The 57,671-nt window shown below is 72.0% G+C and carries 43 protein-coding genes (1 of these 43 running past the window's edge); 16 read left to right on the plus strand and 27 right to left on the minus strand.

Annotated elements, in window-relative coordinates:
* Positions 1-154: 154 nt before the first annotated feature.
* Together ABT245_RS33385 and ABT245_RS33390 are read right to left on the minus strand one after the other, a co-directional pair.
* Positions 155-1,357: a helix-turn-helix domain-containing protein gene (locus tag ABT245_RS33385; RefSeq protein ID WP_351741024.1), complete on the minus strand. Its 1,203-nt coding sequence runs from the start codon at positions 1,355-1,357 to the stop codon at positions 155-157.
* A gap of 378 nt (positions 1,358-1,735) precedes the next feature.
* Positions 1,736-2,167, minus strand: a complete 432-nt coding sequence (locus ABT245_RS33390) for a hypothetical protein (protein ID WP_351741027.1) — start codon at positions 2,165-2,167, stop codon at positions 1,736-1,738.
* 305 nt (positions 2,168-2,472) lie between these two features.
* On the opposite strand from ABT245_RS33390, the gene ABT245_RS33395 reads away from it, so the two are divergent.
* Complete coding sequence (locus ABT245_RS33395) at positions 2,473-3,000, plus strand: universal stress protein (protein ID WP_351741030.1); 528 nt, start codon at positions 2,473-2,475, stop codon at positions 2,998-3,000.
* A gap of 400 nt (positions 3,001-3,400) precedes the next feature.
* Entirely contained in the window at positions 3,401-3,967 is a 567-nt protein-coding gene (locus ABT245_RS33400) for a GPR1/FUN34/YaaH family transporter (RefSeq protein ID WP_351741033.1), read from the plus strand.
* A gap of 119 nt (positions 3,968-4,086) precedes the next feature.
* Here ABT245_RS33400 and glmS read toward each other — a convergent pair whose 3' ends face one another.
* Entirely contained in the window at positions 4,087-5,904 is a 1,818-nt protein-coding gene (gene glmS, locus ABT245_RS33405) for a glutamine--fructose-6-phosphate transaminase (isomerizing) (RefSeq protein ID WP_351741036.1), read from the minus strand.
* A 51-nt stretch (positions 5,905-5,955) separates the two neighbouring features.
* Positions 5,956-6,213: a hypothetical protein gene (locus ABT245_RS33410; RefSeq protein ID WP_351741038.1), complete on the minus strand. Its 258-nt coding sequence runs from the start codon at positions 6,211-6,213 to the stop codon at positions 5,956-5,958.
* Between the two features lie 164 nt (positions 6,214-6,377).
* On the opposite strand from ABT245_RS33410, the gene ABT245_RS33415 reads away from it, so the two are divergent.
* Positions 6,378-7,943, plus strand: a complete 1,566-nt coding sequence (locus ABT245_RS33415; protein WP_351741041.1) for a purple acid phosphatase family protein — start codon at positions 6,378-6,380, stop codon at positions 7,941-7,943.
* Positions 7,944-8,056: 113 nt separating this feature from the next.
* Here the strand turns inward: ABT245_RS33415 and ABT245_RS33420 are convergent, their stop codons facing one another.
* From ABT245_RS33420 to ABT245_RS33465, 10 genes are all read right to left on the minus strand, one after another.
* Complete coding sequence (locus ABT245_RS33420; protein WP_351741043.1) at positions 8,057-9,826, minus strand: IucA/IucC family protein; 1,770 nt, start codon at positions 9,824-9,826, stop codon at positions 8,057-8,059.
* Positions 9,823-10,347, minus strand: coding sequence for a GNAT family N-acetyltransferase (locus tag ABT245_RS33425; RefSeq protein WP_351741045.1), 525 nt, complete (start codon positions 10,345-10,347; stop codon positions 9,823-9,825). Before ABT245_RS33425 ends, ABT245_RS33420 begins: the two co-directional genes overlap by 4 nt.
* Positions 10,344-11,621, minus strand: a complete 1,278-nt coding sequence (locus ABT245_RS33430) for a lysine N(6)-hydroxylase/L-ornithine N(5)-oxygenase family protein (protein ID WP_351741048.1) — start codon at positions 11,619-11,621, stop codon at positions 10,344-10,346. Before ABT245_RS33430 ends, ABT245_RS33425 begins: the two co-directional genes overlap by 4 nt.
* Complete coding sequence (gene desA / locus ABT245_RS33435; RefSeq protein WP_351741051.1) at positions 11,605-13,071, minus strand: lysine decarboxylase DesA; 1,467 nt, start codon at positions 13,069-13,071, stop codon at positions 11,605-11,607. The genes ABT245_RS33430 and desA overlap by 17 nt, the downstream gene beginning before the upstream one ends.
* A gap of 148 nt (positions 13,072-13,219) precedes the next feature.
* On the minus strand, positions 13,220-14,074 hold the full coding sequence (locus ABT245_RS33440; RefSeq protein WP_351741053.1) for a siderophore-interacting protein: 855 nt from the start codon (positions 14,072-14,074) through the stop codon (positions 13,220-13,222).
* Between the two features lie 26 nt (positions 14,075-14,100).
* Complete coding sequence (locus ABT245_RS33445) at positions 14,101-15,144, minus strand: ABC transporter substrate-binding protein (RefSeq protein ID WP_351741056.1); 1,044 nt, start codon at positions 15,142-15,144, stop codon at positions 14,101-14,103.
* Between the two features lie 218 nt (positions 15,145-15,362).
* On the minus strand, positions 15,363-16,523 hold the full coding sequence (locus ABT245_RS33450) for an acyl-CoA dehydrogenase family protein (protein WP_351741059.1): 1,161 nt from the start codon (positions 16,521-16,523) through the stop codon (positions 15,363-15,365).
* Positions 16,524-16,528: 5 nt separating this feature from the next.
* On the minus strand, positions 16,529-17,473 hold the full coding sequence (locus tag ABT245_RS33455) for a hydroxymethylglutaryl-CoA lyase (RefSeq protein ID WP_351741061.1): 945 nt from the start codon (positions 17,471-17,473) through the stop codon (positions 16,529-16,531).
* Positions 17,470-19,491 (minus strand): ATP-binding protein, encoded by a 2,022-nt coding sequence (locus tag ABT245_RS33460; RefSeq protein WP_351741063.1) that lies wholly within the window; start codon positions 19,489-19,491, stop codon positions 17,470-17,472. Before ABT245_RS33460 ends, ABT245_RS33455 begins: the two co-directional genes overlap by 4 nt.
* Before the next feature lie 14 nt (positions 19,492-19,505).
* On the minus strand, positions 19,506-21,122 hold the full coding sequence (locus tag ABT245_RS33465) for a carboxyl transferase domain-containing protein (RefSeq protein WP_351741065.1): 1,617 nt from the start codon (positions 21,120-21,122) through the stop codon (positions 19,506-19,508).
* A gap of 95 nt (positions 21,123-21,217) precedes the next feature.
* Here ABT245_RS33465 and ABT245_RS33470 point away from each other — a divergent pair, with 95 nt between their 5' ends.
* The 3 genes from ABT245_RS33470 (at position 21,218) to ABT245_RS33480 (ending at position 24,474) form a co-directional block, all read left to right on the plus strand.
* The gene (locus ABT245_RS33470; protein ID WP_351741068.1) at positions 21,218-21,817 is read left to right on the plus strand and encodes an SACE_7040 family transcriptional regulator; all 600 of its coding nucleotides are present in this window, start codon (positions 21,218-21,220) and stop codon (positions 21,815-21,817) included.
* Positions 21,818-22,392: 575 nt separating this feature from the next.
* Complete coding sequence (locus tag ABT245_RS33475; RefSeq protein ID WP_351741071.1) at positions 22,393-23,550, plus strand: acyl-CoA dehydrogenase family protein; 1,158 nt, start codon at positions 22,393-22,395, stop codon at positions 23,548-23,550.
* A 45-nt stretch (positions 23,551-23,595) separates the two neighbouring features.
* Positions 23,596-24,474 carry an acyl-CoA thioesterase gene (locus ABT245_RS33480; RefSeq protein ID WP_351741074.1) on the plus strand — a complete coding sequence of 293 codons (879 nt, stop codon included), beginning with the start codon at positions 23,596-23,598 and terminating at the stop codon, positions 24,472-24,474.
* Positions 24,475-24,729: 255 nt separating this feature from the next.
* On the opposite strand, the gene ABT245_RS33485 is transcribed toward ABT245_RS33480, so the two are convergent.
* From ABT245_RS33485 to ABT245_RS33495, 3 genes are all read right to left on the minus strand, one after another.
* Complete coding sequence (locus ABT245_RS33485) at positions 24,730-25,230, minus strand: hypothetical protein (protein WP_351741077.1); 501 nt, start codon at positions 25,228-25,230, stop codon at positions 24,730-24,732.
* Positions 25,231-25,339: 109 nt separating this feature from the next.
* Positions 25,340-26,137, minus strand: coding sequence for a phosphatase (locus tag ABT245_RS33490; RefSeq protein WP_351741079.1), 798 nt, complete (start codon positions 26,135-26,137; stop codon positions 25,340-25,342).
* 63 nt (positions 26,138-26,200) lie between these two features.
* Entirely contained in the window at positions 26,201-28,600 is a 2,400-nt protein-coding gene (locus tag ABT245_RS33495; protein WP_351741082.1) for a helix-turn-helix domain-containing protein, read from the minus strand.
* A gap of 221 nt (positions 28,601-28,821) precedes the next feature.
* On the opposite strand from ABT245_RS33495, the gene ABT245_RS33500 reads away from it, so the two are divergent.
* The 3 genes from ABT245_RS33500 to ABT245_RS33510 all read left to right on the plus strand — a co-directional run bounded on the left by ABT245_RS33500 (position 28,822) and on the right by ABT245_RS33510 (position 33,339).
* Positions 28,822-30,282, plus strand: coding sequence for a sodium:solute symporter family protein (locus ABT245_RS33500; protein ID WP_351741084.1), 1,461 nt, complete (start codon positions 28,822-28,824; stop codon positions 30,280-30,282).
* Positions 30,283-30,338: 56 nt separating this feature from the next.
* Positions 30,339-31,307, plus strand: coding sequence for an agmatinase (gene speB, locus ABT245_RS33505; protein ID WP_351741087.1), 969 nt, complete (start codon positions 30,339-30,341; stop codon positions 31,305-31,307).
* A gap of 346 nt (positions 31,308-31,653) precedes the next feature.
* Positions 31,654-33,339, plus strand: coding sequence for a thiamine pyrophosphate-binding protein (locus tag ABT245_RS33510; protein WP_351741090.1), 1,686 nt, complete (start codon positions 31,654-31,656; stop codon positions 33,337-33,339).
* A 14-nt stretch (positions 33,340-33,353) separates the two neighbouring features.
* Here the strand turns inward: ABT245_RS33510 and ABT245_RS33515 are convergent, their stop codons facing one another.
* The gene (locus ABT245_RS33515) at positions 33,354-33,839 is read right to left on the minus strand and encodes a peptidase inhibitor family I36 protein (RefSeq protein ID WP_351741093.1); all 486 of its coding nucleotides are present in this window, start codon (positions 33,837-33,839) and stop codon (positions 33,354-33,356) included.
* Positions 33,840-34,145: 306 nt separating this feature from the next.
* On the opposite strand from ABT245_RS33515, the gene ABT245_RS33520 reads away from it, so the two are divergent.
* From ABT245_RS33520 to ABT245_RS33535, 4 genes are all read left to right on the plus strand, one after another.
* The gene (locus ABT245_RS33520; RefSeq protein WP_351741095.1) at positions 34,146-35,171 is read left to right on the plus strand and encodes an esterase-like activity of phytase family protein; all 1,026 of its coding nucleotides are present in this window, start codon (positions 34,146-34,148) and stop codon (positions 35,169-35,171) included.
* A 1,044-nt stretch (positions 35,172-36,215) separates the two neighbouring features.
* Positions 36,216-39,962, plus strand: a complete 3,747-nt coding sequence (locus ABT245_RS33525) for an ABC transporter ATP-binding protein (protein ID WP_351741098.1) — start codon at positions 36,216-36,218, stop codon at positions 39,960-39,962.
* A gap of 438 nt (positions 39,963-40,400) precedes the next feature.
* On the plus strand, positions 40,401-40,778 hold the full coding sequence (locus ABT245_RS33530; protein WP_351741100.1) for a hypothetical protein: 378 nt from the start codon (positions 40,401-40,403) through the stop codon (positions 40,776-40,778).
* Positions 40,779-40,879: 101 nt separating this feature from the next.
* Positions 40,880-42,331: a S28 family serine protease gene (locus ABT245_RS33535; RefSeq protein WP_351741102.1), complete on the plus strand. Its 1,452-nt coding sequence runs from the start codon at positions 40,880-40,882 to the stop codon at positions 42,329-42,331.
* Positions 42,332-42,413: 82 nt separating this feature from the next.
* On the opposite strand, the gene ABT245_RS33540 is transcribed toward ABT245_RS33535, so the two are convergent.
* From ABT245_RS33540 to ABT245_RS33555, 4 genes are all read right to left on the minus strand, one after another.
* Positions 42,414-44,240 (minus strand): glycoside hydrolase family 3 protein, encoded by a 1,827-nt coding sequence (locus ABT245_RS33540; protein ID WP_351741104.1) that lies wholly within the window; start codon positions 44,238-44,240, stop codon positions 42,414-42,416.
* A gap of 139 nt (positions 44,241-44,379) precedes the next feature.
* Positions 44,380-45,177, minus strand: coding sequence for a sugar phosphate isomerase/epimerase family protein (locus ABT245_RS33545; protein WP_351741106.1), 798 nt, complete (start codon positions 45,175-45,177; stop codon positions 44,380-44,382).
* A gap of 18 nt (positions 45,178-45,195) precedes the next feature.
* A complete protein-coding gene (locus ABT245_RS33550) occupies positions 45,196-46,158 on the minus strand; it encodes a bifunctional helix-turn-helix transcriptional regulator/GNAT family N-acetyltransferase (RefSeq protein WP_351741109.1) in 963 nt (320 codons plus the stop codon).
* A 973-nt stretch (positions 46,159-47,131) separates the two neighbouring features.
* A complete protein-coding gene (locus ABT245_RS33555; protein ID WP_351741112.1) occupies positions 47,132-48,196 on the minus strand; it encodes a LacI family DNA-binding transcriptional regulator in 1,065 nt (354 codons plus the stop codon).
* 499 nt (positions 48,197-48,695) lie between these two features.
* Between ABT245_RS33555 and ABT245_RS33560 the strand changes: the two genes are divergently transcribed.
* From ABT245_RS33560 to ABT245_RS33570, 3 genes are read left to right on the plus strand one after another with little or no spacing between them, the layout of a single operon-like run.
* Positions 48,696-49,847, plus strand: coding sequence for a Gfo/Idh/MocA family protein (locus ABT245_RS33560; RefSeq protein ID WP_351741115.1), 1,152 nt, complete (start codon positions 48,696-48,698; stop codon positions 49,845-49,847).
* Entirely contained in the window at positions 49,844-50,995 is a 1,152-nt protein-coding gene (locus ABT245_RS33565) for a dihydrodipicolinate synthase family protein (protein WP_351741117.1), read from the plus strand. The genes ABT245_RS33560 and ABT245_RS33565 overlap by 4 nt, the downstream gene beginning before the upstream one ends.
* Positions 50,992-51,840 (plus strand): sugar phosphate isomerase/epimerase family protein, encoded by an 849-nt coding sequence (locus ABT245_RS33570; protein ID WP_351741120.1) that lies wholly within the window; start codon positions 50,992-50,994, stop codon positions 51,838-51,840. Before ABT245_RS33565 ends, ABT245_RS33570 begins: the two co-directional genes overlap by 4 nt.
* Before the next feature lie 200 nt (positions 51,841-52,040).
* On the opposite strand, the gene rbsD is transcribed toward ABT245_RS33570, so the two are convergent.
* The 5 genes in view from rbsD to ABT245_RS33595 are tightly spaced (at most 47 nt apart) and all read right to left on the minus strand, a layout consistent with a single transcriptional unit that may run on beyond the window.
* A complete protein-coding gene (rbsD, locus tag ABT245_RS33575) occupies positions 52,041-52,430 on the minus strand; it encodes a D-ribose pyranase (protein ID WP_351741123.1) in 390 nt (129 codons plus the stop codon).
* Positions 52,427-53,329 carry a ribokinase gene (locus tag ABT245_RS33580; protein ID WP_351741125.1) on the minus strand — a complete coding sequence of 301 codons (903 nt, stop codon included), beginning with the start codon at positions 53,327-53,329 and terminating at the stop codon, positions 52,427-52,429. The genes rbsD and ABT245_RS33580 overlap by 4 nt, the downstream gene beginning before the upstream one ends.
* Before the next feature lie 47 nt (positions 53,330-53,376).
* Entirely contained in the window at positions 53,377-55,329 is a 1,953-nt protein-coding gene (locus tag ABT245_RS33585) for an ABC transporter permease/substrate-binding protein (protein WP_351741128.1), read from the minus strand.
* Positions 55,319-56,848 carry a sugar ABC transporter ATP-binding protein gene (locus tag ABT245_RS33590; RefSeq protein WP_351741130.1) on the minus strand — a complete coding sequence of 510 codons (1,530 nt, stop codon included), beginning with the start codon at positions 56,846-56,848 and terminating at the stop codon, positions 55,319-55,321. The genes ABT245_RS33585 and ABT245_RS33590 overlap by 11 nt, the downstream gene beginning before the upstream one ends.
* Positions 56,845-57,671, minus strand: the 3' portion of a protein-coding gene (locus ABT245_RS33595; RefSeq protein WP_351741132.1) for a LacI family DNA-binding transcriptional regulator. 208 nt of this gene lie beyond the right edge of the window; the window shows 827 of its 1,035 coding nt (coding positions 209-1,035); its start codon lies beyond the right edge, outside the window — the gene reads right to left on this strand; it ends in the stop codon at positions 56,845-56,847. The genes ABT245_RS33590 and ABT245_RS33595 overlap by 4 nt, the downstream gene beginning before the upstream one ends.

Genomic DNA, 57,671 nt, shown 5'->3' on the forward strand with positions numbered 1-57,671 from the left:
CTTTTTTCTATCCCCTCCCGGCGGGCGGGTTTGGGGGTGGGGGGGCGGGGGGGGGGCCGGCGCGCGCCCGCGGGGGGGGGGCCCCCCCCGGGGGGGGGGGGGGCCCGCCCCCCCCCCCCCCACCCCGACCCGTCATGTCCGGCCCGTCATCGCCTCACGCGCTCGTGCGCGGTCCCGGCAGGCTCATCGCGGCGGTGCGCCGCGACTGCATCGGCACGGAACTCTCCGGGTGCAGCAGGGCGGGCACCGGTCCGACCGACCCGGCGAGTCCGGTCGCCGCCGGGCCCTGGGCCCCCGGCTGTGGCGCCGAGGGCTCCCCGTCGCCCGGCCGGTCGCCCTGCGGCCTGCGCGCCCGGTAGGCGGCGCGGTAGGCGGCGGGGGACGAGCCCAACTGGCGGCGGAAGTGCCCGCGCAGCGCCACCGGGGAGCGGAAGCCGCAGCGGCCCGCGACCTCGTCCACCGAGTAGTCCGACGTCTCCAGGAGACGCTGGGCCTGCAGCACCCGCTGGGTGATCAGCCACTGCAGCGGCGCGCTCCCGGTCAGCGAGCGGAAGCGCCGGTCGAACGTACGGCGGCTCATGTACGCGCGCGCGGCCAGCGTCTCCACGTCGAACTGCTCGTGGAGGTGTTCCAGCGCCCAGGCGACGACCTCGGCGAGTGGGTCGGCGCCGATCTCCTCTGGTAAAGACCGATCGAGGTAGCGCTCCTGACCGCCGCTGCGGCGCGGCGGGACCACCAGGCGCCGGGCGAGCGCGCCGGCCGCCTCGTTGCCGTGGTCCGTCCGCACGATGTGCAGGCACAGGTCGATTCCGGCCGCCGTCCCGGCCGACGTCAGCACGTCGCCGTCGTCGACGAACAGCTCCCTGGGATCGACGTGCACCGACGGATAGCGCTTGGCCAGCGTCGGCGCGTACATCCAGTGGGTGGTGGCCGGCCGGCCGTCCAGCAGGCCCGCCGCAGCCAGGACGAACGCCCCGGTGCACAGGCCCACGATGCGGGCGCCCTCCTCGTGCGCCCGGCGCAGCGCGTCGAGTGCCTCCTCGGGTGGAGGCGAGGTGATCGATCGCCAGGCCGGCACGACGACCGTGCCCGCGCGTGAGATCGCTTCCAGGCCGTGTGGCGCGGTGAGTTCGAGGCCCCCTGTGGTCCGCAGCGGGCCTTCCTCACCGGCGGCCACCAGCAGCCGGTAGCGTGGCACTCCGGCGTCCTGGCGGTCGATTCCGAACACCGAAAGCGGTATGGAACTCTCGAAGATGGGGCCGCCGCTGAACAGCAGCACCGCGACGATCTCCTTGCGGCGTCGCCCGGAGAGTTTCCGGACCGCGGCCTCCGGCGCGGCAGTGGAGTCGTGGCTCATCCTGCTAAGCCCCCCTCGGTGGTCGCGGCTCCTCGGTTGTGTCGCTCCTGCACGTTTCCCCTCGGTCCTGCACGAGTCCCCCGCCGTAAGACAGTCAAGATCGAATCTACTGTGTCCCGCGGTGCCGCGGTGACCAGTTCCACATGCGGCACATTGTCGACATGACAACTTGGCGTAAAGCATTCGATCACGAAGCGTTGCACTCGTGGGCCGTGCAGGGAAGTGCGCCTCGTCGCGGTGGCCAATCCGCGTAGGGTGCGCAGGGCCTCCTGGACCCTTTCCGTGCAGGTGGAACGGGGGTTGGGGGGTGCTACACGCGCGGCCTGGACGGTATCCGGAAGTTGGCTGAAAAGCAGCGGGCGCGTGCGCGGAAACCGGTCAGCTGACCGGTGTACCGCCCCGGGTGTGATGTCCGCCTCTCTGCGCGGCGCAACGTTCGGAACGGCGCAGCAGAACACGGCAGGCGGCGGTCACGGCGGCGAGGCCGAAGGCGGTACCGGCGGCGCCGGCCAGCGAGGTGCCGTACCAGAGGAGTACCACCGGGACCAGGAAGCAGCTGAAGGCCGCCCACCGGACGACATCGCTCGCCGTGTCGGCGGCGGACGGCGCGAACGCGGACGGCGCGGACGGCGTGCGTGGCGGGGGTGGTGTCGCCCGTTCCTGCGGTGCTGGTGGGGCAGTTGGGGTGGAGGGGGTGTAGTACGGCCCCGTGCGGGGCGGGCGGCCGGGCCGGGGGCCCGGCGCGGATCCGGAGGACGCGGTCGACGGGGTCGCGCGGTGTGCCCCGGAACGGGTGAGGGGTCCGGACATGCCTGCTCCCTGTGGCGTGGCTCATGCTGATCAACGCGTGGCCGCACGGTCGGTCACTGTGGGCCCGGCCTGCATCGGTCACGTAACGGAATCCCGTACGAACCGCCTGTACAGCGCACCAAGCATTGCGTTACGGGCACACCCTCGTGCATGCTCCCTGGAACCCCGCGGAGCCCACGCGGGATCTGGGCTAAGGAGGCGTGCCGCCGTACCCTTGGGGGTATGGGGTTGGGAAGATGTTTCCCGGACACAGCTCCGCCGCACACTGTCGTCCCACCCACGAGGATCACAACGCCGAGACACCCATGGCCGGTCACGAATTCTTCGAACCCGCGGACCGCAAGCGGCCCGTCGCCGACCCCACGGCGGCCGAGCCCCTGGCGGCGGAAGAGTCACGTCCCTCCTGCGACCCCGCCTTCAAGCACGGCGTCGTCGTCGGCTTCGACGGCTCCACCTCCAGTGAGCGCGCCCTCGCCTATGCGATCGGCATGGCCCACCGCTCCCAATCGGGTCTGATCATCGTCCATGTCGCCAACCGGCTGCCCACCACGGTGTGGGCGGGCTGCGAGCCACCGGTCTTCGTCGACGTGCCCGATCACCGCACCGAGGTCCTGGGGCTCGAACTGGCCTGTGCGGACTATCTGGCCGAGGTGCCCTGGATCCTGGTCGAGCGCGGTGGCGACATCTGCCACGAACTCGAAGAGGTGGGGCGGGAGTACGAGGCCGACGCGATCGTCGTCGGCTCCACGCACGGCATCGTGGGCCGGATCTTCGGCTCGGTGGCCGGCCGGCTCGCCAAGCGGGCGCAGCGTCCCGTGGTGGTCATCCCGTAGCCGCCCCACGCCCGTCGACGCCCCGCATTCACCGCACACCAGCCCGCCGGCTCCCGCGTCACCCCGTCAACGCGCCATGTCTCGCGGCCGACTTCCGCGTGATGCCGTCAACTCCGCGTGCTGCGTGGCCGGCTCCCGCGTGATGCCGTCAACTCCGCACGGCGCACCGCCGATTCGCGTGTCCCGCCGTCAACTCCGCACTCGTAGCGTCGGCTTCCTGTGGTCGTGCCGTCGATTGCCTGTCGATGGCCTGCGTCGACTCCCCGTTGTACCCGTCCCGCGCGATGTGGTGCCGCTGTCGCGCGGTGGCCGAACCTACCGATGCGTAGAGGTGTTTGTGCCCTTGTGAAGGGCATATATCGGTCACCGTACAACTGCACATGCATGAAGGGAGCCCGCCGTGGACAACGACGTCTCTGCGGGAAGCACCACCACGGTCGTCGGCCGACTCGCCCTCGGTGTCACCCTGCTGGCCTTCGGGCTCGGGTACACCGACGTGATCGACGACGTGACGGCCTCCGATGCCGTGTCACTGGCCCACTACATGGGCGGTGTCGCGCTCTTCGTCGCCGGACTGCTGGCGTTCCGCGACCGGGACACCGCCACCGGTACGGCCTTCTCGGCGCTCGGTGCCCTCTGGTTCACCTGGGCCGTCTCGGCGGGCACCCAGGTGTCGGACAACGCCGCCGGACTCTTCCTGTTGCTGTTCGCGCTCGTGACGCTCACGCTCGCCCTCGCGGGCCGCGATCCGCTCACCCAGGGCACCTACGGACTGTTCTTCGTCTCCCTGGTGCTGCTCGCCGTCGCCCAGTTCACCGCCAACGGCGGCCTCGCGAAGGCCGGCGGCTGGTTCGCCGTCGCGGCGGGCGCGGCGGCCTGGTACGCGGCGACCGCGGCCTTCGCCCACTGGCCCACGGCACTTCCCCGCCGTGCCGCTTCCGGCCGGGGGGTGACGGCCGCCGGCTGAAGGCAGCGGCACCGAAGGGACCCCCACGTCAAGGGCGGCACACGTGGGGGTCCGCCGCGTCGCCGTGCCTGCGCCGGCGTACGGGCCTACGGGCGTACGGGCCGTACTTGCTCCGCCTCTTACTCCACCGTCACCGACTTCGCCAGGTTCCTCGGCTTGTCGATGTCGCGGCCCAGGGCCTTCGCCGTGTGGTAGGCGAGCAACTGCAGCGGGATGCCCATCAGGATCGGGTCCAGCTCGTCCTCGTTCTTCGGCACGACGATCGTCCGGTCGGCCTTCTCCTGCTCCTGGTGGGCCACCGCGAGGATCTGGCCGTTGCGGGCCTTGATCTCCTCGAGGGCGGCCCGGTTCTTCTCCAGCAGATCGTCGTCCGGCACGATCGCGACCGTCGGCAGGGCGGGCTCGATCAGGGCGAGCGGGCCGTGCTTCAGCTCCGAGGCGGGGTAGGCCTCGGCGTGGATGTAGGAGACCTCCTTGAGCTTCAGGGAGGCCTCGCGGGCCACCGGGTAGCCACGGACGCGGCCGATGAAGAGCATGGAGCGGGCCTCGGCGTACCGCTCGGCCAGTTCCTTGATCTCCTCCTCCTGCTTGAGGATCTCGGTGATCTGCCCGGGCAGCCTGCGCAGGCCCTCGATGATCCGCTTGCCGTCACGCACGGAGAGGTCGCGGGTGCGGCCCAGGTGCAGGGCGAGCAGGGCGAAGGCGACCGTGGTGTTGGTGAAGCACTTGGTGGACACCACGCACACCTCGGGGCCGGCGTGCACATACATGCCGCCGTCCGCCTCGCGGGCGATCGCCGAGCCGACGACGTTGACGATGCCGAGCACCCGGGCGCCCTTGCGCTTCAGCTCCTGGACGGCCGCCAGCACGTCGTAGGTCTCGCCGGACTGGGAGACCGCGACATACAGGGTGTCGGGGTCGACGACGGCGTTGCGGTAGCGGAACTCGGAGGCGGGCTCGGCGTCGGCGGGGATGCGGGCCAGCTCCTCGATCATCTGGGCGCCGATCATGCCCGCGTGGTACGAGGTGCCGCAGCCGAGGATCTTCACCCGGCGGATCTGGCGGGCCTCGCGGGCGTCCAGGTTCAGCCCGCCGAGGTGCACGGTGGAGAAGCGGTCGTCGATGCGGCCGCGCAGCACCCGGTCGACCGCCTCGGCCTGCTCGTGGATCTCCTTGTGCATATAGGTGTCGTGGCCGCCCATGTCGTACGACTCGGCCTCCCACTCCACGGTGGTCGGCTCGGCGGTGGTGCGGGTGCCCTCGGTGGTGTAGGTGCGGAAGTCGTCGGCCTTCAGGGTGGCCATCTCGCCGTCGTCGAGGGTCACGATCTGGCGGGTGTGGGCGACCAGCGCGGCGACGTCGGAGGCGACGAACATCTCCTTCTCGCCGATGCCGAGGACGACCGGGGAGCCGTTGCGGGCCACCACGATGCGGTCGGGGAAGTCGGCGTGCAGGACCGCGATGCCATAGGTGCCCTCGATGGCGCGCAGCGTCTCGCGGACCTTGTCCTCCAGCTTCTCGGCCCCCGAACGGGCGATCAGATGGGTGAGCACCTCGGTGTCGGTCTCGGAGAGGAACTCGACGCCGTCCGCCTCCAGCTTGCGGCGCAGGTCGGCGGCGTTGTCGATGATGCCGTTGTGTACGACGGCGACCGTGTTGTCGGCCGACAGATGAGGGTGGGCGTTCACATCGGACGGGGCGCCGTGCGTGGCCCAGCGGGTGTGGGCGATGCCGGTGGTGCCCTTGAAGCGCGCCGGGACCTTGGCCTCCAGGTCACGTACCCGGCCCTTGGCCTTGACCATCTTCAGGGCGGGCGCCTTCGGGGCGGTGACGACGATGCCCGCGGAGTCGTAGCCGCGGTACTCCAGGCGCTGCAGGCCCTCCAGGAGCAGCGGCGCGACGTCACGCTTCCCGATGTATCCGACAATTCCGCACATGTAGCAGATATCCCTCTGTCTATGGCCGGTCGGTCGGCCGGCCGTCGGTTCTCAGCCGTAGACGATGCGCCGCAACTGCCTGAGCGTCAGCTCGGGCGGTGTCACCGCTCGGTACTTCAGGTCCGCCTCGATCCGTTCGAAGATCGTCGCGTTCACCAGGCCCTGGGCCTGGAGTTCGCGGTGGCGGCGACGGACATAGTCCTCGGTCGTCTCGTCGAAATAGGCGAGCACGTCCTGGACCACCCGCAGCGCCTCGCCGCGGTTGAGCGTCGTGGATCGCGTCAGGTGATCAACAAGTTCGTCGTGCACTCGATGATCCTGAGGTATCGAGGACGGTTTCGCAAGAATTCTGCCCGAGATCGGGCAGGGGGTTGTTGAAACTCTTATGGGACGCTGTTTGCGAGCTGTCCATGCGGCGTCCTGTATGCGGTTGCCCGGGGAGACGAGTTTCTGACGCCATGGACATTCCTCGCATGGGAGTACCCGAGCAGCTGGCCGCGCGCATGAGCATGGCCGAGCAGCATGAATACCTGCGCGCCAAGTTCTCGCGGCGCACGATGATCAGGGGCGGCGCGGTCACGCTGGGCGCCGTCGCGGGCGGCGCCTTCATACCGGGGGCCACCGCGCAGGCGGCCGTGCCGGCCCAGCGGACCGCACCGGCCACCGAGACGGTCGACGGCGCCCACGTCGCCCCCTTCGGCCGCCACCTCGCCTACGGCAACGACCCGCGGACCGAGATCACCGTGTCCTGGCAGGTCCCCGTCGCCGTCAAGAAGCCGTTCATCCGGATCGGCGCCCACCCCTGGGACCTCTCCCGCAAGATCGACGCCGAGGTCCGCGCCCTCTACACCCCGGCCGGCGTCGGTGCCAGCGGCGATCACACGCAGTACTACGTGCACGCCAAGCTCACCCATCTGCGGCCGGGCAGCACCTACTACTACGGCGTCGGCCACCGGGGCTTCGACCCGGCCCAGCCGCACCTCGCCGGCACCGTCGGCACCTTCACCACCGCCCCCGCGCACAAGGCGCCGTTCACCTTCACCGCCTTCGGCGACGAGGGCGTCAGCTACCACGGCCTGGCCAACAACGCCCTGATCCTCGGCCAGAACCCGGCCTTCCATCTGCACGCCGGTGACATCGCCTACGGCGACCCGGCCGGCCAGGGCAAGTCCACCGACACCGGCTTCGACTCCCGCATCTGGGACCAGTTCCTCGCCCAGACCGAGTCGGTCGCGAAGTCCGTGCCGTGGATGCCCGCGTACGGCAACCACGACATGGAGGCCTGGTACTCGCCCAACGGCTACGGCGGCGAGGACGCCCGCTGGAACCTGCCGGACAACGGCCCCGACAAGAAGAACCTGCCCGGCGTCTACTCCTTCGTCTATGGCAACACCGCGGTCATCTCCCTCGACGCCAACGACGTCTCCTTCGAGATCCCGGCCAACCTCGGCATCTCAGGCGGCACCCAGACCAAGTGGCTGGAGGGCCGGCTGCGCACGTTCCGGGCCGCCAAGGACATCGACTTCATCGTCGTCTTCTTCCACCACTGCGCCTACTGCACCTCCACCGCGCACGCCTCGGAGGGCGGGGTGCGCAAGGAGTGGGTGCCGCTGTTCGAGAAGTACACCGTGGACCTGGTCATCAACGGCCACAACCACCAGTACGAGCGCACCGACGTCATCAAGGGGGGTGCCGTCACCAAGAAGCTGCCGATCGGCGGCACCGCCTACCCCGAGAGCGAGGGCGTCGTCTATGTGACGGCGGGCGCGGCCGGGCGCAGCCTGTACGCGTTCAGCGCCCCGCTGTCCTACGAGGGCCACGAGAACGAGGTGGACTCCGTGGCCTCCTTCATCAACACCAAGGACGGCAAGCAGAACGAGACGGTCACCTGGTCGCGCGTGCGCTACCTCGACTACTCGTTCCTGCGGGTGGACGTCACCCCGGCCGCCAAGGGCCGCCACGCCACGCTGACGGTACGCGGCATCGCCGAGACCGGCGACCAGGTGGACCACTTCACGGTGGCCCGCAAGGCCAAGTGACCGAGCGGGGGCGCCCAGAAGGCGGGGCGCCCCCCTTGACACCCCCGTGAACCGGAACGGCACTTCCCGGCCCCGCCCGGCGCTCCCGGCGTGGGGCCGGTGTCTTCGGACGGTCAGAGCCCCGCGATGGGGTTCTTCAGGGTGCCCACGAGTTGGAGCGCGCCCGAGGGGTCGGTGAGGTCCAGCATCTGCCGGTTGTCGCGCAGTTGGAGCCGGTTGAGGCAGGACAGGGCGAACTCGGGGGCGAACAGGTCGTACTGCCGGAACCGGTCGGCGAGTTCGGGCGCAGAGTCCTGGTACTCGCGGGTGACCTCGGCGACCGTACGCCAGAAGTCGTCCTCCTCCAGGACGCCTTCGGCGGCGAGATGCGCGGCGAGGAAACGGAAGAAGCAGTCGAAGACGTCCGTGAAGATCGACAGGAGTCTCTGCTCCTCGGGTACGTCGACGCGGATGCGCCGCACCTGGGGCGGCAGCGCCGCGTCCGGGTCCATGACCGCGATCTCCTCGGCGATGTCCTTGAAGACCGCGCGTTGCACGACGCCGTCCTTCAGGACGAGGATCACGTTCTCGCCGTGGGGCATATAGACCAGGTCGTAGGCGTAGAAGCTGTGCAGCAGCGGGGTGAGGTAGGCCCGCAGATAGCGGCGCAGCCACCGCGTGGGCGTGAGCCCCGACTGTTCGACGAGCGCCCCGGCGAAGGACGCGCCCGCGTGGTCCAGGTGCAGGAGCGAGGCCATGGTGGCGAGGGTCTCGCCGTCCTGGAGGGCGGGCACCGGGCTCTCCCGCCACAGCGCGGCCAGCATCTTGCGGTACGGCGAGTAGCGGTCCGTGGCGTGTTCGTACTCCAGGTGCCGGTAGCCGACCGCCGCCCGTTCGCGGATGACCGACAGGCCCGTCGCCTTGAGCACCGGGTCGTTGTCGATCAGCTGGGCCAGCCAGTCGTTGATCGCCGGGGTGGCTTCCATGTAGGCGGCGGACAGGCCGCGCATGAAGCCCATGTTGAGGACGGACAGCGCCGTCTTCACATAGTGCTTGTGCGGGTGGGAGGTGTTGAAGAAGGTCCGTATGGACTGCTGGGCCAGGTAGGCGTCGTCGCCCTCGCCGAGGCAGACCAGGTGTCCGCGGGCCACCTCGGCGGCGAAGGTGACGGTGAGCTTGTTCCACCACTGCCAGGGGTGGACGGGGATCAGGAGGTAGTCGGCGGGGTCGAGACCCCGGTCGGTCAGCTGCCGTTCGAACCGGTCGACGGTCTCCTCGCCGAGTTCCTGCCGTACGAAGGACGCGTACTCGATGCCGGCACCGGCCGTGAACGCGGCCCGGGAGCGGTGCGCTGCGAGCCAGACCAGCCGGACCGGGCTCGCGGTCTCCGGGGCGTACGACAGGTACTCGTGGATGCCGAAGCCGAGCCGTCCGTTGTTGGCGACGAAGCAGGGGTGGCCCTCGGTCATGCCGGTCTCGATGTCCTGGAAGCCGGCCCGCGCCAGCTGTGCCGAGGTCGTCTGCGGCTTGGTGAGCTTGTAGCAGGTGCCGGACAGGGTGGAGGAGATCTCCTCCAGGTACACCGGCAGGACCTCGTCGCTCAGGCCCAGCGACTGACGCAGTTCCGTGCAGAAGTCCAGTGCGTCGAGCGGGAGTCGGCCGCCGTCGCGGTGCCGGGTGAGGGAGTCGGCGTCGATCTGCCAGTGGTCGAGGGCGCGGCGCACGGCGGTGAAGCGGTAGCGGGTCAGCCCGTCGTCGCTGTGTACGACGTACCCGTCGCCGTCCGGTTCGGGGGTGATCAGCCGTTCGTGTGCGAACTCGGCGAGGGCCTTGCGGACCAGCAGGCGGTTGGCCCGCTCCCAGCGTTCGGGGGTGAGGTGGGCCACGGCGTCGACGAGGCTCATGCCGCCACCGCCCGCTCGAAGCGTTCCCGGGTGCAGAAGCTCAGCAGGGCCCGCTTCTCCGGCTTCTGGATCTCCCGTTCGGGCGCGAATCCGACGGCTTCGTTCAGGGCGTGCACGGCCTTGTTGCGTACGTCCGGCTCGACCACGATCCGGGCGGTGGCCGGGTCCTCGAAGAGGTGCGCGACCACGGCGGTGATGACGGCCCGGGTGAATCCGTGCACGGGGGTGTCCGTGGCCGGCACCAGGAAGTGCATGCCGACGTCACCGGGCTCGGGCTCGTACAGTCCGGCCAGTTCGCGGTGGGCCGGGTCGTAGCGCTCCATGAGGAAGGCGGGCTCGCCGCCGAGCAGGCCCAGCAGGGCCTCGTGGTGCTCGTCGGCCGCGATCTCCATGTAGGCGCGCTCGACGTCCTCCAGTTTCGCATCCTGCATCATCCAGAACGCGGCCTTGGGGTGGGTGACCCAGCCGTGCAGCAGTTCGGCGTCCCCCAGCGGGTCGAGCGGACGGAAAGTGAAGTTCATACGGCAAACTCCTGGAACGCGATCGTCTTCTCGACCGGGTAGTACTCGGTGCCGAGCAGCTCGCGGATGATGGAGCTGTTGCGGTACGGGCCCATGCCCAGGTCGGGGCTGGTGACGCTGTGGGTGTGCACGCCGCCGTTCTGCAGGAAGACGCCGCGGCCGGTCACGTCGATCGCGTAGTTGCGGGCCACGTCGAAGTTGCCCTGGGTGTCGTAGCGCAGCCGGTCGCGGACGGGCTTCAGGAACCCGGGTTCGGTGTACCGGTAGCCGGTGGCGAGGACGAGTCCTTCGGAGCGCAGCTCGAAGTCCTTGCCCTGTTCCTCCTGGCGGAAGGTCAGGGTGTAGCCGCCGTCCTGGTAACTCGCCTTCTCCAGGGAGGAGTTGGTGAGCAGTCTGGTGGGGACGGTTGCGCCGAGGTTCTTCTGGTAGAGCAGGTCGAAGATGTCGTTGATCAGGTCGCCGTCGATGCCCTTGAACAGTCCCTTCTGCTGGGCCATGAGGCGGTAGCGGGTGGCCTGCGGCAGCGCGTGGTAGTAGTCGATGTACTCCGGGGAGGTCATCTCCAGCGTGAGTTTGGTGTACTCCAGCGGGAAGAAGCGCGGTGAGCGGGTGACCCAGTTCAGCCGGTAGCCGTGTACGTCGATCTCGCCGAGCAGGTCGTGGTAGATCTCGGCGGCGGACTGCCCGCTGCCCACCAAAGTGATCGACTCCTTGGCCTGCAACCGCTCTTTGTGCTGGAGATAGCGGGAGGTGTGCAGGAAGTCGCCGCCCAGGTCCCGGCAGGCGTCCGGGAGGTGCGGCGAGGTGCCGGTGCCGAGCACCAGATGGCGGGCGCGGAAGGTCTCGCCCGCCCGCGTGTGCACCGTGTACAGCCCGTCGTCGTAGGTCACTTCGGTGACCGTCGTGCCGAAGCGGAGGCTGCTCAGTCGGCTCGCGGCCCAGCGGCAGTAGTCGTCGTACTCGACCCGTAGCGGGTAGAAGTTCTCGCGGATGTAGAACGAGTAGAGCCTGCCCTTCTCCTTCAGGTAGTTGAGGAAGGAGTACGGGGAGGTGGGGTCGGCGAGGGTGACCAGGTCCGACATGAACGGCGTCTGCAGATGGGCGCCGTCGAGGAACATCCCGGCGTGCCACTCGAAGTCGGGCTTGGCGTCCAGGAAGACGCCGTCGAGTTCGGTGATCGGCTCGGTGAGGCAGGCCAGGCCGAGATTGAAGGGGCCGAGGCCGATCCCCACGAAGTCGTAGGTCTTGGCGGGGTTTTCAGGACGCGCGGTCAAGGGACTCTCCCAGGTACTGCTCGGCGTGGCCGGCGATCAGGTCGAGGACGGCGGCGATGTCGTCCGTCGTGGTCTCGGGGTTGAGCAGGGTGAACTTCAGGTAGTGGCGGCCGCCCACCTTGGTGCCCGCGACCACCGCGTCACCGGAGGCGAACAGGGCCTTGCGGGCATAGAGGTTGGCGCGGTCGATCCGGTCCGGGCCGGTGACGGCCGCCGGGATGTAGCGGAAGACGAGCGTGGAGAGCGCGGGCTGGACGACCACGTCGAAGCGGGGGTCGGCGGCCAGCAGCCGCCAGCCCTGACGGGCCAGGTCGCAGACCTGGTCGAAGAGTTCGCCGATGCCGTCGGCGCCCATGGTGCGCAGGGTCATCCACAGCTTGAGTGCGTCGAAGCGGCGGGTGGTCTGCAGGGACTTGTCGACCTGGTTGGGGACGCGATCCTCCGTCGTGCGCCGCGGGTTGAGGTAGTCCGCGTGGTAGGTGGCGTGCCGCAGCGTGGCGGCGTCCCGGACCAGCACGGCGGACGAACTCACCGGCTGGAAGAAGGACTTGTGGTAGTCGACGGTGACCGAGTCGGCGCGTTCGATGCCCTCGATGCGGTCCCGGTGTTTGACGGAGGCGAGCAGCCCGCAGCCGTAGGCCGCGTCCACGTGCAGCCACACCCCGTACTGGGCGCACAGCTCGGCGATCTCGGGCAGCGGGTCGATGGACCCGAAGTCGGTGGTGCCGGCCGTGGCGACGACGGCCATCGGGGTCAGGCCGTCCCGCTTGCAGCGCTCCAGTTCGTGGGCGAGGGCGACGGTCCGCATCCGCTTGTCCTGGTCGACGGGGACCGGGATGACGGCGTCCTGGCTCAGCCCGAGCAGCTTCGCCGACTTCTGCACGCTGAAGTGGCTCACCTCGGAGGCGAGGACGCGCAGGCCGGCGAGCGAGTCTCCCTCCTGCCACCCTGTGCGCGCCGGCTTGGACTCCTCACGGGCGAGCAGCAGCGCCTGGAGGTTGGACTGGGTGCCGCCGGAGGTGAACACGCCGTCGGCGGCCGGGCCGAGGCCGATGCGGGCGGCCGTCCAGTCGATGAGTCTGCGTTCGATGAGGGTGCCGCCGGCCGACTGGTCCCAGGTGTCCAGGGAGGAGTTGACGGCGGACAGGACGGCCTCGCCGAGCACCGCCGGGATGGCCACCGGGCAGTTGAGGTGGGCGAGATAGCGGGGGTGGTGGAAGTAGACCGCGTCGCGGAGGTAGATCTCCTCCAGTTCGTCGAGCACCGCGGTGGTGTCGGACAGGGGCCGGTCGAGGTCGATCCGCTCGATGCGCGGGGCGAGGGCGTCGACCGTGACGCCGGTGAACGGTCGCTCGGTGGCGGCGAGTCTGGCCGCCACCCGCTCGACTCCTTCGGTCACGGAGCGGCGGTAGTGCTCCGCGGTGAGGTCATTGAGCAGGTGCGAGCGCATGTGGGGGTCCTCCGGGGGACGGTCCGTGCGGTACGGGGAGAGAGACGGAGTCGCGCAAGATTAACTTAGGTGAGCCTAACCTAAGTAAACTCTTTCGAAACTTCACCCCTCCCGTGACTGGCGTCACTTCAGGGCAGTTGCTCCGCCGCTACTCCGCCTCGCGAAGCTGCTCCTCGCTCAGGCCGCGGCGCCAGTAGCCGACGAAGGTGACCCGCCGGCGGTCGAACCCGCGCTCCCCGACGAAGTGCCGGCGCAGCTCCTTGACCCGGCCGGACTCGCCGGCGATCCAGACATAGGGCCGCTGTGCGGCGGGCAGCCGCGCGGCCCGCAGGGCGTCCACGGCGGTGGGGGAGCCCTCGTCCTGGACCAGCCAGGTGATGTCCGCTTCCGCCTCGGTCCGCACGTCCTGGACGTCGCCGGCGTGCGGCACCTCCAGCCAGGCGCGGACGCGCAGCCCGGCCGGCAGGGACTCCAGGACGGCCGTGGCGGCGGGCACGGCGGTCTCGTCGCCCCACAGCACGACCAGGTCGGTGTCCTCGGGCGGGCGGAAACGGATCGCGCGGTTGTCGGCGATCACCGGTCCGAGCACCAGGACGCGGTCACCGGCCACCGCCGTGGCGGCCCAGCGCGAGGCCGGGCCCGCGGGGGCGTCCGCGCCCGGCTCGACGCCGTGCAGCACGAAGTCGATGTCGATCTCGGTGGTGTGGCCGAGTGCGTCGCGGCGCAGCGCGCGCAGCGTGTACGAGCGCATCACCGCCCGGACGTCGTCCGGCAGTTCACGCCAGGCCTGCCACCAGGCGTCGCCGAGGTCCAGCGGGACCACGGGCTCGCGCTGCCCGGGCCGCGGCAAAAACAGCGACAGGGACTGGTCGTGCCCATGGGACCGGAAGTCGCGCAGGCCGGGACCGGCGAAGCCGATCCGGACGAGAGACGGCCCCAGCCGCCTCGTCCGTACGACCTGGAGGGGGAAGAAGCGGTACGGGGCGGCCAGGGCCGTCGTCATGGGTGCTCCTGAGAGTCAGGTGGGGATCAACTGACCTTCTTTGCCTTCTCGATGGCCTCGGCGAGGCTGTCGAGCAGGGCGACGCACTTGTCGTACGACAGGATCGGCTCCGGGTTGCGGGAGATGACCTGGCCGGCCTTGACCGCGGGGAGCTCCTGCCAGGTGGCCTTGGTGATGTCGGCGGGCTGGATGGCCGAGGTGCGGTTGTCCATCATGATGATGTCCGCGGCGTACTTGTCGACGTTCTCCCAGCTCAGCGACTCGTACCAGCCCCCGCCCTGGGCCTTCGCCTTCTCCGGCGGCTCGACGAAGTTCACGCCGAGGGCCTTGAAGTACTCCAGGTCGATGGAGAGATTGGTGCCGGAGACATAGAACAGGTCCTGGCTCGCCGAGCCGGCCAGCACCTTGAGGCCGGGCTTGGCCTTGGCGGCGGCGCGCAGCCGGCCGGCCGCCTCCTCGAACCGCTTCTTGGCACCGGTGACCTTGCTCGATGTGGTGTCGGCGCCCAGGGACTCGGCGAGCGCGAGCATGCGCTGCAACGGCTCGGTGAGCTGGCGGTCGTAGACCGAGATGCCGACGCTCGGGGCGCCGACGGCCTCGATCTTCTTCTTCGACTCGTCCGGCACGTACCAGAGGGTGCCCGCGTCGTCGAACATGGTGGAGATGAGCACGTCCGGGGCGAGGGACGCGTACTTCTCGATGTTGAACTGGCCCCACTCGTTGCCGAGGACGGTCAGCTTGCTGACGTCCATGTCGCCGGCCTGGACGTCGGCCTTGCCGTCCTTGGTCGTGGTCGGACCGAACACGCCCTTGACCTCGATGCCGTAGTCGTACAGCGCGGCGGCCACCCCGACGAACGCGACGACGGTCGCCGGGGTCTTGTCGGCCTTGGCGGTCTGTCCGCGGTCGTCCTTGAAGGTCCAGGGGCCGGACGCGGCGCTCGCCCCACTGTCCGAGCCGCCGCTTTTCGCCTCGTCGTCGCCGCAGGCCGCGAGCACGGCGCCGAGACCGAGGGCGCCGCCGGCTGCGAGCAGTCCACGACGGGAGAGGGCGGATCTGACGTTCGACATGGGCGGGCTCTGCCTTCGTGCTAGGGGTCACTGGACCGAAGTCGCGATTAGGTTAGCCTAACCTCAGCGTCACCCCAAGGGGTTGGCGGGTACCCGCTGCCGCACCGGCCCGCACCGGCCCGCACCGGCCCGCACCGGCCCGCACCGGCCCGCACCGGCCCGCACCGGCCCGCACCGGCCCGCGACCGGGGTGCGGCCGGGGGCACCCGGGCGCCCGGTCAGCCCGCCAGGCCCAGCTCCCGCGCGATCAGCATCCGCTGCACCTCACTCGTGCCCTCACCGATCTCCAGGATCTTGGAGTCGCGCCACATCCGGGCCACCGGATACTCGTTCATAAAGCCGTAGCCGCCGTGGATCTGGGTGGCGTCGCGGGCGTTGTCCACGGCGATCGTCGACGAGTACAGCTTGGCCAGCGCCGCCTCCTTCTTGAACGGCTCGCCCGCCACCAGCCGGCACGCCGCGTCCCGCCAGGCGAGACGGGCGGTGTGCGCCTTCATCTCCATGTCGGCGATCTTGAACTGGATGGCCTGGTTGGCGCCGATCGGCCGCCCGAAGGCATGCCGCTGCCTGGCGTACTTCACCGACTCGTCCACACAGCCCTGCGCGAGACCCGTCGCCAGCGCCGCGATGGCGATGCGGCCCTCGTCGAGGATCCGCAGGAACTGCGCATAGCCGCGGCCCCGCTCGCCGAGCAGATTGGCCGCCGGGACCCGGACGTCCACGAACGACAGCTCACGGGTGTCCGAGGCGTTCCAGCCGACCTTGGAGTACGGGGCCGCGACCGTGAAGCCCGGCGTGCCGGACGGCACGATGATCGCGGAGATCAGCGGCCCGCCGTCCGGTTTGCGGCCCGTCACCGCGGTGACCGTCACCAGACCCGTGATGTCCGTGCCCGAGTTGGTGATGAAGCACTTCGAGCCGTTGATCACCCATTCCCCGGTGTCCGCGTCGAGCCGGGCCGTCGTGCGCGTCGCGCCCGCGTCCGAGCCGCCGTCCGGCTCCGTGAGCCCGAACGCGCCCAGGATCTCGCCCGCGCACAGCCGCGGAAGCCAGGCGCGCTTCTGCGCCTCGGTGCCGAACAGATGGACCGGCATCGCGCCCAGCGACACCCCGGCCTCCAGCGTGATGGCCACGGACGAGTCGACCCGGGCCAGCTCCTCCAGGGCCAGACCGAGCGCCAGATAGTCGCCGCCCATGCCGCCGTACTCCTCCGGGAACGGCAGCCCGAACAGGCCCATACGGCCCATCTCGCGGACGATCTCGTACGGGAACTCATGCCGCTCGTAGTAGTCGCCGATCTTCGGCGCCACCACGTCGTGCGCGAACTCCTCCACCGTACGGCGGAGTTCCTCCAGCTCGGGGCTGAGACGGTGGTCCATGCTGATCACTGGTCCTTGTGGGAGAGGGCGCGGACGGTGCGGGACGGGCTCGGCCGGCCCAGCTGTTCGGCCATCCACACGCTCGTGGCGGTGAGACGGCCCAGGTCGACCCCGGTCTCGATGCCGAGGCCCTGGAGCATCCACACCAGGTCCTCGGTGGCGAGGTTCCCGGTGGCGGACTTGGCGTACGGGCAGCCGCCCAGGCCGCCCGCCGAGGCGTCGACCGTCGTGACGCCGTGTTCCAGCGCCGCATAGGTGTTGGCGAGGGCCTGGCCGTAGGTGTCGTGGAAGTGCACGCTCAGCACGTTCGTCGGCACACCTTCCTCGTTGAGCGCGGCGAGGAGTTCCAGGACGTGGCCCGGGGTCGCGACGCCGATCGTGTCCCCCAGGCTCAGCTCGTCGCAGCCCATGTCCACCAGCGTCCGGCACACCCGTACGACCTGGTGCACGGGGACCGCGCCCTCCCACGGGTCGCCGAAGCACATGGACACATAGCCGCGCACCCACAGGCCCTCGTGCTTCGCATGCCCGACGACCGGGTCGAACACGGCGAGCGACTCGTCCAGCGTGCGGTTGAGGTTGGCCTTCGCGAAGGACTCGGTGGCGCTCGCGAACACCGCGATCCGGCGGGCGCCGAGCGCCAGCGCCCGGTCCAGGCCGCGCCGGTTGGGCACGAGCACCGGCAGCGCGACCCCGCGCAGCTCGCCCAGCAACGGGAACAACTGCTCCGCGTCGGCCAGTTGGGGCACCCACTTCGGGTGCACGAAGCTCGTCGCCTCGACGGTGGTCAGGCCCGCGTCGGCCAGTCGGCGGATGAACTCCGCCTTGATGCCGGTCGGCACGGCCGACTTCTCGTTCTGCAGCCCGTCGCGCGGGCCGACCTCATGGATCCGCACCCGCTGCGGCAGATCCTGCGCGGGTACGACCATCGGCAGTCCCGGTCCGGTCATTCCTCCGCCTCCTCGTGCGGTGCGACCACGGCCAGCACCTGGTCCATCGCGACCGTGCTGCCGGGCCGTACGTCCAGTTCGGTGACCGTGCCCGCGTGCGGGGCCGAGACGATGTGCTCCATCTTCATCGCCTCCACCACCAGCAGGCTCTGGCCCGCGGTCACCTCGTCGCCGACGGCGACCTTCACGACGCTGACCGTGCCGGGCATCGGCGCGGTGAGCGAGTCGGCGCCCGCGAGCCCGGCCCGGGTGAGCGAGGCGGCCACCGGATCGTGGTCCCGCACCGGCCAGGCGTCGCCGTCGCGGCCCAGCCAGGTGCCGTCCGGCACAGCGGCGAAGGTGTGGACGACACCGTCGAGCCGGACGGAGAACCGGTCCTCGCCCGTCTCCGCCCGCGGGAGGCGGCCCACGGACGCCGTCAGCGGGCTCCGCGCCCCGTCCGGCAGCACCTCGGCCGCGCCGTCCGGCGTGCGGCGCACCCGCACGGCGACGGGCTCGTGTCCCGGGACCTGAAGACGGTGCACCGTCCAGGCCCGCTCGCCGCCCAGCCGCCAGCCGTCCGCCGCGGAGAACGGGTCCACCCAGCCCGTTCCGGGGGCCGGGCCGAGCGCCGCCTGGCGCAGCAGCGCCGCCGCCGCGTAGACCTCCACCGGCACCCGGTCGGGCAGCAGTCCGGCCACCGCCCGCTCCACAAGACCCGTGTCCAACTCGCCCGCCGCCACCGCCGGATGGGCCAGCAGCCGGCGCAGAAAGCCCGCGTTGGTCGGCACACCCAGCGTGACCGTCTCCGCCAGGGCCGCGCGGAGCCGGCGCAGCGCCGTCTCCCGGTCCGGCCCGTACGCGATCACCTTGGACAGCATCGGGTCGTACCGGCTGCCCACCTCCGTGCCCTCGCTGAGCCCCGAGTCGGTGCGCACTCCCTCGCCCCGCGGCTCGCGCAGCCGCAGCACCGTGCCGCCCGACGGCAGGAACCCGCGCGCGGGGTCCTCCGCGCAGATCCGGGCCTCGACCGCGTGTCCGGTCAGCCGGATCTCCCGCTGTGCGAACGGCAGCCGTTCGCCCGCCGCGACCCGCAGCTGCCACTCCACCAGGTCAAGACCGGTGACCAGCTCGGTGACCGGGTGCTCCACCTGGAGCCGGGTGTTCATCTCCATGAAGGAGTACGCCGCGGGATCGCCGCCCGGCACGATGAACTCCACCGTGCCCGCGCCCCGGTAGCCGCAGGAGCGGGCCGCCTGCACGGCCGCCGCCCCCATCGCCGCCCGGGTCTCCTCGTCGAGGAGCACGCTCGGTGCCTCCTCGACCACCTTCTGGTGCCGGCGTTGCAGCGAGCACTCGCGCTCGCCGAGGTGGACCACATTGCCGTGCGCGTCGGCCAGGACCTGGATCTCGATGTGCCGGGGCCGCTCGATCCAGCGCTCCACCAGCAGCGTGTCATCACCGAAGGAGGCGCGGGCCTCGCGCCGGGCGGCGGCGATCTCGTCGGCGAGCGCGCTCGCCCGCCGCACCAGCCGCATGCCCTTGCCGCCGCCGCCCGCCGAGGGCTTGAGCAGCACCGGCATCCCGATCCGGCGGGCGGCCTCGGCCAGCTGGGCGTCGGACAGACCGCTCCCGCTGGAGCCGGGGACCACCGGCACCCCGGCCGCCCGCACCGTCTCCTTGGCGCGGATCTTGTCCCCCATGAGGGCGATGGCGTCGGCCGACGGGCCGATGAACACCAGCCCCGCCCGCGCGCAGGCCCGCGCGAAGTCCGCGTTCTCGGCGAGGAAGCCGTACCCCGGGTGGACGGCCTGCGCGCCCGTGCGGGCGGCGGCCTCCAGGAGCCGGTCCACCGACAGATAGCTCTCGGCGGCCGGCGCCGGACCGAGCCGCACCGCCGCGTCGGCCTCGCGCACATGCCGCGCGTCGGCGTCCGCGTCGGAGAACACCGCCACCGAGCGCACGCCCAGCGCGCGCAGCGTGCGCGTGACGCGCACCGCGATCTCGCCGCGGTTGGCCACCAGGACTGTCTCGAACATCGTCTTCGGTCCCCTCACATCCGGAAGACGCCGAACCGCGGCTCGCCCAGCGGGGCGTTGGCGCAGGCGGTCAGGGCCAGACCCAGCACCCGCCGGGTCTCCAACGGGTCGATCACGCCGTCGTCCCAGAGGCGGGCGGTGGCGTAGTAGGCGTTGCCCTGGTGCTCGTACTGCCGGCGGACCGGGGCCTTGAAGGCTTCCTCCTCCTCGGCGGGCCAGGACTCGCCCCGCGCCTCCAGCTGGTCCCGCTTGACGGTGGCGAGGACCGAGGCGGCCTGCTCGCCGCCCATGACGGAGATCTTGGCGCCCGGCCACATCCACAGGAAGCGCGGGGAGTAGGCCCGGCCGCACATGGAGTAGTTCCCGGCGCCGTAGGAACCGCCGACGACCACGGTCAGCTTCGGCACGCGCGTACAGGCGACGGCGGTGACCATCTTGGCGCCGTGCTTGGCGATGCCACCGGCCTCGTAGTCCTTGCCGACCATGAAACCGGAGATGTTCTGCAGGAACACCAGCGGAATCCCGCGCTGGTCGCACAGCTCGATGAAGTGGGCGCCCTTCTGGGCGGACTCGGAGAACAGGATGCCGTTGTTGGCGACGATCCCGACCGGGTGGCCGTGGACGCGGGCGAAGCCGGTGACCAGGGTCTGCCCGAACTCCGCCTTGAACTCGGCGAACCGCGAGCCGTCGACCACGCGCGCGATGATCTCGCGGACGTCGTAGGGGGTGCGCGGGTCGACGGGCACCGCGCCGTAGAGCCCGTACGGGTCCACCTTCGGTTCGACGGCCGGCCGCACCTGCCAGGGCAGGGGGCCGCGGGCGGGAAGCGTGGCGACGATGTCGCGGACGATCCGCAGGGCGTGCGCGTCGTTCTCCGCGAGGTGGTCGGTGACGCCGGACACGCGCGCGTGGACCTCGCCGCCGCCCAGTTCCTCGGCGGTGACGACCTCGCCGGTGGCGGCCTTCACCAGCGGGGGACCGCCGAGGAAGATCGTCCCCTGGTTGCGGACGATCACGGCCTCGTCGCTCATCGCGGGGACGTAGGCGCCGCCCGCGGTGCAGGACCCGAGGACGGCGGCGATCTGCGGGATGCCGGCGCCCGACATGCGGGCCTGGTTGTAGAAGATCCGGCCGAAGTGCTCGCGGTCCGGGAACACCTCGTCCTGCATCGGCAGGAAGGCGCCGCCGGAGTCGACGAGGTAGAGGCAGGGGAGCCGGTTCTCCAGGGCGATCTCCTGGGCCCTCAGATGCTTCTTCACCGTCATCGGGTAGTACGTGCCGCCCTTGACGGTGGCGTCGTTGGCGACGATCACGCAGTCCCGCCCGCCGACCCGGCCGATCCCGGCGATCACCCCGGCCGCCGGGGCCTGCCCGTCGTACATCCCGTCGGCCGCGAGCGGGGCCAGCTCCAGGAACGGCGACCCGGGGTCCAGCAAGGTGTCCACCCGCTCCCGCGGCAGCAGCTTGCCGCGGGCGGTGTGCCGGGCCCGGGCCCGTTCGCCGCCGCCGAGCCGGGCCGCGGCCAGCTTGCCGCGCAGCTCCTCGGCGAGCGCGCGGTGCGCCTCCTCGTTGGCCCGCCAGGCCGCCGACGCGGGGTCAGCCGCGCTCGTCAGCTCCGGTGCCTCGTGCATCCTGCGGTCCCCTCACCCAGTGGTCGACTGTTAATGAGCGTTAACCATTTCTCTCAGGTTAACGAGCGCTAACCCCGCTGTCTAGAATTGCTGCCATGGTCACCAGAACCGGCGCCCCCGGGCGCCGCGAGCAGATCCTCAAGGAGGCCGCCCGGCTGTTCGCCGAGCGCGGCTTCCACGGCGTCGGGGTCGACGAGATAGGGGCCGCTGTCGGCATCAGCGGTCCCGGTCTCTACCGGCACTTCGCGGGCAAGGACGCGATGCTCGCGGAGCTGCTGGTCGGGATCAGCGGACAGCTGCTGACCGGGGCGAAGCGGCGCCTGGCGGAGGCCGACGGCGCGGCCGGCCCCATGGCGGTCCTCGACTCCCTCATCGAGGGCCACATCGACTTCGCCCTCGACGACCGTCCCCTGATCACCTTGCACGACCGTGAGCTGGACCGCCTGCGGGACAGCGACCGCAAACTGGTGCGCCAGCTCCAGCGGCAGTACGTGGAACTGTGGGTGGAGGTGCTGCGGGCCGCGTATCCCGGGCTCGCCGAGCCGGCCGCGCGCTCCGCGGTCCACTCGGTCTTCGGCCTGCTGAACTCGACCCCGCATCTGGGCCGCCCGGGCTCCCTGCCGGGCCGCGCGACGACCGCGGCCCTCCTGCACCGCATGGCCCGCGGCGCGTTCGCGGCGGCGGGGGCGGCCTGAACGTGGCCCTGGCGGGGCTTTGGCCGGGGTGGGGGCGCGTCAGGGGGGTGCCTCGGGATGTCGCCCGGCGGGTGCGGCGTCGTTGTGGCTGGGCGCGCAGTTCCCCGCGCCCCTTCGGGGCGGTGTCCCTGGCGGGGCCCAGCCGTACCGGGGTCTGTGGCACAGGCGCGGCCACGCGACGACCGGCCGAGCCCCGCTGAAGCCGACGATGCCCGCAGTCCCACCGGCTCGGCGGTGGTGACATGGCGGTCGGCACGGTCTGAGTGGCGGCCTGGTCGTCGGCGTCGGTCTGGACGCTGACCCGGTGGCCGGCATCCGCCCGGGGCCGGAGGTCGCCGGGTCGGGCCGGTGGCCTCCGGCCCCCTGCGGGCCTCGTTCGGGGCGTGTTTGCCCGTGACGGCGCGTGGTGTCCGTGCAGGTGTCCTCGGGGGCGGATCGCGGGGCTGGTGCGCGGGAGCGGGGGCCGGGCGTGATGCGGGTTACTCCCCAGGTGCCCTGGACGGGGCCCCGTACTCGCCGGTACGGTGATGTCTGAGCAAGCGCTTAGACATGGCGAGGGATGTGGAGGTGGCGGCGTGCGCCGTACGGTGTTCAACGAGGATCACGAGGCGTTCCGGGAGACCCTTCGCGCCTTCGTCGAGGCCGAGGTCGTGCCGGTGTACGACGAGTGGTTCGCCGCCGGCCAGGCCCCGCGCGAGTTCTACTACAAGCTCGCCGAGCTGGGCCTTTTCGGCATCAACGTCCCCGAGGAGTTCGGCGGCGCCGGCCTGGAGACGCACAAGTTCGAGGCGATCCAGTACGAGGAGACGGCCCGCGCCGGCGTGAACTTCGGCGGCTCCGGCGTGCATGTGCTGCTCGCCCTGCCGTACATCAAGATGCTCGCCACCGAAGAGCAGAAGAAGCGCTACCTCCCGAAGTTCGTCTCCGCCGAGGAGATGTGGGCCATCGCGATGACCGAGCCCGGCACCGGCTCCGACCTCGCCGGCATGAAGACCACCGCCAAGCTCTCCGAGGACGGCACGCACTACGTCCTCAACGGGGCCAAGACCTTCATCACCGGCGGCGTCCACGCCGACCGCGTCATCGTCTGCGCCCGCACCGCCGCGCCCAGCGCCGAGGACCGCCGCTTCGGCATCTCCCTCTTCGCCGTCGACACCAAGTCCGAGGGTTACTCGACAGGCCGCAAGCTGGACAAGCTGGGCCTGAAGACCTCCGACACCGCGGAACTGGCGTTCGTCGACGTCAAGGTGCCCGTCGAGGACCTGCTCGGCGAGGAGAACAAGGGCTTCTCCTACCTGGGCGCCAACCTGCCCTCCGAGCGCTGGGGCATCGCCTTCGGCGCCTACGCGCAGGCCAAGGCCGCCGTCCGGTTCGCCAAGGGTTACGTCCAGGAGCGCACCGTGTTCGGCAAGCCGGTCGCCCACTTCCAGAACACCAAGTTCGAACTGGCCGCCTGCCAGGCCGAGGTGGACGCCGCCGAGGCGGTCGCCGACCGGGCCCTTGAGGCCCTGGACGCGGGCGAGCTGACCCCGGCCGAGGCCGCCAGCGCCAAGCTGTTCTGCACCGAGGTCGCGCACCGCGTCATCGACCGCTGCCTCCAGCTGCACGGCGGCTACGGCTATATGAACGAGTACCCGATCGCCCGCCTGTACGCGGACAACCGCGTCAATCGCATCTACGGCGGCACCAGCGAAATCATGAAGACGATCATCGCCAAGGACATGGGCCTGTAAGGGCCACGGCAAGTCCACGAAAAGACTGCGAGATACAACTGGCTCATGAGTCAGGCACTTCAGTCCCTGCTCGATCTGCTCGACCTGGAGCGGATCGAGCAGGACATGTTCCGCGGTCAGTCCCGCTTCGCCGTAGTCCCCCGAGTCTTCGGCGGGCAGGTCGCGGCCCAGGCGCTGGTCGCCGCCGGGCGCACGGTCCCGGCCGACCGGTACGCGCACTCCCTGCACGCCTATTTCCTGCGGCCGGGCGACCCGGGCGTTCCCATCGTCTACACCGTCGACCGCATCCGCGACGGCCGCTCCTTCACCACCCGCCGGGTGGTCGCGGTCCAGCACGGGCAGCCGATCTTCCATCTCTCGGCGTCCTTCCAGACGTACGAGGAGGGACTGGAACACCAGGCGCCCATGCCCGCCGCGCCCGACCCGGAGACGCTGCCCACCTCCCGGGAACGGCTGCGCGGCTATACGCACCTGGACGCGCGGATCGTGGAGAAGTTCCAGGAGGCCCGCGAGGCGGTCGACCTGCGCTACGTCGACGAGCCGCCCTACGGCAGCTACGGCGCGCCGCGCGAGCCGCACTCCCAGGTGTGGTTCCGCACCAACGGCAAGCTGGACGGCGACATCGACGCACCCCTGCTGCACGTCGTGCTCGCCACTTATGTCTCCGACATGACGCTGCTCGACTCCGTGCTGCTCGCGCACGGCCGCGGCGGCTGGGCCGTCGGCGACGTGGTCGGGGCGTCGCTGGACCACGCGATGTGGTTCCACCGGCCGTTCCGCGCCGACGAATGGCTGCTGTACGACCAGGAGTCGCCGTCCGCGCACGGCGGCCGCGGGCTCGGCCAGGCCCGCATCTACACCCAGGACGGCCGGCTCGCCGTCTCGGTGATCCAGGAAGGCGTGGTCCGTGTGCCCAGGGGCTGAACGCCTGGGCGTACGGCCCGTGTCGGCGCCAGACGGATTTCGCGTCCTGCCCGAGGTGCCGATCCCAGAGGGCCGGGCTAGGCTGAATGGCGAGCCGCAAAACAGGGCACGCCCCGTGCTGTTGAAGTTCCCAGGACGCGGAACTCCGGTCGTTGATCTCGCCCACGTGTATCGCGTGGTCCGACCTGGCGGCATCGGTGCGAAGACGTGCCCTTCATATCCATGCGGTGAAGCCAGAGACCGCGCCGCACCTTTTCACACCACTGCGGCTGCGGCCATCCACTCGCCCGTCCCGAAAGTGGCGCGCGAGACGATGGAAGGAAAGGCATTCCCATGCGAGCACAACGCGCAAGGCGTCTCCTTGCGGTATCCGCTGCCGGCATCCTGATGGCCGGCGGCGCCGCGATCGGCGCAGCGGGTACCGCTTCGGCAGCCCCGGCGCACGTCAACTCCGGGTACTCCAGCAACGACCACGGCGGCCACGGCGGTCATGGTGGTTACGGCGGCCACGGTGGTTACGGCGGTCATGGTGGCTACGGCGGCCATGGCGGCTACGGCCATGGCGGTTACGGCGGCCACGGTGGCTACGGCCATGGCGGTTACGGCGGCCACGGTGGCTACGGCCATGGCGGTTACGGCGGTCATGGCGGCTACGGCGGTCACGGTGGTTACGGCGGCCATGGCGGCTACGGCGGTCACGGCGGAGGCCACGGTGGCGGAGGCCATGGTGGTGGCGGTCACGGCGGTGGCGGTCACGGTGGCGGAGGTCACGGTGGCGGCGGCCACTGACCGTTGACGCGCACAGAGCGATGTGCGGCTCCCTCACCGGGGCCGCACATCGCGGCGTCTGGGGACGGTCGGCCCGTCAGTCGGCCTTGCCCAGGCCCGCTTCCGTCAGCAGATACGCCGTCATCGGGTCGTAGTAGCGCGGGCTGAGAACGTGATCGTCGAGCGGCACCGCCACCTGGAGCGTGCCCTCGGACTCGGCGAGGAACAGCGCCGGGTCGTTGCAGTCGGCGTACCCGACGGAATCGACACCGTGCTGCGCGGCGTAACCGGCCCAGCCGTGGTCGGCGACGACCAGGTCGGGCAACGGGCGGCCCTCGCGCTCAAGTCCCGTCAGAATGGCCCGCATCGGCTCGCCGGAATGGGTGTGCCACAGCGTGGCGCTGTGCTCCAGGACGGCCACGTCCGCGAACTGCATGACGTACCCCTCGTCCGTCTGCAGCCGGTCCGGGATGACCACGACCTCACAGCCGGCGGTGCGCAGCGCGGCGGCCGTGGCCCGGTGCACGTCGAGCAGGCCGCCGGGGTGGCCGGTGGCGAACAGCACCCGCTGCCCGCCGTCGGCCGCCTTGCGCAGCCGCAGCGCCAACCGGTCCAGGGCATCGACCGTCAACTCCGGGTCGATGGTGTCCTGTCCGTACCGGTACTCCGGGTCGTCGTTGACGCCCACCCGCTCCGCCATCACCGCGAGCACGTCCTGCTCGTCCTGCCAGCGGTCCCCCAGCTCAAGCCCGAGCCAGAAGTTGCGGTCGCCGTTGGCCAGCTTGCGGTAGTGGGAGAGGTTGTTCTCGCGGGGGGTGGCGACATCGCCCGCGATACGGGTGCTCACTAGGTGGTCGACTAGCTCGGCGCGGCTGGGTGTCCCGGGTATCGGCATGCCCCCCATTGTGGAGCAGCGGGTGGTGCGATTCCCCTGGCGTATCGCACGCTGGGACGCGGGTCACTCACCGTGTTTCAGCGCGAACCACAGCTCCATGCGGACATCGGGATCGTCGAGGTCCGCGCCGAGCAGTGCCGCGCACCGGCCGATCCGCTGCCGCACGGTGTTGCGGTGCACGGCGAGCGCGACCGCGGTGCGGTCCCAACTGCCGTGCAGGGAAAGCCAGCTGCGCAGCGTCTCGGCGAGGGCGGGCCGGCCGGCGAGCGGTGCCAGCAGCTCGCGTGCGAATCCCTCCGCCTCGTCCGCCGGGACCAGCCCGGCCAGCCCGGCCCGGCCGCCGTGGCGGACCAGCGCGGTACCGGTGACGCGGGCGCGGGTCAGGGCGCGGGCCGCCTGGGCGTCGGCGGACGGCCACTCGTGCGGGGCGACCGGGGCGCTGACGCCGAGGGTCCAGCCGGGCTGCGGGGCGGGTTCGCGGTCGGCGGGCACCAGCACCCGTACGACGTCACGGCCGGTGTCGACCAGCGCCGAGCCCAGTGCGGCGCCCAGCGCGGAGCCGGCGACCGCGTCCGCCGCCCGGCTCTGCGGGCGGGCGTGCACGACGTGCCACCGCCCGTCGCCCAGCAGCGGTGCCACGTCCTCCGGTGCCGCGCCGAGCAGCAGCCGGACCAGCGCCGCGGAGCGGGCCGCCCCGGCACCGCTCTGGTGCTCACCGGTGAGCAGCGACAACAGGACGGCGGCCACGGAGGCGATGGTGTGGTCCCCGGGCTCCCGCCGCGGCACCACGATCCCGAGCACAAACCCCTGCCCGTTCCCCAACGAGTAGGCGGCGAGATGCGTCCCGCCCACCGCATCGGTCGCGGAGGCCGGCCCGCCCCGCCCGACCGCCCCGCCGGCAGCCGACACCACGGGGGCCGCACGGTCGACGGCGGCGGGGCCGGAGGTGGTGGCGGTCCTGGAGGCGGCGGGGCCGGAGGTGGTGGCGGGCCTGGCGGCGGCGGGCAGGCAGGCGGTGGTGGGAGCGGAGGCGTGGCCGGCGGAATACGCGCGGCCTGGGTCCGCGGCCTGGGCGGGGGTGGCCGGTCCGGGGGCGGGCCGCGCGGCGGGACCGGTACGGCCGGGTGCGGGGGCGGGCCGCGCGGCGGGACCGGTACGGCCGGGTGCGGGGGAGGCGGGGCGGGATGGGGGCGTGCGGTCATCGGCGCACGTGTGGACCGGCGCCGTGGCCTCGGCGGGGGCGGCCGAAGGAGCCGCCTCCTCCGTGGGCGCCGGACGCCCGGCGTCCGGAACCGTGGGCAGGGAGGCCGCACTGTTCGGCTCGGGCGTCCCCGACATCGAGGCCGGGCCGGTCAGCTCGGGCGTCCGCGGCCTCGGGGTTGGGTCGGTCGGGTCGGGTGTCTGGTGACTCGGGGTCGGGCTGCTTGGGTCGGGGGGCCGGGGTCTCGGGGTTGGGTCGGTCGGGTCGGGGGGCCGGGGTCTCGGGGCCGGGTCGGTCGGGTCGGGGGGCCGGTGACTCGGGTCGGGTGTCCGGGACCTTGGGGTCGGGTCGGTCGGGTCGGTCGGGTCGGGGGGCCGCGACAGCGGGGCCCGGTCGGTCGGGGGCGGGCTGCTCGGGGTGTGGGACCTCGGGGTCGGGCCGCTCGGGTCAGGTGTCCGGGATCTTGGGGCCGGAGCGGGGGTGCGGAACCTCGGGGGCGGGCTGCCGGGTGTTTGCTCCGGGGTGGGGCTGGGGGTGTCCGGGGTGGGGCGGGGGGTGGTCGGGAGGGGGCGTACCACCTGGGTCAGGTGGTTCAGGGCCGTGCGTACGTCGTCCTCGGGGGGTCGGCCGGCCGAGGCGATCTCCGTGCCGTCGGGGCCGTACAGGCACGCCCGGCCGCCCAGCCGCTGGGCCAGTTGGCGCAGCACCGCGGGGACCGGGTCGGGGCGGGACGCCGCGGAGGCGAGGCTCTGCTGGGCCTCCGTGACCCGGCGCAGCTCGGCCAGCCGGGCCTGGGCCATCAGCTGCCAGACCGCCCGGGCCACCCCCGAGAACGTCGTCTGCGGCGGAACCTCGACGAGCGGCAGCCCGTATGCCTCGCAGGCCGCGACCAGGCCCCGCGGAACCGTGTCGTGCACCGGCGCGACGCCGAAACCCAGCGCCGCGCCGCCCGCCGCCACGATCCGGGCCACGTAGTCGTCGAAGTATTCCCCCAGTCCCGGCTCGGCCCGACCGGGGGCACCCCCGTCCGAGCCCGCCGCCCCGGGGATGTGCACGCCCGCGGTCAGCAGCAGCTCGCCGCCCAGCAGGTAGGGATAGGGGTCGGACATCTCGGAGGTCTGCGCCCAGTGGACGGCGACCCCGGACCCCGACGGCCCGGCGATCTGCCGCAGGGCCAGGTCCTCCCGGGCCAGCAGCGCCGCCAGCGGCACCGGCGGGGTGGGAGGGACCGCCGGGGCGGCCGGCGCGGACCTGTCCGGCATCGTGTGCGTTCCCTCCACTAAGACGCGCTCGAATGGATGAAACGTACACTTCGCAGTCGCTTTCCGGCCACCTAATGTCGGTCCGGACCGGCAGCCACGGGTACCGGCATCCGTCCCCGTGATCCGCTGCCGGCGTCCCCGCTCCCGGAAACCCGCTTCCAGGACACCCCACTCGTCTCCGCACGACACGCCACCGACCGCGCGCGAAGGAGGGCCCCCACATGGCCGTCGACTACACCGTGATCGTCCTCTATCTCGTCGGCATGCTGGCCATGGGCTGGTGGGGCATGCGCCGCGCCAAGTCGAAGAGCGAGTTCCTGGTGGCCGGCCGCCGCCTCGGACCCGCCCTGTACTCCGGCACCATGGCGGCGATCGTCCTCGGCGGCGCCTCCACCATCGGCGGTGTGGGCCTCGGCTACAAGTACGGCCTGTCCGGCGCCTGGATGGTCTTCACCATCGGTCTCGGCCTGCTCGCGCTGAGTGTCTTCTTCTCCGCCCGTATCGCCCGCCTGAAGGTCTACACCGTCTCCGAGATGCTGGATCTGCGCTACGGCGGCCGGGCGGGCGTCATCTCCGGCCTCGTGATGTGGGCGTACACCCTGATGCTCGCGGTGACCTCGACCATCGCCTACGCCACGATCTTCGATGTCCTCTTCGACCTCGACCGCATCGTCGCGATCGTCATCGGCGGCTCGATCGTCGTCGCGTACTCCACGCTCGGCGGCATGTGGTCCATCACGCTGACGGACATGGTGCAGTTCGTCGTGAAGACGATCGGTGTGCTGCTGCTCCTGCTGCCCATCGCAGTCGTCAAGGCGGGCGGCTTCGCCGAGATGAAGGCCAAGCTGCCCACCGAGTACTTCGACCCGCTGGGCATCGGCGGCGAGACGATCTTCACCTATGTCCTGATCTACACCTTCGGCATGCTCATCGGTCAGGACATCTGGCAGCGCGTGTTCACCGCCCGCAGCGACCGGACCGCCAGGTGGGGCGGCACCGTCGCCGGCACCTACTGTCTCGTCTACGCCCTCGCGGGCGCCGTCATCGGCACCGCGGCCAAGGTGCTCTACCCCGGGCTGGGCAACCCGGACGACGCGTTCGCGACCATCGTCAAGGACGAACTCCCCCTCGGCGTGCGCGGTCTTGTGCTGGCCGCCGCCCTGGCCGCCGTGATGTCCACCTCCTCCGGCGCGCTGATCGCCTGCGCCACCGTCGCCAACAACGACATATGGTCCCGGTTGCGGGGCGCGGTGCGCCCCGACGCGGATGCGCACGACGAGGTCAGGGGCAACCGCGTCTTCATCCTGATCATGGGCGTGGTCGTGATCGCCACGGCCATCGCGCTCAACGACGTCGTCGAGGCCCTGACGGTCGCCTACAACCTGCTCGTCGGCGGGCTCCTCGTCCCGATCCTCGGTGGGCTGCTGTGGCGGCGCGGCACCGCACAGGGCGCCCTCGCCTCGGTGATCGTCGGCGGCCTCGCCGTCATCGGTCTGATGGCGTCCTTCGGCATCCTGGCCAACGAACCCGTCTACTACGGCCTGTTGTCCTCCCTGGTCGCCTACGTAGCCGTCTCCCTGCTGACGAAGCCGACCGACGCCGCCGTGCTCGCCGCCTGGCGCCGGCGCCTTGCCGGACGGTCCCCCGAACTCGCGTCCGAACCCGTCCCGGCCCACCAGTAGAGTCACCGGCAAAGCAGTACATGCGCGAACAAGCGCAGGAAAGAAGGCATTTCACCATGAGCAGCAGCGAGACGCCCCGCGGCCCCGTCGACTCCTCCCGCGTCCCCCGGTACGCCGGCCCCGCGACCTTCGCCCGGCTGCCCCGGCTCGACGAGGTCGGCACCGCCGATGTCGCCGTCGTGGGCGTGCCGTTCGACTCCGGCGTCTCCTACCGGCCGGGCGCCCGCTTCGGCGGCAACGCCATCCGCGAGGCGTCCCGGCTGCTGCGCCCCTACAACCCGGCGCAGGACGCCTCCCCCTTCGCGCTCGCCCAGGTGGCGGACGCCGGTGACATCGCCGTGAACCCGTTCCACATCAACGAGGCCGTGGAGACCATCGAGGCGGCGGCCGGCGACCTGCTCGGCACCGGCGCCCGGCTGATGACCCTCGGCGGCGACCACACCATCGCGCTGCCCCTGCTGCGCGCGGTCGCGAAGAAGCACGGCCCGGTGGCCCTGCTGCACTTCGACGCCCATCTCGACACCTGGGACACCTACTTCGGCGCCGAGTACACCCACGGCACCCCGTTCCGCCGGGCCGTCGAGGAGGGCATCCTCGACACCTCCGCCCTCTCCCACGTCGGCACCCGCGGCCCGCTCTACGGCAAGCAGGACCTCGGCGACGACGAGAAGATGGGCTTCGGCATCGTCACCTCCGCGGATGTCTACCGGCGCGGCGCCGACGAGATCGCCGACCAGTTGCGCCACCGCATCGGCGACCGGCCGCTGTACGTGTCCATCGACATCGACTGCCTCGACCCGGCGCACGCGCCCGGCACCGGCACCCCCGAGGCGGGCGGCATGACCTCCCGCGAACTGCTGGAGATCCTGCGCGGCCTGGCGTCCTGCAACCTGGTGTCGGCGGATGTCGTTGAGGTGGCGCCCGCGTACGACCACGCCGAGATCACCTCCGTGGCCGCCTCCCACACGGCCTACGAGCTGACCACCCTGATGACCCGCCGGATCGCGGCGGACCGCACCGCGTAGCTCCGCTGGTTCGGCGGTGTTGGGTCGTCGTTCGTCTGCGGCCGCATCATGGCTGGTTGTGCAGGTCCTTGTGTCCCTTTGGGGCGCCGATTGGCTCAGGGGGGTGAGTTCCAGTGACGTACGCCGGTGCGGACGGCTGCCGCTGTGGCTCGGCTGGATCGGCCGCGCTGGGTCGTTGTTCGTCTGTGGCCGCATCGTGGCTGGTTGTGCAGGTCCTCGTGTCCCTTTGGGGCGCCGATTGGCTCAGGGGGGTGACCGTTGTTCGTCTGCGGCCGCATCATGGCTGGTCGCGCAGTTCCTCGCGCCCCCTTCGGGGCGCCCGACTCGTTGAGGAGACCGAGCCCCCGTGACGCACGACCATGACCTGGTACTCCGCCCGACGCCCGCGCAGACGGCCGCCGCCCTCGACCCGCCACCCGGCCGCAACGGCGGCGACCTGGTCGTGGAGACCCTGGCCGGGCTCGGCGCGACGACCGTGTTCGGACTGCCCGGCCAGCACGCCCTCGGCATGTTCGACGCGCTGCGCCGCTCGGACCTGCGCTATGTGGGCCTGCGCGTGGAGAGCAACGCCGCGTTCGCGGCGGACGCGTACGGCCGGATCACCGGCGAGGCCGCGCCGCTGCTGCTGTCGACGGGGCCGGGCGCGCTGACCTCGCTGGCCGCGCTCCAGGAGGCGGCGGCGGCCTCCGCGCCCGTCCTCGCCATCAGCAGCCAGATCCCGACGGCCGGGCTCGGCGGCGGCCGGCACGGCTATCTGCATGAACTCCCCGACCAGGCCGCCTCGTTCCGGGGCGTGGTCAAGTCGGTCCACACCGTCCGCGCCCAGTCCCAGATCCCGTCCGCCGTCGCCGCCGCCTGGAAGTCGGCGCTGACCGCCCCGCACGGCCCGGTGTGGGTGGAGATCCCGCAGGACGTGCTGCTGGCGCGGACGGCCCTGCCGGTGGTGACCGCGCTGGACGCCACCCCGGACGAACTGGTCCCGCGGCCCGAACTGACCGCGCTGGCCGCCGATCTGCTCGCCCGCGCCGCCCGGCCGGCGATCATCGCCGGCGGGGGAGTGGTCCGGGCGGACGCCGCAGGCAAGCTGCTGCGGCTGGCCGAGCGCCTGGACGCCCCGGTCGTGACGACCTTCGGCGGCAAGGGCGCGTTCCCGTGGGAGCATCCGCTGTCCCTCCAGTCGTGGCTGGAGGACCGGCACACGACGGACTTCCTGGAGGACGCGGACGTGCTGCTGGTGGTCGGCTCCGGACTCGGTGAACTGTCCTCCAACTACCACACGTTCGCGCCGCGCGGCCGGGTGATCCAGATCGAGGCCGACCTCGGCAAGCTGGAGTCCAACCACCCCGCCCTGGGCATCCACGCGGACGCCCGGCTCGCCCTCCAGGCGCTGCTGGAGACGGTGGCGGAGCGCACGGACGCCGCGGCGCCGCGGCGGGTGCGCGCCCTGCTGGCCAAGGTCGCCGACCGCATCATGGGCCAGGAACTCACCCTGGAACAGGACGTGCTGGCCGCGGTCCGCCGGGCCCTGCCGGCGGGCGCCCCGTCCTTCTGGGACATGACCATCCTGGCCTACTGGGCCTGGTCGGCCTTCGATGCCCAGGCCCCGAACACCATGCACTCGGCGCAGGGCGCCGGCGGCCTCGGCTACGGTTTCCCGGCGGCCCTCGGTGCCGCCGCCGCCGACCCGGGCCGCCCGGTGCTGGCGGTGTCGGGCGACGGCGGCGCGCTCTACTCGATCGCTGAGTTGGCGACGGCCCGCCAGTACGGTCTGAACGTCACCTGGCTGATCGTCGACGACGGCGGCTACGGCATCCTGCGCGAGTACATGACCGACGCGTTCGGCCAGGCCACGGCGACGGAGCTGACCCGCCCCGACTATGTGGCGCTCGCCGGGTCCTTCGGTGTCCCCGGGGTGCGCACCAGCCCCGAGACCCTGGAGGCGGACCTGGCACAGGCGCTCGCGTCACCGGGGCCGTCGGTGGTGGTGCTCCCCGCGGTGCTGCGGATGTTCGCGCCGACGCACCTCGGCTGAGGACGATCGGCCCGTCAGCAGGCGCCCGGTCCCACGCCGTCCATACGGCCGCCGAAGTCCCCGAGGTAGCGCGAGCGCCAGTCGCCCTTGAACACGTCCCGCTTCTCGACGGGGGACCAGTTGATGAAGCAGGCGCGGGTGCCCGCGACGGCGGAGCCGACGTGGTCGTGCAGGCTGGGCGGCATGTCGCGGTAGCCGCTGCGGGAGGTCCACTCCCAGTAGGAGCCGCCGAAGCCCTCCTTGCTCCAGAAGCACACCGATCCGTCGGGGCAGGACGGGACGGCGGCCCGGGCGGAGGCGGCCTGGGCGGGCAGCAGCAGGGCGGTCAGCGCGAGGGTGACGGCGAGGGACCAGGAACGCAGCTTCATACGGCTCTCCGAGAAGGCGAGTTGGGACGCCCCGGCCGAGCGGTCGGGGGCGTCCCCATGCTCCTGTCCGGGGTCCGGGACACGCCCGGATCGGAGACCGGCCTCACCGGTGTGAGCGAAGTAGTAGTTCAAGCACACATGGCAGCGGGGGCCGTGACCGCCCGGAACGGTGGCCGCGCCACGCCTACCAGCGGCGGTGGAGTACGGGAGGTATCGGTTGCCCAGCAAGACACGGCACCCGACACCCACCCCCACCCCAACGGCCCCCATCCCAACGGCTGCTCGTCCGGGCTGGTCTCGACCAGGCTGGTGCCGAGGGCGTAAGACCTCCGGGAGCGCCGTTCCCGGAGGCAGCCTGAGCCAGGAATCCCCTTCAGGGAGGGGAGGACGTCAATGCGCGGACCCCGCTGCGTCACCGAGCTGCCCTACGGTGACGCCATGCGCATGAGAACCGCACTCGCCACCTTCACCGCCGCGCTGGCGGCGGCCACCTGCCTCACCGCCGCGGGGACCGCGGGTGCGGCCCCCGCACGGGGCAACGCCTGCTCGCCCGCCGTCTCCATCGACCGCTTCTCCGACGCGCTCGACAAGACGACGTACGAGGGCACCTTCGTCGGCAACTTCTCCGCGCTCGCCGTGGACCGGGACGGCTCCCTCGCCGCCCTCTCCGACCGCTCCGCGCTGTTCGGCCTTGACGCGAAGACCCTCCGGCCGACGTCGGTCGTCCCGCTCGCCGACGAGAAGGGCGCCCAGCTGGACTCCGAGGGCCTGGTCGTGGACCGCGACGGGACCCGGCTGGTCAGCTCCGAGACCGAGCCCTCCGTACGCCGCTACTCCCGCGACGGCCGGATCCTCGACCGGCTGCCCGTGCCGTCCGCCCTGCTGGTCGCCCCCGCGGGCCGCGCCACGAACAATCTGACCTTCGAGGGCCTGACCCTGCTGCCCGGCGGGCGCACCCTGCTCGCCGCCATGGAGGGCCCGCTCTCCGGCGACGCCGCCGACACCGTCCGCTTCCAGACCTGGCAGCGGACGAAGGGCGGCCACTTCCGGCTCTCCGCGCAGTACGCCTACCGCACCGACCCGGGTCTCGGCGTCCCCGAGGTCCAGGCGACCCCCGACGGCCGGCTGCTCGTCCTGGAACGCGGCTTCACCGCCGGCGTCGGCAACACCGTCCGCCTCTACCTGGCCGACCCGCGGCACGCCACCGACACCGGCGGCGTCGAGAACCTGACCGGTCAGAAGGGCGTACGGCCCATCAACAAGACCCTGCTGGCGGACCTCGTCGACTGCCCGTCCCTGGGCGCCACCGCGAAGCAGCCCCAGCCCAACCCCCTCCTCGACAACATCGAGGGCATGGCCATCACGGGCCGCGACCGGGGCCGCCTGAAGGTCGTCCTGGTCAGCGACGACAACCAGAACCCCGCCCAGACGACCCGCTTCTACCACCTGCGAGTCCGCACCTGACCCACACCACGCCCCCGGCTGCCCCTGCCCGCGGGACCCGGCGCCGTCGCCCCGGCTGACGCGCCGCGCCGCATCGCTCCCCGTCCCGGCCGACCCGGGCTTCGGCTCGGGTGGGGGTGGGTTCGTCCGCACGGGGTGCGCGGGGCGGTCGGCGCTGCTCATCGGTCCGGGGCCGCGCGGGGCGGCCGGCACTGTGCACCGGGTGTCGTCGGGTGGTCCGGCGAGCGTCGCTCGTCGGCTTGGTGCGCGGGCCGGTCCGTCGGCTTGGTGCGCGGGCCGGTCCGTCGCGGGGAGTACGGCGGGACACCTCACCGCGCCCCTGCGCACGGACATACACGCCCGGCCGCTCCCCGACCGGCCCGGCCGCCGCCCCGTAACCGGCCCTCTCGGGAGCCCGCCGAGCCCGTTGACCGGCGCCCCCAGGCGACTCACCGCCTCTACACCCGGCAGGCGCCGAGCCACGCCGCCCCCGCACCTGCGAACCGGCCACAACCCCCGCCCTTCTCGTCCCCGAGCCGCCCGCACCCCCGCCCCTCCGGGCACCCCTGCCCCCTCGCGCCTTCTGACCGGCCGCACTTCTCACCACCACGCCGACCGATCCCCGCACCTTCTAACCGGCCGCAGCCCTCGTCCCTCCGGGCACCCCTGCCCCCTCGCGTTTTCAACCGGCTGCAAGCCACCACCACGCCGACCGATCCCCGTACCTTTTAACCGGCCGCAGCCCTCGTCCCTCCGGGCACCCCTGCCCCCTCGCGTTTTCAACCGGCTGCAAGCCACCACCACGCCGACCGATCCCCGCACCTTCTAACCGGCCGCGCCCCCCGGCACCCCTGCCCCCTCGCGGCTTTCAACCGGCTGCAACCCACCACCACGCGGACCAATCCCCGCACCTGCGAACCGGCCGCACCTTCGACCCCGGCACTCTCAACATCCCGCACACGAAATCGGCCGGACCCAGCGGAGTGGTTTGTTGCGGGGGGATGAAATTCGGTGGGGGCGGTGTTGGGGTGTTGCGGATGATCGGGACTTGTGGGAGGCGGCGGCGTGGTATCGGAACGGGGATGGGCCGGACGACTGGTCGGGTACGCCTGGCGTCACCCCAAGGACGTCGTCCTCGCGCTCGGCTCTTCCCTCGCGGGCATGGCGGTCATGGCGCTGGTCCCGCTGGTCACCAAGGTGATCATCGACGATGTGATCGGCGACCACAGCCGCCCCATGGCCCCCTGGGCCGGCACCCTGATCGGCGCCGCCCTGCTGGTCTACGTCTTCACCTACATACGCCGCTACTACGGCGGCCGGCTCGCCCTCGACGTCCAGCACGACCTGCGTACCGAGATGTACGAGACGATCACCCGGCTCGACGGCCGCCGCCAGGACGAGCTGTCCACCGGCCAGGTGGTCGGCCGCGCCACCAGTGACCTCCAGCTGATCCAGGGCCTGCTCTTCATGCTCCCGATGACCATCGGGAACGCCCTGCTCTTCCTGGTCTCGCTGGCCGTCATGGCCTGGCTGTCGCTGCCGCTGACGCTGATCGCCCTCGCCGTGGCCCCCGCCCTCGGCTGGATCGCCCGGCGCAGCCGCTCCCGGCTGCACCCCGCCACCTGGTACGCGCAGGCCCAGGCCGCCGCCGTCGCGGGCGTCGTCGACGGCGCCGTCACCGGCGTACGCGTGGTGAAGGGCTTCGGACAGGAGGAGCAGGAGACCGGCAAGCTGCGCGACGTCGGCCGCCGGCTGTTCGCCGGGCGGCTGCGCACCATCCGGCTGAACAGCAGATACACGCCCGCCCTCCAGGCCGTCCCGGCCCTCGGCCAGGTCGCCATGCTGGCCCTCGGCGGCTGGCTCGCCGTACGCGGCCACATCACCCTCGGCACGTTCGTCGCGTTCTCCACCTACCTCGCCCAGCTGGTCGGCCCGGTCCGCATGCTCGCCATGGTGCTCACCTTCGGCCAGCAGGCCCGCGCCGGCACCGAGCGCGTCCTGGAACTGATCGACACCGAGCCGAGCCTGCGCGAGGGCACCAAGACCCTGCCCGCCGACGCCCCCGCGACCGTCGAGTTCGACGACGTGTCCTTCGGCTACGACCCGCGCCACCCGGTCCTGCAAGGACTGAGCTTCGAGATCCACCCAGGCGAGACCCTGGCCGTGGTCGGCTCCTCCGGCTCCGGCAAGTCGACGGTCTCCCTGCTGCTGCCGCGCTTCTACGACGTCACCCACGGCGCCGTCCTGATCGGCGGCCACGATGTGCGCGAGCTGACCCATGACTCCCTGCGGGCCGCGATCGGCCTCGTCCCCGAGGACTCCTTCCTCTTCTCCGACAGCGTGCGCGCCAACATCGCCTACGGCCGCCCGGACGCGACCTTCGAGGAGATCGAGAAGGCCGTCCGCGCCGCCCAGGCGGACCGTTTCATCGCCGAACTGCCCAACGGCTACGACACCAAGGTCGGCGAACAGGGCCTCACCCTCTCCGGCGGCCAGCGCCAGCGCATCGCCCTGGCCCGCGCCCTGCTCACCGATCCGCGGCTGCTGGTCCTGGACGACGCCACCTCCGCCGTGGACGCCCGGGTCGAGCACGAGATCCATGAGGCGCTGAAGCAGGTCATGGCGGGCCGGACCACCCTGCTCATCGCCCACCGCCGCTCCACCCTCGGCCTCGCCGACCGCATCGCCGTCCTCGACGCCGGCCGGCTCGCCGACATCGGCACCCACGACGAACTCCAGGAGCGGTCCGCCCTCTACCGCCGTCTGCTCACCGACCCCGACGAACTCGGCGGTGTCTCCCCGGGTCACGCCCGGCCCGCAGCGCCCCGCGAGGACACCTCGGTCCGCGAGGAACTGGACGCCGAGTTCGACGCCGAGCGCGGTGTGACCCCGCACCTGTGGAGCGGGAACCGCGAACCGAAGGACCCGAAGGACACGGCCCTCGCGGGCACCCCGGCCACCCCCGAACTGCTCGCCCAGGTCGAGGCGCTGCCCCCGGCGACCGACACCCCCGACATCGACGAGGCGCACGCCGTCCGGCCCGAGCAGTCGTACGGTCTGCGGCGCCTGCTGCGCGGCTTCGGCCTGCCCCTCCTCGTCAGCCTGCTGCTCGTCGCCGTCGACGCGGGCATGGGCCTGCTGCTGCCGATCCTGATCCGGCACGGCATCGACCAGGGCGTCAGCCGGATGGCGCTCGGCGCCGTCTGGGCGGCCGCGCTGCTCGCCCTGGCCGCGGTCCTCGTGCAGTGGACGGCGCAGATCGGCGAGACCCGGATGACCGGGCGTACCGGCGAACGCGTTCTGTACTCCCTGCGTCTGAAGATCTTCGCGCAGCTCCAGCGGCTCGGACTCGACTACTACGAGCGGGAGCTGACCGGCCGCATCATGACCCGGATGACCACGGACGTGGACGCGCTGTCCACGTTCCTGCAGACCGGCCTGGTCACCGCGTTCGTCTCCGTCGTCACCTTCTTCGGCATCATGGTCGTCCTGCTGGTGATCGACGTACAGCTCGCGCTGGTCGTCTTCGCCACCCTGCCGCCGCTCGTCCTCGCCACCGTGTTCTTCCGGCGGGCCAGCGTGAAGGCGTACGAGCTGGCCCGCGAGCGGGTGTCGGTGGTCAACGCCGACCTCCAGGAGTCGGTGGCCGGGCTGCGCATCGTGCAGGCCTTCCGGCGGGAACGGGACGGCGCGCGCCGGTTCGCCGGGCGCAGCGACAGCTACCGCGGTGCCCGTATCCGCGGCCAGTGGCTGATCTCCGTGTACTTCCCCTTCGTCCAGCTGCTGGCCTCGGTCGCCGCGGCGGCCGTACTGATCACGGGTGCGGGCCGGATCGAGGCGGCCACTCTGACCACCGGCGCGCTGGTCGCCTACCTCCTCTACATCGACCTGTTCTTCGCCCCCGTGCAGCAGCTCTCCCAGGTCTTCGACGGCTATCAGCAGGCGTCCGTCTCCCTCGGCCGCATCCAGGAGCTGCTGCGCGAGCCGACGTCCACGGAGTCCGCCGCCGCGCCGCTCGACGTGCTCTCCCTGCGCGGGGACATCGCCTTCGAGGACGTGCACTTCGCGTACCGCGCCGACGGGCCCGGCACGCCGGGCGAGGCGGCCCTCACCGGGATAGACCTGCGGATACCCGCCGGGCAGACCGTCGCCTTCGTCGGCGAGACCGGCGCCGGCAAGTCGACCCTGGTCAAGCTGGTGGCCCGGTTCTACGACCCCACCAGCGGCCGGGTCACGGTCGACGGCACCGATCTGCGCGCCCTCGACCTGTCCGCGTACCGCCACCGACTGGGCGTCGTCCCGCAGGAGGCGTACCTCTTCCAGGGGACCGTGCGCGACGCCATCGCCTACGGCCGTCCCGACGCCACCGACGCCGAGGTGGAGGCCGCGGCCCGTGCGGTCGGCGCGCACGACATGATCGCCCGGCTCGGCGGCGGCTATCTGCACGAGGTCGCCGAGCGCGGCCGCAACCTCTCCGCCGGCCAGCGGCAGCTGATCGCGCTGGCCCGCGCGGAGCTGGTCGACCCCGATGTGCTGCTGCTCGACGAGGCCACCGCCGCGCTCGACCTGGCCACCGAGGCCCAGGTCAACCAGGCCACCGACCGGCTCGCGGGCCGCCGTACGACGCTCGTCGTCGCCCACCGGCTCACCACCGCCGCGCGCGCCGACCGGGTCGTCGTGATGGACCACGGCCGGGTCGCCGAGGACGGCACCCACGAGGAACTACTGGCACGCGGCGGACGGTACGCCGACCTGTGGCGGACCTTCATCGGCCAGTCCGAACCAGAGGAACCAATAGGCATCCCCGGCTGACCCCGCCCCCCCGACGCCCACCGCCCCGTCCCCGCAGCCCGACGCGTGACCGACGGATCTGCGGCGGTGCGCGAAACCCACCACCATCCGACTCCCGGCTGCGGCCTGTCAGGGCCATCGCCGTCTGTCCCGTTGTCACCGTCCGGGTGCCGCCCCGTATGCGACCCGCCACAGCGGTCAGGCGGCCCCATCGCTGTCTGACGGGGTTGTCGCCGTCTGATGGGCCGGCGCTGTATCCGGGACGTCGTCGGTGTCCGGTGGGCTGTCGTTCGGTGGGGCGGTGTTGCTGGCCGATGGGGTATCTCCGGGTGGCTTGATGCCGTCGTACGGCTTTGGGCCGGGTACGGGTCAGGGCAACCATCCGACGCTTGTCGTGCGTCCGTACATCAGTACGTTCGCGGCCGGGACAGGGGAGGGACGACAGTGGGCAGTGGTGCGATGCGCAGGCGGCTGGCGCTCGGCGTGGCCGTGCTGGCCGCCTCCGGAGTGCTCGCCTTCGCGGCGCCCGGTGGCGCGCTGGCGGCGCCGGAGGGAGCCTGCGCCGGGCGCAAGGTGAAGACCCTGCCCTTCTCCACCGGCGCCGTGCACGTCTACAAGCGCCACGGCTATGTCTGCGCGGTCACCCTCCCGAAGCAGCCCGGCACCAAGCGCACGATGTCGGTCAGTGTGCAGGCGCGCGGCAACCGCCCGGTGGTGGACAAGGGCCGCTACGCCCACCGGGCGGGCCCGGTGACCGTGCACGCCGGGAACCGCTGCGTATGGGTGAAGGGTTCGGTGGCCCGCGGCTCGGTGAGTTCCGGCTGGATCCTGTGCTGACCTCACCGGCCCCGCCGACCGGGCGCTGAGCCAATCCCCCCTGGTGTGAAGCGAGTTGCTCCGATAGCTTCCGGCGCACATCTGTTTCACAGGGAGGGTGCATGCGCAAGGCGCTCAGATGGCTGCTCGCGCTCACGGTGTTCATAGGCACGCTGAGCACGGCGGGCGCGGCCACCGCCGCCCCATCGGCCACCACCGTGCCGTCGGCCACCACCGACGGCACGGACATCAAGGAACGGCTCCTCGCCGTACCGGGCATGAGCCTCGTCGAGGAGAAGCCCTACCCCGGCTACCGCTTCTTCGTCCTCACCTACACCCAGCCGGTCGACCACCGGCACCCGTCCAAGGGCACGTTCCAGCAGCGGATCACGGTGCTGCACAAGGACGTCTCCCGTCCGACGGTCTTCTACACCGGCGGCTACAACGTCTCCACCAGCCCCGGCCGCCGCGAGCCGACCCAGATCGTGGACGGCAACCAGGTCTCCATGGAGTACCGGTTCTTCACGCCGTCCCGCCCGTCCCCGGCCAACTGGTCCAAGCTCGACATCTGGCAGGCGGCCGGCGACCAGCACCGTGTCTTCACGGCTCTGAAGAAGATCTACCCCGCCAACTGGCTTGCGACGGGCGGCTCGAAGGGCGGCATGACGGCCACCTACTACGAGCGTTTCTACCCGCGCGACATGGACGGCGTGGTGGCGTACGTGGCCCCCAACGACGTGGTCGACAAAGAGGACTCGGCGTACGACCGGTTCTTCGCGACCGTCGGCACCAAGGAGTGCCGGGACCGGCTGAACGCGGTCCAGCGGGAGGCGCTGGTGCGCCGTCAGGCGCTGGAGAAGAGGTACGCGGCGTACGCCGCCGACAACGGCTACACCTTCGACACCGTCGGCGGCCTGGACCGCGCCTACGAGGCCGTCGTCCTCGACTACGTCTGGGGCTTTTGGCAGTACAGCGGGCTGTCCGACTGCGACACCGTCCCCGCGGACGCCGAGCACGCCGGCGACCAGGAGATCTGGGACTCCGTCGACACCATCTCCGGGTTCTCCGCCTACACCGACCAGGGTCTGGAGCAGTACACGCCGTACTACTACCAGGCGGGTACGCAGTTGGGCGCGCCGACGATCCACTTCCCGTACATCGAGAAGAAGTACATCAAGTACGGCTACCAGCCGCCCCGGAACTTCGTGCCCCGGTCCATCCCGATGAAGTTCCAGCCGAACGCGATGCGCGACGTGGACACCTGGGTCCGCCACAACGCCACGCGCATGCTGTTCGTCTACGGCCAGAACGACCCGTGGGGCTCCGAGCGGTTCCGTCTCGGCCACGGCGCGCGGGACTCGTACGTGGTGACCGCGCCCGGCATGAACCACGGCGCGAACGTGGCCGGTCTGGTGGCTGACGAGAAGGCGTTCGCCACCGCCCGCATCCTGGACTGGGCCGGAGTCGCCTCCCCGGCGGTCGAGTCGGACCCGTCGGCGGCCAGGCCGCTGGCCCGTTTCGACGCCCGGCTGGACGTCCGTGACGTGGAGCGCGAACCGGCGCTGCGTCCATGACGCACGGGGCCGCGCCCGCCCTGCCGGCGGCGGTCGCGGCCCCTCGCCCGTCCCCGGAACCGCACCGGTGCGGGGCGTACGGCTAGTAGGACAGCCCGTGCCCGATCGGGTACAGCACCCGGGCCGGGTCGTCCGCCCGCTGCACCGGCACGGGCAGCCTGCCCCGCGGCGCGACGCGTCCGGCGATCACCCGGGCGGCGGCGCGCAGTTCCACATCGGTCCACGAGTACGTCGCCAGACAGCCCGCTACGGACGGAAGGTGCGCGACGTCGTACGGGTTGCGGACGGCGACGGCCACGACCGGCTTCCCGGTGGCGATGAGCTGTTCCACGAGGGACTTCTGCGAGCCGGCCGCCGAGACGTTGTACGTTCCGACGATCACCGCGTCCGCGTCCCGCGCCGCGGTCACCGCCTCGGCGATGGTGGCGGCGGAGGGCGCCGTGCCGGTGGAGAGCGCGGTGGCCGTGAAACCCAGCTCGGTGAGTGCGGCGGCCAGGACGCCGGTGGGCGGGCCGGTCGTACCGGACGGGGAGGCCGGATCGGCGCCCACCACCAGCAGCCTGCGGTGCGTGCGGCGGGACAGCGGGAGGATGCCGCCCTCGTTGACGAGCAGGGTCGTGGTGCGCTCGGCGATCCGGTCGGCGGCGGCCAGGTGCGCGGGCGTGCCGACGACGTGGCCGACCCGGCCGGGGTCGGCGTAGGGGCGGTCGAACAGGCCGAGCCGGGCCTTGAGACGCAGGATGCGCAGGATCGATGCGTCGAGCCGCGCCTCCGTGAGTTCGCCGCCGCGCACGGCCTCCAGTACGGCGTTCCAGGCCACGTCGAGCTTCGGCGGGTTGAGCAACTGGTCGACGCCCGCCTTCAGCGCTAGCACCGGCACCCGGTCGTCGCCGTACTTGGTCCGTACGCCCTCCATGCCGAGGGAGTCGGTCACCACGACGCCGTCGTAGCCCAGTTCGCCGCGCAGGATGCCGGTGAGGATGGGACGGGACAGGGTCGCCGGGTCGCCGGAGTCGTCCAGCGCCGGGAACTGGATGTGCGCCGTCATGATCGAGTCGATGCCGGCCGCGATCGCGGCGCGGAAGGGCGCCGCGTCCAGCGACTCCCACTGGTCCCGGCTGTGGGTGATCACGGGGAAGCCGTAGTGGCTGTCGACGGCGGTGTCCCCGTGCCCGGGGAAGTGCTTGGCGGTCGCCGCGACCCCGGACGACTGATACCCCGTCACCTCGGCCGCCACCAGGCCGGCCACGGCGTCCGGGTCGGCCCCGAAGGACCGTACGCCGATGACCGGGTTGGCCGGGTTGACGTTCACGTCGGCGTCGGGGGAGTAGTCCTGGTTGATGCCCATCGCGCGCAGTTCGGCGCCCGAGACGCGGCCCAGGGTGCGGGCGTCGGCGCGGGAGCCGCCCGCGCCGACGGCCATCGCACCCGGGAAGAGGGTGGCCGGCCTGCCCACCCGGCAGACGATGCCGTGCTCCTGGTCGGTGGCGACGAGGACGGGCAGCCCGCGGGGCCGGTCGAGGGAGGCCCGCTGGATGCCGTTGGACAACTCGGCGATCTGACGGGGGTCCTTGGTGTTGTGCGCCCAGGTGAAGTAGATGATCCCGCCGACGTGGTACTCGGCGATCAGCTCGGCGGCGGTCCGTACGCCGATCTCGCTCAGGTTGGCGTCGATGTCGCTCTGGTCGGGGGCGGTGGCGGAGTGACCGTACACCCGCATGACGAAGAGCTGGCCGACCTTCTCCTCCAGGGTCATGCGGGAGATGAGGGCGCGGAGCCGCTTGTCGCCGCGGGCGGCGCCGGCGTGCGCGGTGCCCCCGACGGTGAGGGCGGCGGTGAGGCCCGCGGTCGCGGCGAGGACGGTGCGTCTGGCGGGCTGAGCGGTGTTTCCCGTGCTCGTGTCGTGCACGTGCGCTCCTTCCGGAGGGGGGATCCGTGGAGATGCGGGGGCGGACCACTGAAGGAAACTTCCGAGGATTCACGAATATCCGGGAAGTTTCTGCCAGTCAAGGGAACGCACAGCACGCACCGCGAACACGGACCTGCCGCTACGCCGCCTCGCTCAACAGCCGCGCCAGATGCGCGCGGCCCGCGCCCAGCAGGCCCGGCAGCGGCGCGGCCGACTCGTACCAGCGCTTCTCGTACTCCCAGCACAGCCAGCCGTCCCAGCCGTACCGGCACAGCACGTCCACGCACTCGGTCAGCGGCAGCACCCCGGCGCCGAGCGGCAACGGGGTGGGGTCGTCGGCCGAGGCGATGTCCTTGACCTGGACGTAGCCCAGATACGGGGCGAGCGCCCGGTAGGTCTCCGCGGGCTGCTCGCCGCCCAGCCAGGTGTGCATCACGTCCCACAGCGCACCGGCCTGCGGGTGCCCGACCGCGCCGAGCACGCGGCTCGCGGCGGCCCCGGTGCGGTGCGAGTCATGGGTCTCCAGCAGGACGCGGACGCCGAGGGTCGTGGCCTGCTCGGCGGCAGCGGCGAGCCGTCGGACGGCGGTCGCGTCGGCGTCCGCCGTGGGCTGGTCGCCCCCGCCGGGGAAGACCCGCACGAACGGCGCGCCCAGGTCGTGGGCGAGTTCGAGCAGCTGGCGGATCTCGGCGAGCACGGGCTCGTCGGCACCGGGCGCGGCGACCCGCGCGTACCCGGCGAGGCCCAGCACCTCGACCCCGGCCGCCTTGAACGCGGCGGCCGTCTGCGCCCGTTCGTCGGGTCCGAGGCCCGGATGCACCGGTTCCTCCGGATGGGCGCGCAGTTCGACACCGTGGTAGCCGTGCGCGGTCGCGAGGGCCAGCACCTCGGACAGAGGCAGCCCGGGAACACCGAGGGTGGAGAAGGCGAACTTCATGACCACGGACCTTACTGGTCACTCTTCCGTTCCGCGTAGATCCAGCCGCCAGTCCTGCCCGATCAGGTCGCGGCCGAAGGAGCGGTGCGGCTTCTCGGCGACGAGTACGAAGCCGTGACGCCGGTAGATGCGCCGGGCGGCGGCGAGCACGTCGTTGGTCCACAGCACCACGTCCCGGTAGCCGACCTCGCGCGCGAAGCCGACGACGGCCGCCACCAGCCGGTCCCCGACCCCGAGCCCGCGCGCCTCCGGTTCGACGAGGAGCAGCCGCAGCCGGGCGGTGGCGGGCGCCTCGTCCCGTACGCACATGACGCAGCCGACGGGCCGTCCGCCGCGGTCCTCGGCGATCCACACCCGCTCCAGCTGCGGGTCGTGGTCCTCCGTGAAGTCGGCGACGATGCGGGCGACCAGGCCCTCGTAGTCGGAGTTCCAGCCGTACCCGGCGGCGTACAGCGCGGCGTTGCGCTGCACGATCCAGCCGAGGTCGCCCGGCCGGGGCTCGCGCAGCGTGATGTCCTCGCGGCCGGCGGGGTGGGCGTGGCCGGGGCTGTGGCTGTGGCCGTTCGGGTCCAGGATGCCCTGGATGGTGCGCATCGCCTCCGCGAGCCGCGGCCGGTCGCCGGGGTCCACGGAGCCGAGCAGAGAGCCGACGCTTTCCCGCGCCCGCTCGTCGAGCAGGTCCGCGGCCTCCCGGCCCCGCGGGGTGAGGCTGACCCGCCGGCGCCGCGGGTCCTTCGCGGACGGGGCGCGCTCGATCAGCCCGTCCTGCTCGAACTTGTTCAGGATCCGGCTCAGATACCCCGCGTCCAGGGACAGCTCGCCGCGCAGGTCGGCGGCGTCCGTGCGGGAGGAGTGCGCGAGTTCGTACAGGACGCGGGACTCGGTGAGGGTGTAGGGGGCGTACAGGTGGCGGCCGTAGTCGAGGGCGCCGATGAGGTTCGTGTAGAAGCGGTTGAACGCACGGATGTCCTGGACGGTCATGATGCGGCCCCGGTGGTCCGGTCTTCGGGCGGTCCCGAAGGATCCGATAGTTGACTCAGTCAGAGATATCCTCACCCCGAGGCTAGACCACCGGACCATCCCCGTCCATGCCCGAGCGGCATCCATACGGACGGTGTGCGGGGGCCGAGCAGGCCGGCGGGACCGCAGAGCCGGCCGAGGCGCGCGAGACAGAAGCCGAAGGGCAGTCGGACCGCGCGAACGCCACCGAGCGCCCACCCAGGAGTGCCGAAGCCCCACCCGAACCCGCAGACAGCGAACGCGCTTGCCGCGCCCACCGGGCATGGCTGGACCAGCGCTGCTCTGCCCACGGCGCTTGCCGCGCCCCACCGGGCATGGCTGGACGGTGTGCGCTGCTCTGCCCACGGCACCTGCTGCACAGGGGGTGCTTGCCGCTGGGCATGGTCGGTGACACGCGCTGCTCTGCCCACGGCGCTTGCAGCCGATGGTGCTTGCCGGGCCTGCCGGGTATGGCTGGACGGTGTGCGCCGGTTCCTTACGGCCTCGTCGCTGATGGTGCTTGCCGCGCCTGCCGGGCATGGCCGGATGGTGCGGACGCGTTTCCCCCTGCGTCCGCCACCAATGGCGCTTGCTGTGCTTGCCGGGTGCGGTCGACGGGGGTGCGCGTTTCTTGCCGTGCCCGCCGTCCATGGCGCTTGTCGCGTCCGCTGATCACACACCCGTCTCGCGCCGGGCCCGCCGCAGGCGCCCGCAGGGACCGCTACGTGCGCCGCGCTGATCGGTTACGCGTCTGCTTCCTGCCGGTCCCGCCGTCGGCGCCTGCCGGGCCTGCCGCGCACGTAACTTTCCGTGTCCGCCGATCACACATCCCGCTCCTGCCAAGGCCCGCCGCAGGCGACCGCAGGCGCCGTCGGGAGCGGAGCGCCGTCCGGCACACTTTCCGCGTCCGTCGATCACCCGCCCCACTCCCGCCGGGCCCGCCGCAGGCGTTCGTTCAGCTCGTCGGCAGGCGGTCGCGGGGCTTGGTCGTGGAGCCGCGGACCATGAGTTCGCCGCGGATCGTCGCGATTCCGCCCGGGGGCGGCTCCTCGCGGCCCATCGCGATGCGGCCCGCGCGTGCGCCGGCCTCGGCGAGCGGCAGGCGGACCGTCGTCAGCGCGGGCACCGCGTCGATGCTGAACGGCAGGTCGTCGAAGCCGACCACCGAGACGTCCTCGGGAATGCGCAGACCGGACTCGCGCAGCGCCGCGCACGCGCCGAGCGCGACGGAGTCGTTCGCGGCCACCACCGCCGTCAGCGCGGGGTCCCGGCGCAGCAGTTCCAGCGTCGCCTCGTACCCGGCGCGCCGGTCGTAGCGGCCGTGCACCGTCCAGCCCGGGTCCGCGTCGACGCCGGCCGCGGACAGCGCCGCGCGGTGCCCTTCCAGTCGGTGCCGGGTGGTCGTACGTTCCTCCGGGCCCGCGATATAGCCGAGGCGGCGGTGGCCCAGGCCGAGGAGGTGCTCGGTCAGTTCCCGGCCGCCGCCGCGGTTGTCGAAGGTCAGGGCGACGGCCTCGGTGTCCGGCGCTGCCGGCGGGCGCCCGCACAGCACCACCCGGGTGCCCGCGGCGCTCAGCTTGCGCAGCTTCGCCGCGACCGCCGCCCCGTGTGCGGTGTCCTCGACGGCGCCGCCGGTGAGCACCACCGCCGCGGCGCGCTGCCGCTGCAACAGCGTCAGGTACGTCAGTTCACGCTCCGGCGACCCGCCGGTGTTGCAGACGACGGCCAGCCGTTCGCCGCCGGCGCGCCCGCCCGGTCCGCCGATCTCGTTCTGGATGGCGCTCGCCATGATGCCGAAGAAGGGGTCGGCGATGTCGTTGACGAGGATGCCGACCAGGTCGGAGGTGGCCGCGGCCAGTGCGCTCGCCGGCCCGTTGAGGACGTAGTCCAGCTCGTCCACGGCGCGCAGCACCCGCTCCCGGGTCGCGGCGGCCACCGGGTAGTTGCCGTTCAGTACGCGCGACACCGTCGCGGGCGAGACCTGGGCGCGGGCCGCCACGTCCGCCAGGGTCACCGTCATCTCGTCGTCCTCCGGTCGTGCATGTCGTCATCAGGGGTGCGGTGCGCCCTGTGCCGGCGTCCCTGTGCGGGCGCGGTGCGCCCGTGTCCCCGGGCACCCCCGTACGGGTGAGCTTCCACCCCCGGGCGGTCCATCCCCGTGCGGCCCGCCCCACACAGTCCGCCCCACACGGTCCGCCCGGTGCGGTCCGTCCCACACAGTCCGCCCCACACAGCCCACCCGGTCCGGTCCGGTCCGCCCGGTCCGCCCAGCCCAGTCCGCCCCACACAATCCGCCCCGCCCAGCGCGTCGCCCCCCGAGCAGACCATACGGCCAACAGGCCCGCCCGTTCGTCTCCTCCCGCCACCGAACGTGGACACGCCCTTGTACGGACCACCGGTCAGAGGCTAGCTTCTCCGGATAGAAAGCGCTTGCTGCGCCGGCGTGCACGCCGTGCGGGCGACCGCGACGAACGGGACGTACGGAAAGACGGGCCTCGGACGCCCATGAAGGGACTGACGTGACACGCAAGACGGTGCGTATCGCCATGAACGGCGTGACCGGGCGCATGGGCTACCGCCAGCACCTCGTCCGGTCGATCCTCGCCCTGCGCGAGCAGGGCGGACTCGACCTCGGCGACGGCACCGTGCTGTGGCCCGAGCCGATCCTCGTCGGCCGCCGCGAGCCCGCCCTCAGGGCGATCGCCGAGCGGCACGGCCTCGGCGAGATCGCCACCGACCTGGACGCCGTCCTCGCCGACCCGGGCGTCGACATCTACTTCGACGCCCAGGTGACCTCGGCCCGCGAGGAGGCGATCAAGAAGGCGGTCGCGGCCGGCAAGCACATCTACACCGAGAAGCCCACCGCCACCGGCCTCGACGGCGCCCTGGAACTCGCCCGCCTCGCCCGGCAGAAGGGCATCAAGCACGGCGTCGTCCAGGACAAGATCTTCCTGCCCGGCCTGCTCAAGCTGAAGCGGCTGATCGACGGCGGCTTCTTCGGCCGTATCCTCTCCGTGCGCGGCGAGTTCGGCTACTGGGTCTTCGAGGGCGACTGGCAGCCCGCCCAGCGCCCCTCCTGGAACTACCGCGCCGAGGACGGCGGCGGCATCGTCGTGGACATGTTCCCGCACTGGGAGTACGTCCTGCACGAGCTGTTCGGCCGGGTCACCTCCGTCCAGGCCCTCGCCGCCACCCACATCCCGCAGCGCTGGGACGAGCGCGGCAAGCCCTACGACGCCACGGCGGACGACGCCGCGTACGGCATCTTCGAACTGGAGGGCGGCGCCGTCGCGCAGATCAACTCCTCCTGGGCGGTGCGCGTCAACCGCGACGAACTCGTCGAGTTCCAGGTCGACGGCACCGAGGGCTCGGCCGTCGCCGGCCTGCGCAAGTGCCGTGCGCAGCACCGCTCCGCGACCCCCAAGCCGGTCTGGAACCCGGACATCCCCGCCACCGAGGACTTCCGCGACCAGTGGCAGGAGGTCCCCGACAACGGGGAGTTCGACAACGGCTTCAAGGCCCAGTGGGAACTGTTCCTGAGGCACGTCTACGCCGACGCCCCCTACCACTGGGACCTGCTGGCCGGCGCCCGCGGCGTCCAACTCGCCGAACTGGGCCTGAAGTCCTCGGCGGAGGGCCGCCGCATCGACGTACCGGAGATCGCGCTGTGACCATCCGACTCCCGGACGCGCACGGCGCGTTGCGCACCTACGAGCCGCGCACCGAGCCGCTCGCGCCGGCCCCCGGCACCCCCTTCACCTCCCGTACGGTCTTCTCGGCGGCGCACGTCGTCGCCGACCCGTACGCCGATGTGTCCCCCGACTCACCGGCCGCCGTCGACTGGGACGCCACCCTCGCCTTCCGCCGCCACCTGTGGTCCCACGGTCTCGGCGTCGCCGAGGCGATGGACACCGCCCAGCGCGGGATGGGCCTGGACTGGGCGGGCGCCGCCGAACTCGTCCGGCGGTCCGCGGCCGAGGCGAAGGCCGTCGGCGGCCGGATCGCCTGCGGCGTCGGCACCGACCAGCTCACCGGCGGCTCACTCGCCGAGATCCGCGCCGCCTACGAGGAACAGCTCGTCGTCGTCGAGGAGTCGGGCGCGCAGGCCATCCTGATGGCCTCGCGGGCGCTGGCCCGGACCGCCACCGGACCCGAGGACTACCTGGACGTCTACGGCCATCTGCTGCGCCAGGCCGCCGAACCGGTGATCCTGCACTGGCTGGGCCCCATGTTCGACCCCGCCCTCGACGGCTACTGGGGCTCGCCCGACCTGGACGCGGCCACCGACACCTTCCTTGAGGTCATCGCCGCCCACCCCGACAAGGTCGACGGCATCAAGGTCTCCCTGCTGGACGCGCGGCGCGAGGTCGAGCTGCGCCGCAGGCTCCCACAGGGCGTGCGCTGCTACACCGGCGACGACTTCCACTACCCCGAGCTGATCGCGGGCGACGAACGGGGCTTCAGCCACGCGCTGCTCGGCATCTTCGACCCGCTGGGCCCGCTCGCGGCCCAGGCGGTCCGGGCCCTGGACACGGGGGACACGGCGGGCTTCCGCGCGCTCCTCGACCCGACCGTCGAACTGTCCCGTCACCTCTTCCAGCCGCCGACCCGCTTCTACAAGACGGGCGTGGTCCTGCTGGCCTGGCTGGCCGGCCACCAGAGCCACTTCACGATGGTCGGCGGCCTCCAGTCGGCCCGTTCCCTGCCGCACCTGGCCCGCGCCTACGAACTCGCCGACCGCCTGGGCCTGTTCCCGGACCCCAGGCTGGCCGAGGAGCGGATGAAGGACCTGCTCGCGCTGTACGGGGTGCACCGATGAGCGGCCCGAACGGCGCGGACCTCGCGCGTTTCTCCATCAACCAGATGACCGTCAAACAGCTGTCGCTGCCCGAACTGGCCGAGGCGTGCGGCGCGTCGGGCGTCACTTACGTCGGACTGTGGCGCGAACCGGTCCAGACGTACGGTGTCGAGGCCACCGCCAAGCTGGTGCGCGAGGCGGGACTGACCGTGTCCACCCTGTGCCGCGGCGGCTTCCTCACGGCGATCGACGCGGACGCGCGGGCGACGGCCCTCGCCGACAACCGCCGGGCCGTCGACGAGGCCGCCGCCCTGGGCACGGACACGCTCGTGCTGGTCTGCGGCGGCCTGCCGGCCGGCTCCCGGGATCTGCGCGGCGCCCGCGAGCGGATCGCGGACGCGCTGGCCGAACTGGGCCCGTACGCCAAGGCGCACGGCGTACGGCTGGCCATCGAGGCGCTGCACCCGATGTACGCCGCCGACCGCTGCGTGGTCTCCACCCTCGCCCAGGCCCTGGACCTCGCCGAACGCTTCCCGGCCGACCAGGTCGGCGTCACCGTGGACACGTACCACATCTGGTGGGACGACACGGCGCCCGAGCAGATCGCCCGGGCCGGCGCGGGCGGCCGCATCCACAGCTTCCAACTCGCCGACTGGACCACCCCGTTGCCCGAGGGCGTGCTCAACGGACGCGGACAGATCGGGGACGGCGCGATCGACATGCGCGAGTGGCTCGGGTATGTGACGGCGGCCGGGTACACCGGGCCCATCGAGGTCGAACTCTTCAACGAGCAGCTGTGGGCCCGCGACGGGGGCGCGGTACTGACTGAGACGGCGACGTTGTTCCTGGACCATGTGCTGCGCTGACGGCGGAGAGGTGCGCGGCCTTTGAAGTGCCACGATGTGCCGTCGGTCGGCTGCGGCAGCGTCCTGGCTGGTCGTTCCCCCAAGCTCTCGGCTTCGCTCGAACAGGGGGGACCCCCATCGCGGCGGAGCCGCCTATCGACACAGCCCCGCGCCCCTTCGGGCGCTGTCGCACTGCTGTGACACCAGGTGTCGTACGGCCGTCAGAAAAACACCCCGCAGCGCAGCAGCACATTTGCGTACGGGCGGGTCTCGCCGGTGCGGACGATCAGGCGGGCATCCTCGGAGAGCCGCTTGAGCCGCTCGTGCGGGGCCAGGGTCAGCTCGGGGAAGCGCCCGTGAAGCAGGGCGAAGGCGGCCGGGTTGGCCGCACGCACCTCGTCGGCCGCCGTCGCGCCCTCCACCACCAGCTCGTCCAGCAGCCCGTCCAGCACCTCGGCGAACGACGGCACGCCGGCCCGGAAGGCCAGGTCCACGACCCGCGGACCGCGGGGTGTCGGCAGCCCGGCGTCGCACACCAGCACCCCGTCACCGTGTCCCAACTCGGCTGTCGCACCGGACAGATGCCGGTTGAGAATGCCCGCCTTCTTCACAGCGCGTCGACCTCCCCCGCGGTCGGGAACGACTCCTGGGCACCCCGCCGGGTGACGGCCACCGCCCCGACCCGGGCCGCGTACCCGGCGGCCTCGGCCAGCGTGGCGCCCGCCCCGAGCCGCCAGGCCAGCGCCGCCGTGAACGCGTCCCCGGCGCCCGTGGTGTCCACGGCGGCCACCCGCACCGCCGGCACCCGGACGACCCCGTCGGCGTCGGCGACCAGCGCGCCCTCGGCGCCCAGGGTCACCACCACCGACCGGGGGCCCTTCGCCAGCAGGATCCGCGCCCAGTCCTCGGGCCGCTCGCCCACCCGGCTCTCGCCCAGGATCACCCGTGCCTCGTGCTCGTTGACGATCAGCGGGTCGCAGGCGGCCAGCACCTCCTGCGGCAGCGGACGCGGCGGGGACGGATTGAGCACGAAACGGCTCTCCGGGGCCAGGTTCCGCACCACCTCCACGACCGTCTCCAGCGGGATCTCCAACTGTGTGGAGACCACCCGGGAGGCGTGGAAGAGGCTGCCGGCGGCCCGTACGTCCGTCGGGGCCAGCCGGCCGTTGGCGCCCAGCGAGACCACGATGCTGTTGTCGCCGGACGGGTCCACGGTGATCAGCGCGACCCCGGTGGGCGCGCCGCCCACCAGAACACCCACCGTGTCCACGCCGGCCGCCCGCTGGGAGTCGAGCAGCAGCCGCCCGTACGCGTCGTCGCCGACCCGGGCGAGCAGCGCCGTACGGGCCCCGAGCCGGGCGGCGGCGACCGCCTGGTTGCCGCCCTTGCCGCCGGGGTGGACGGCCAGGTCGGAGCCCAGCACGGTCTCGCCGGCATCCGGGCGGCGCTCGACGGAGATCACCAGATCGGCGTTGGCCGATCCCACGACCAGGAGGTCGTAGTCGTACATCAGATTGGCTCCCTGTGCGGTGGGTGAGGCGTGGTCGAGGCGCGGTGTCAGCCGGTGAACCCGTTCACGTTCTGCTCGGTGATGACCTTCACCGGCACCTTCACGGTCTTGTCGATCTTCTTGCCCTGGAGTGCCTTGAGCGCGTTGTCCACCGCGATCTTCCCCAACTGGGTGGGCTGTTGGGCCACGGACGCGTACAGCGTGCCGTCCTTCACGGCCGTCAGCCCGTCCGGGGTGCCGTCGAAGCCGACGACCGAGACGGACCGGCCGGCCTTGCCGCCCAGGGCCTTGATCGCGCCGAGGGCCATCTCGTCGTTGGCGGCGATGACGCCCTGCACGTCGGGGTGGGCCTGGAGCAGGTTCGACATCACGTCGAGGCCCTTGGTGCGGTCGAAGTCGGCGGGCTGCTGGGCCACGACCTGGATGCCCGGGTAGGCCTTGAGTCCCGCGGCGAAGCCGGCGGCGCGCTCGCGCGCGGCGGAGGTGCCGGCCTGGCCCTGGAGGATCACGATCTTCCCGTTGCCGCCGAGCTTCTCGGCGATCGTCTTGGCGGCGAGTTCACCGCCGGCGACGTTGTCGGAGGCGACCAGGGCGTCGGTGCGGGCGTTGTTGACGCCGCGGTCGACGGCGATCACGGGTATCTTCGCCCGGTCGGCCGCCTTCACGGAGTTGCTCGCCGCGTCCGAGTCCACCGGGTTGACGATGATCGCGCCGAGCCGCGAACTGGTGAAGTTCTGCAGCTGGTTGGCCTGCTGCGAGGCGTCGTTCTGGGCGTCCGTGACCGTCAGGTCCACCCCCAGCCGTTTCGCCTCGGCCTGGGCGCCCGCCCGGATCTGCACGAAGAAGGGGTTGTTGAGAGTGGACAGCGACAGGCCCACCTTCGGGTTGCCGCCGCCGGCGGACCCGTTGTGCAGGAAGGACGTCGCGCCGACGATCGCGACGGTGACCACGGCCGCGAGCGTGTACGTCGCCGCCTGCCTGCCCCTGTTGCCGCCGCCCGTGCCCGCGGCCTGCGACGTCGCACCCGCCTTGCGGCGCACGGTGTCGAGCAGCACGGCCAGCGCGATGACCACGCCGATCACGACCTGCTGCCAGAAGGCGGACACGGACAGCAGGTTGAGGCCGTTGCGCAGCACCGCCAGGATCAGCGCGCCGATCAGCGTGCCGGACGCCTTGCCGGTGCCGCCCGCGAGCGAGGCGCCGCCGATGACGACCGCGGCGATCGCGTCCAGTTCGTAGCCGTCGGCGGCCTGCGGCTGCGCGGAGGACAGCCGGGAGGCGAGCACGACGCCCGCGGCGGCGGCGAAGACACCCGAAAGGGCGTAGATCGCGAGCTTCTGCTTCTTGACCCGCAGACCCGACAGGCGCGCGGCCTCCTCGTTGCCGCCGATCGCGTACATGGAGCGGCCGATGTACGTACGGCCGAGCACGAGCGCCGCGATCAGCCCCATGACCACCATGACCAGCACGGGCACCGGCAGCCAGCCGCCCAGCGTGTCGCCGAGGTGCGAGACGGAGTCGGGGAGGGGGATGGGGGAGCCCTGCGAGATCACCAGGGACAGGCCGCGGCCCACCGACAGCATGGCGAGCGTCGCGATGAACGGCGGCAGTTTGCCGTACGCGATCAGGAAGCCGTTGACCAGGCCGCACGCGATACCGGTGGCGATCGCGAGGAGCACGGCGAGGGCGACCGGCACCCCGTGCCGGGTGGCGCTCCAGGCGAGGACCGTGGCCGACAGCGCGGCGACCGAGCCGACCGACAGGTCGATGCCCGCCGAGACGATCACAAAGGTGACGCCGAAGGCGAGGATCGCGGTCACGGCCGCCTGGACGCCGATGTTGAGCAGGTTGTCGGTCGTCAGGAAGTCACCGGACAGCGCCGACAGGGCGATGACGAGGACGATGAGCGCGGTGAGCGCGCCGTTGTCGAGCAGGAGGCGGCGCAGGCCGCCCGGGGCGCCACTCGCGCCCGTCTTGCCGGTGAGCGTGTCAGTGGCCACGAGCGGCCTCCGTTTCGGTCGTGGGAGCGGTGGGGGTGCTGACGGCGAGCGCCATCACGGCGTCCTGGGTGGCCTCGTCGGCCGCGAGTTCGCCCGCGATCCGGCCCTGGGCCATCACCAGCACCCGGTCGCTCATGCCCAGCACCTCCGGCAGATCGCTGGAGATCATCAGGACGGCGGCGCCCTGGGCGGTCAGTTCGTTGATGAGCTGGTAGATCTCGACCTTGGCGCCGACGTCGATGCCGCGCGTCGGCTCGTCGAGGATGAGCACCTTGGTGTCGGCGAGCAGCCACTTGCCGATGACGACCTTCTGCTGGTTGCCGCCGGAGAGCGTGCGCACCTGCTGCCCGAGGCCCGCCATCCGCACGCCCAGCTGCCCGGCGATCCGCTCGGCCGCCCGGTGCTGTGCCTTCCGGTCGACGAGCCCGGCACGGGTCGCGGACCGCATGGTCACCAGGCCGAGGTTCTCCTCGACCGACGCGTCGAGCACCAGGCCCTGGCCCTTGCGGTCCTCGGGCACCAGCCCGATCCCGGCCGCCATCGCCGCGTTGACGTCGTGCCGCCGCAGCGGCGCACCGGCGACCCGCACATCCCCCTTGTCGTAGGGGTCGGCGCCGAACACGGCCCGGACGACCTCGGTGCGGCCGGCGCCGACGAGTCCCGCGATGCCCACGACCTCGCCGGCGTGCACCTGGAAACTCACGTCGTGGAAGACGCCGTCGCGGGTGAGTCCGTCGACGGTGAGCAACGCGGCCCCGGCGCCGGCGCGCTCGCGCGGGTACTGCTGCTCGATGGAGCGGCCCACCATGAGCCGCACCAACTCGTCCTCGGGCGTCGTGGCCGGGACCTGACCGACGCTCCTGCCGTCCCGTATGACGGTCACCCGGTCGCCGAGGGCGGCGATCTCCTCCAGATGGTGGGTGATGAAGACCACGCCGACGCCGTCCTCGCGCAGCGTGCGCACGATGCCGAAGAGCGTGTCGACCTCCTCCGAGGTGAGCACCGCGGTCGGCTCGTCCATGATCAGTACGCGCGCGTCCAGGCTGAGCGCCTTGGCGATCTCGACCATCTGGAGCCGCGCGATGCCGAGTTCGCGTACACGCGCGCGTGGCGAGACATTCACGCCCACGCGCGCGAGGAGCACTTCGGCGTCCGCCTCCATCGTCCTGCGGTCGATCATTCCGAAGCGGCGCGGCTGGCGGCCCAGGAAGATGTTCTCGGCGACCGTCAGATCGGGCACCAGGTTGAACTCCTGGTAGATGGTGGCGATGCCGAGGCGTTCGGAGTCCTGCGCACTGTGGATGCGCACCTCCTCGCCGCCGACCAGGATCCGCCCGGCGTCGGGGCGGTAGGCGCCGGAGAGCATCTTGATCAACGTGCTCTTGCCCGCGCCGTTCTCACCGAGCAGCACATGCACCTCGCCGCGGCGCAGGTCGAAGTCGACGCCGTCGAGCGCGACCACGCCCGGGAAGGTCTTGCGCATGCCCTCGATGCGCAGCAACTCGTCCGGGTCGCTCACGGCTGGCTCCTGTTCGTTGCGGGGGACGGCTCCTGGGCGGCGGGCTCGCCGCACGAGCGGCGCACCACGAGCCGGGCGGCGAGGGTCACGGACTCGGGGGGCCGGCCCTCGATGCGGTCGACCAGGGCCCGTACGGCGGCCCGGCCGAGGTCGCCCGTGGGCTGGGCGACCGCGGTGATCGGCGGGTCGGTGTGCACGAACCACGGGATGTCGTCGAACGCGGCCAGCGCGAGGTCGTCCGGAACGCGCAGCCCGCGCGCGCGGATGGCGTCCAGCGCGCCCAGCGCCATCAGGTTGTCGGCGGCGAAGACGACCTCCGGCGGCTCGGGCAGGTCGAGGAAGTCCTCGGTGACCCGGCGTCCGCTCTCGGCCCGGAAGTCGCCCTGGCCTATGTAGGCGTCGGGGAGGGGCATTCCGTACTCGGCCATGGCGGCGCGGAAGGCCTCGACGCGCTCGCTGCCGGTCGTGGTGGCCGCGGGCCCCGCGATGATCGCGAGCCGCCGGTGCCCCAGCCGTTGCAGATGGGCGACCAGATCCCGGATCGCCGCGCGCCCGTCGGCCCTGACGACCGGCACGTCCACTCCAGGGATCCACCGATCGACGAACACCATCGGCGTGCCCGCGCGGACGGCGTCCAGCATCAGCGGCGAACCGCCGTCGGTCGGCGAGACGAGCAGCCCGTCGATCCGCCGGTCCCGCAGGGTCCGTACATGGTGGTCCTGGAGGTCGGGCCGCTCGTCGGCGTTGCCGATGACGACGCTGTAGCCGAGCGCGCGGGCCTCCTCCTCGACGGAACGGGCCAGTTCGGTGAAGTACGGGTTCA

Origin of the sequence: Streptomyces sp. NPDC001508 (assembly GCF_040298665.1) — a bacterium.
Lineage (GTDB): Bacteria > Actinomycetota > Actinomycetes > Streptomycetales > Streptomycetaceae > Streptomyces.

Bases quoted from the DNA above. Each gene is read 5' to 3' on its own strand.
- ABT245_RS33530 (WP_351741100.1), top strand. From the start codon at position 40,401: ATGCGCAGGCGGCTGGCGCTCGGCGTGGCCGTGCTGGCCGCCTCCGGA.
- ABT245_RS33535 (WP_351741102.1), top strand. From the start codon at position 40,880: ATGCGCAAGGCGCTCAGATGGCTGCTCGCGCTCACGGTGTTCATAGGC.
- ABT245_RS33395 (WP_351741030.1), top strand. From the start codon at position 2,473: ATGGCCGGTCACGAATTCTTCGAACCCGCGGACCGCAAGCGGCCCGTC.
- ABT245_RS33550 (WP_351741109.1), bottom strand. From the start codon at position 46,158: ATGACCGTCCAGGACATCCGTGCGTTCAACCGCTTCTACACGAACCTC.
- desA (WP_351741051.1), bottom strand. From the start codon at position 13,071: ATGCGCTCGCACCTGCTCAATGACCTCACCGCGGAGCACTACCGCCGC.
- ABT245_RS33390 (WP_351741027.1), bottom strand. From the start codon at position 2,167: ATGTCCGGACCCCTCACCCGTTCCGGGGCACACCGCGCGACCCCGTCG.
- ABT245_RS33460 (WP_351741063.1), bottom strand. From the start codon at position 19,491: ATGTTCGAGACAGTCCTGGTGGCCAACCGCGGCGAGATCGCGGTGCGC.
- ABT245_RS33415 (WP_351741041.1), top strand. From the start codon at position 6,378: ATGGGAGTACCCGAGCAGCTGGCCGCGCGCATGAGCATGGCCGAGCAG.
- ABT245_RS33545 (WP_351741106.1), bottom strand. From the start codon at position 45,177: ATGAAGTTCGCCTTCTCCACCCTCGGTGTTCCCGGGCTGCCTCTGTCC.
- ABT245_RS33480 (WP_351741074.1), top strand. From the start codon at position 23,596: ATGAGTCAGGCACTTCAGTCCCTGCTCGATCTGCTCGACCTGGAGCGG.
- ABT245_RS33455 (WP_351741061.1), bottom strand. From the start codon at position 17,473: ATGACCGGACCGGGACTGCCGATGGTCGTACCCGCGCAGGATCTGCCG.
- ABT245_RS33445 (WP_351741056.1), bottom strand. From the start codon at position 15,144: ATGTCGAACGTCAGATCCGCCCTCTCCCGTCGTGGACTGCTCGCAGCC.
- ABT245_RS33420 (WP_351741043.1), bottom strand. From the start codon at position 9,826: ATGAGCCTCGTCGACGCCGTGGCCCACCTCACCCCCGAACGCTGGGAG.
- ABT245_RS33490 (WP_351741079.1), bottom strand. From the start codon at position 26,137: ATGCCGATACCCGGGACACCCAGCCGCGCCGAGCTAGTCGACCACCTA.
- ABT245_RS33470 (WP_351741068.1), top strand. From the start codon at position 21,218: ATGGTCACCAGAACCGGCGCCCCCGGGCGCCGCGAGCAGATCCTCAAG.
- ABT245_RS33465 (WP_351741065.1), bottom strand. From the start codon at position 21,122: ATGCACGAGGCACCGGAGCTGACGAGCGCGGCTGACCCCGCGTCGGCG.
- ABT245_RS33570 (WP_351741120.1), top strand. From the start codon at position 50,992: ATGAGCGGCCCGAACGGCGCGGACCTCGCGCGTTTCTCCATCAACCAG.
- ABT245_RS33450 (WP_351741059.1), bottom strand. From the start codon at position 16,523: ATGGACCACCGTCTCAGCCCCGAGCTGGAGGAACTCCGCCGTACGGTG.
- glmS (WP_351741036.1), bottom strand. From the start codon at position 5,904: ATGTGCGGAATTGTCGGATACATCGGGAAGCGTGACGTCGCGCCGCTG.
- ABT245_RS33495 (WP_351741082.1), bottom strand. From the start codon at position 28,600: ATGCCGGACAGGTCCGCGCCGGCCGCCCCGGCGGTCCCTCCCACCCCG.
- ABT245_RS33520 (WP_351741095.1), top strand. From the start codon at position 34,146: ATGCGCATGAGAACCGCACTCGCCACCTTCACCGCCGCGCTGGCGGCG.
- ABT245_RS33580 (WP_351741125.1), bottom strand. From the start codon at position 53,329: ATGTACGACTACGACCTCCTGGTCGTGGGATCGGCCAACGCCGATCTG.
- ABT245_RS33385 (WP_351741024.1), bottom strand. From the start codon at position 1,357: ATGAGCCACGACTCCACTGCCGCGCCGGAGGCCGCGGTCCGGAAACTC.
- ABT245_RS33555 (WP_351741112.1), bottom strand. From the start codon at position 48,196: ATGACGGTGACCCTGGCGGACGTGGCGGCCCGCGCCCAGGTCTCGCCC.
- ABT245_RS33440 (WP_351741053.1), bottom strand. From the start codon at position 14,074: ATGACGACGGCCCTGGCCGCCCCGTACCGCTTCTTCCCCCTCCAGGTC.
- speB (WP_351741087.1), top strand. From the start codon at position 30,339: ATGAGCAGCAGCGAGACGCCCCGCGGCCCCGTCGACTCCTCCCGCGTC.
- ABT245_RS33425 (WP_351741045.1), bottom strand. From the start codon at position 10,347: ATGAACTTCACTTTCCGTCCGCTCGACCCGCTGGGGGACGCCGAACTG.
- ABT245_RS33500 (WP_351741084.1), top strand. From the start codon at position 28,822: ATGGCCGTCGACTACACCGTGATCGTCCTCTATCTCGTCGGCATGCTG.